The organism is Methylobacterium guangdongense (genome assembly GCF_038442355.1).
In the GTDB taxonomy this organism is placed as follows: Bacteria; Pseudomonadota; Alphaproteobacteria; order Rhizobiales; family Beijerinckiaceae; genus Methylobacterium; species Methylobacterium guangdongense.
In genome coordinates, this window is the sequence record NZ_JBBXMX010000004.1 from 112,749 (window position 1) to 167,050 (window position 54,302).

General features: G+C 68.5%; 55 protein-coding genes and 1 tRNA gene (1 of these 56 only partly in view). 29 read left to right on the top strand and 27 right to left on the bottom strand.

The window, feature by feature from the left end; all coding sequences use genetic code 11:
* Nucleotides 1-168: 168 nt before the first annotated feature.
* Complete coding sequence (locus tag AAHG09_RS10280) at nucleotides 169-1,569, bottom strand: leucyl aminopeptidase family protein (RefSeq protein WP_342106953.1); 1,401 nt, start codon at nucleotides 1,567-1,569, stop codon at nucleotides 169-171.
* Nucleotides 1,570-1,687: 118 nt separating this feature from the next.
* Between AAHG09_RS10280 and AAHG09_RS10285 the strand changes: the two genes are divergently transcribed.
* The 3 genes from AAHG09_RS10285 (at nucleotide 1,688) to AAHG09_RS10295 (ending at nucleotide 6,353) form a co-directional block, all read left to right on the top strand.
* Nucleotides 1,688-2,485, top strand: a complete 798-nt coding sequence (locus AAHG09_RS10285; RefSeq protein WP_342106954.1) for a CDC27 family protein — start codon at nucleotides 1,688-1,690, stop codon at nucleotides 2,483-2,485.
* A 320-nt stretch (nucleotides 2,486-2,805) separates the two neighbouring features.
* A complete protein-coding gene (acnA, locus tag AAHG09_RS10290) occupies nucleotides 2,806-5,505 on the top strand; it encodes an aconitate hydratase AcnA (protein ID WP_342106955.1) in 2,700 nt (899 codons plus the stop codon).
* A gap of 161 nt (nucleotides 5,506-5,666) precedes the next feature.
* Complete coding sequence (locus AAHG09_RS10295; RefSeq protein WP_342106956.1) at nucleotides 5,667-6,353, top strand: metal ABC transporter permease; 687 nt, start codon at nucleotides 5,667-5,669, stop codon at nucleotides 6,351-6,353.
* An 85-nt stretch (nucleotides 6,354-6,438) separates the two neighbouring features.
* Here the strand turns inward: AAHG09_RS10295 and AAHG09_RS10300 are convergent, their stop codons facing one another.
* Entirely contained in the window at nucleotides 6,439-7,101 is a 663-nt protein-coding gene (locus AAHG09_RS10300) for a 3-oxoacid CoA-transferase subunit B (RefSeq protein ID WP_342106957.1), read from the bottom strand.
* Nucleotides 7,102-7,121: 20 nt separating this feature from the next.
* Complete coding sequence (locus AAHG09_RS10305; RefSeq protein WP_342106958.1) at nucleotides 7,122-7,862, bottom strand: CoA transferase subunit A; 741 nt, start codon at nucleotides 7,860-7,862, stop codon at nucleotides 7,122-7,124.
* A 307-nt stretch (nucleotides 7,863-8,169) separates the two neighbouring features.
* Here AAHG09_RS10305 and AAHG09_RS10310 point away from each other — a divergent pair, with 307 nt between their 5' ends.
* Together AAHG09_RS10310 and AAHG09_RS10315 are read left to right on the top strand one after the other, a co-directional pair.
* Nucleotides 8,170-10,002 (top strand): AsmA family protein, encoded by a 1,833-nt coding sequence (locus AAHG09_RS10310; RefSeq protein WP_342106959.1) that lies wholly within the window; start codon nucleotides 8,170-8,172, stop codon nucleotides 10,000-10,002.
* A 79-nt stretch (nucleotides 10,003-10,081) separates the two neighbouring features.
* The gene (locus AAHG09_RS10315; protein WP_342106960.1) at nucleotides 10,082-10,861 is read left to right on the top strand and encodes a DUF1499 domain-containing protein; all 780 of its coding nucleotides are present in this window, start codon (nucleotides 10,082-10,084) and stop codon (nucleotides 10,859-10,861) included.
* Nucleotides 10,862-10,871: 10 nt separating this feature from the next.
* On the opposite strand, the gene AAHG09_RS10320 is transcribed toward AAHG09_RS10315, so the two are convergent.
* Entirely contained in the window at nucleotides 10,872-11,792 is a 921-nt protein-coding gene (locus AAHG09_RS10320; RefSeq protein WP_342106961.1) for an MBL fold metallo-hydrolase, read from the bottom strand.
* A 528-nt stretch (nucleotides 11,793-12,320) separates the two neighbouring features.
* On the opposite strand from AAHG09_RS10320, the gene AAHG09_RS10325 reads away from it, so the two are divergent.
* Nucleotides 12,321-12,497, top strand: a complete 177-nt coding sequence (locus tag AAHG09_RS10325) for a DUF1328 domain-containing protein (RefSeq protein WP_003599466.1) — start codon at nucleotides 12,321-12,323, stop codon at nucleotides 12,495-12,497.
* Between the two features lie 123 nt (nucleotides 12,498-12,620).
* Here AAHG09_RS10325 and AAHG09_RS10330 read toward each other — a convergent pair whose 3' ends face one another.
* Nucleotides 12,621-12,953: a NepR family anti-sigma factor gene (locus tag AAHG09_RS10330; RefSeq protein ID WP_342106962.1), complete on the bottom strand. Its 333-nt coding sequence runs from the start codon at nucleotides 12,951-12,953 to the stop codon at nucleotides 12,621-12,623.
* A gap of 173 nt (nucleotides 12,954-13,126) precedes the next feature.
* On the opposite strand from AAHG09_RS10330, the gene AAHG09_RS10335 reads away from it, so the two are divergent.
* On the top strand, nucleotides 13,127-13,933 hold the full coding sequence (locus tag AAHG09_RS10335; RefSeq protein ID WP_160532649.1) for a response regulator: 807 nt from the start codon (nucleotides 13,127-13,129) through the stop codon (nucleotides 13,931-13,933).
* A gap of 460 nt (nucleotides 13,934-14,393) precedes the next feature.
* Nucleotides 14,394-14,732, top strand: coding sequence for a hypothetical protein (locus AAHG09_RS10340; RefSeq protein WP_342106963.1), 339 nt, complete (start codon nucleotides 14,394-14,396; stop codon nucleotides 14,730-14,732).
* A 156-nt stretch (nucleotides 14,733-14,888) separates the two neighbouring features.
* Here AAHG09_RS10340 and AAHG09_RS10345 read toward each other — a convergent pair whose 3' ends face one another.
* Nucleotides 14,889-15,077 carry a con-10 family general stress protein gene (locus AAHG09_RS10345; RefSeq protein ID WP_010683678.1) on the bottom strand — a complete coding sequence of 63 codons (189 nt, stop codon included), beginning with the start codon at nucleotides 15,075-15,077 and terminating at the stop codon, nucleotides 14,889-14,891.
* A 257-nt stretch (nucleotides 15,078-15,334) separates the two neighbouring features.
* Here AAHG09_RS10345 and AAHG09_RS10350 point away from each other — a divergent pair, with 257 nt between their 5' ends.
* Entirely contained in the window at nucleotides 15,335-15,541 is a 207-nt protein-coding gene (locus AAHG09_RS10350) for a hypothetical protein (RefSeq protein ID WP_342106965.1), read from the top strand.
* An 11-nt stretch (nucleotides 15,542-15,552) separates the two neighbouring features.
* Here AAHG09_RS10350 and AAHG09_RS10355 read toward each other — a convergent pair whose 3' ends face one another.
* Nucleotides 15,553-16,353: a thioredoxin domain-containing protein gene (locus AAHG09_RS10355; protein WP_342106966.1), complete on the bottom strand. Its 801-nt coding sequence runs from the start codon at nucleotides 16,351-16,353 to the stop codon at nucleotides 15,553-15,555.
* Between the two features lie 79 nt (nucleotides 16,354-16,432).
* Between AAHG09_RS10355 and AAHG09_RS10360 the strand changes: the two genes are divergently transcribed.
* The gene (locus AAHG09_RS10360; protein WP_342106967.1) at nucleotides 16,433-16,876 is read left to right on the top strand and encodes a cyclic nucleotide-binding domain-containing protein; all 444 of its coding nucleotides are present in this window, start codon (nucleotides 16,433-16,435) and stop codon (nucleotides 16,874-16,876) included.
* A gap of 5 nt (nucleotides 16,877-16,881) precedes the next feature.
* On the opposite strand, the gene AAHG09_RS10365 is transcribed toward AAHG09_RS10360, so the two are convergent.
* Entirely contained in the window at nucleotides 16,882-17,325 is a 444-nt protein-coding gene (locus tag AAHG09_RS10365) for a VOC family protein (protein ID WP_342106969.1), read from the bottom strand.
* 158 nt (nucleotides 17,326-17,483) lie between these two features.
* On the opposite strand from AAHG09_RS10365, the gene AAHG09_RS10370 reads away from it, so the two are divergent.
* Nucleotides 17,484-18,170 carry a L,D-transpeptidase gene (locus AAHG09_RS10370; RefSeq protein WP_342106971.1) on the top strand — a complete coding sequence of 229 codons (687 nt, stop codon included), beginning with the start codon at nucleotides 17,484-17,486 and terminating at the stop codon, nucleotides 18,168-18,170.
* Nucleotides 18,171-18,180: 10 nt separating this feature from the next.
* Here the strand turns inward: AAHG09_RS10370 and AAHG09_RS10375 are convergent, their stop codons facing one another.
* Both AAHG09_RS10375 and AAHG09_RS10380 read right to left on the bottom strand, forming a co-directional pair.
* Nucleotides 18,181-18,420, bottom strand: a complete 240-nt coding sequence (locus tag AAHG09_RS10375) for a hypothetical protein (protein ID WP_342106972.1) — start codon at nucleotides 18,418-18,420, stop codon at nucleotides 18,181-18,183.
* A 192-nt stretch (nucleotides 18,421-18,612) separates the two neighbouring features.
* A complete protein-coding gene (locus AAHG09_RS10380) occupies nucleotides 18,613-19,947 on the bottom strand; it encodes a hypothetical protein (protein ID WP_342106973.1) in 1,335 nt (444 codons plus the stop codon).
* Nucleotides 19,948-20,602: 655 nt separating this feature from the next.
* Between AAHG09_RS10380 and AAHG09_RS10385 the strand changes: the two genes are divergently transcribed.
* Entirely contained in the window at nucleotides 20,603-21,502 is a 900-nt protein-coding gene (locus AAHG09_RS10385) for a phytanoyl-CoA dioxygenase family protein (protein ID WP_342106975.1), read from the top strand.
* A gap of 10 nt (nucleotides 21,503-21,512) precedes the next feature.
* On the opposite strand, the gene AAHG09_RS10390 is transcribed toward AAHG09_RS10385, so the two are convergent.
* The 3 genes from AAHG09_RS10390 to AAHG09_RS10400 form a co-directional block, all read right to left on the bottom strand.
* The gene (locus AAHG09_RS10390) at nucleotides 21,513-21,815 is read right to left on the bottom strand and encodes a hypothetical protein (RefSeq protein ID WP_342106978.1); all 303 of its coding nucleotides are present in this window, start codon (nucleotides 21,813-21,815) and stop codon (nucleotides 21,513-21,515) included.
* 20 nt (nucleotides 21,816-21,835) lie between these two features.
* Nucleotides 21,836-22,726, bottom strand: coding sequence for a glycosyltransferase family 8 protein (locus AAHG09_RS10395; protein ID WP_342106979.1), 891 nt, complete (start codon nucleotides 22,724-22,726; stop codon nucleotides 21,836-21,838).
* Nucleotides 22,727-23,229: 503 nt separating this feature from the next.
* Nucleotides 23,230-24,909 carry a GumC family protein gene (locus tag AAHG09_RS10400; protein ID WP_342106981.1) on the bottom strand — a complete coding sequence of 560 codons (1,680 nt, stop codon included), beginning with the start codon at nucleotides 24,907-24,909 and terminating at the stop codon, nucleotides 23,230-23,232.
* A gap of 145 nt (nucleotides 24,910-25,054) precedes the next feature.
* Here AAHG09_RS10400 and AAHG09_RS10405 point away from each other — a divergent pair, with 145 nt between their 5' ends.
* The 6 genes from AAHG09_RS10405 (at nucleotide 25,055) to AAHG09_RS10430 (ending at nucleotide 29,502) form a co-directional block, all read left to right on the top strand.
* Nucleotides 25,055-25,225: a hypothetical protein gene (locus AAHG09_RS10405; RefSeq protein WP_342106983.1), complete on the top strand. Its 171-nt coding sequence runs from the start codon at nucleotides 25,055-25,057 to the stop codon at nucleotides 25,223-25,225.
* A gap of 703 nt (nucleotides 25,226-25,928) precedes the next feature.
* Complete coding sequence (locus tag AAHG09_RS10410) at nucleotides 25,929-26,714, top strand: sugar transferase (protein ID WP_342106985.1); 786 nt, start codon at nucleotides 25,929-25,931, stop codon at nucleotides 26,712-26,714.
* A 102-nt stretch (nucleotides 26,715-26,816) separates the two neighbouring features.
* Nucleotides 26,817-27,047 carry a hypothetical protein gene (locus AAHG09_RS10415; protein ID WP_342106987.1) on the top strand — a complete coding sequence of 77 codons (231 nt, stop codon included), beginning with the start codon at nucleotides 26,817-26,819 and terminating at the stop codon, nucleotides 27,045-27,047.
* A gap of 110 nt (nucleotides 27,048-27,157) precedes the next feature.
* On the top strand, nucleotides 27,158-27,343 hold the full coding sequence (locus AAHG09_RS10420) for a hypothetical protein (RefSeq protein WP_342106989.1): 186 nt from the start codon (nucleotides 27,158-27,160) through the stop codon (nucleotides 27,341-27,343).
* A 1,040-nt stretch (nucleotides 27,344-28,383) separates the two neighbouring features.
* On the top strand, nucleotides 28,384-29,169 hold the full coding sequence (locus AAHG09_RS10425) for a sugar transferase (RefSeq protein ID WP_342106991.1): 786 nt from the start codon (nucleotides 28,384-28,386) through the stop codon (nucleotides 29,167-29,169).
* A gap of 102 nt (nucleotides 29,170-29,271) precedes the next feature.
* Nucleotides 29,272-29,502 carry a hypothetical protein gene (locus tag AAHG09_RS10430; protein WP_160532660.1) on the top strand — a complete coding sequence of 77 codons (231 nt, stop codon included), beginning with the start codon at nucleotides 29,272-29,274 and terminating at the stop codon, nucleotides 29,500-29,502.
* Between the two features lie 126 nt (nucleotides 29,503-29,628).
* Here AAHG09_RS10430 and AAHG09_RS10435 read toward each other — a convergent pair whose 3' ends face one another.
* From AAHG09_RS10435 to AAHG09_RS10450, 4 genes are all read right to left on the bottom strand, one after another.
* Nucleotides 29,629-30,459 (bottom strand): alpha/beta hydrolase, encoded by an 831-nt coding sequence (locus AAHG09_RS10435; protein WP_342106994.1) that lies wholly within the window; start codon nucleotides 30,457-30,459, stop codon nucleotides 29,629-29,631.
* A 66-nt stretch (nucleotides 30,460-30,525) separates the two neighbouring features.
* Nucleotides 30,526-31,536 (bottom strand): SDR family oxidoreductase, encoded by a 1,011-nt coding sequence (locus tag AAHG09_RS10440; RefSeq protein WP_342106995.1) that lies wholly within the window; start codon nucleotides 31,534-31,536, stop codon nucleotides 30,526-30,528.
* 222 nt (nucleotides 31,537-31,758) lie between these two features.
* A complete protein-coding gene (locus AAHG09_RS10445) occupies nucleotides 31,759-33,255 on the bottom strand; it encodes a PAS domain-containing protein (RefSeq protein ID WP_342106996.1) in 1,497 nt (498 codons plus the stop codon).
* Nucleotides 33,256-33,401: 146 nt separating this feature from the next.
* On the bottom strand, nucleotides 33,402-34,832 hold the full coding sequence (locus AAHG09_RS10450) for a mannose-1-phosphate guanylyltransferase/mannose-6-phosphate isomerase (RefSeq protein WP_342106998.1): 1,431 nt from the start codon (nucleotides 34,830-34,832) through the stop codon (nucleotides 33,402-33,404).
* 197 nt (nucleotides 34,833-35,029) lie between these two features.
* Here AAHG09_RS10450 and selA point away from each other — a divergent pair, with 197 nt between their 5' ends.
* Nucleotides 35,030-36,508, top strand: coding sequence for an L-seryl-tRNA(Sec) selenium transferase (gene selA, locus AAHG09_RS10455; protein ID WP_342107000.1), 1,479 nt, complete (start codon nucleotides 35,030-35,032; stop codon nucleotides 36,506-36,508).
* 93 nt (nucleotides 36,509-36,601) lie between these two features.
* A complete protein-coding gene (locus tag AAHG09_RS10460; RefSeq protein ID WP_342107001.1) occupies nucleotides 36,602-37,072 on the top strand; it encodes a MarR family winged helix-turn-helix transcriptional regulator in 471 nt (156 codons plus the stop codon).
* A gap of 106 nt (nucleotides 37,073-37,178) precedes the next feature.
* On the opposite strand, the gene AAHG09_RS10465 is transcribed toward AAHG09_RS10460, so the two are convergent.
* Together AAHG09_RS10465 and AAHG09_RS10470 are read right to left on the bottom strand one after the other, a co-directional pair.
* Complete coding sequence (locus AAHG09_RS10465) at nucleotides 37,179-38,552, bottom strand: pentapeptide repeat-containing protein (protein WP_342107003.1); 1,374 nt, start codon at nucleotides 38,550-38,552, stop codon at nucleotides 37,179-37,181.
* 50 nt (nucleotides 38,553-38,602) lie between these two features.
* Nucleotides 38,603-40,921 carry an FdhF/YdeP family oxidoreductase gene (locus AAHG09_RS10470; protein ID WP_342107005.1) on the bottom strand — a complete coding sequence of 773 codons (2,319 nt, stop codon included), beginning with the start codon at nucleotides 40,919-40,921 and terminating at the stop codon, nucleotides 38,603-38,605.
* A 152-nt stretch (nucleotides 40,922-41,073) separates the two neighbouring features.
* Between AAHG09_RS10470 and AAHG09_RS10475 the strand changes: the two genes are divergently transcribed.
* Nucleotides 41,074-41,247 carry a metallothionein gene (locus AAHG09_RS10475; RefSeq protein WP_342107007.1) on the top strand — a complete coding sequence of 58 codons (174 nt, stop codon included), beginning with the start codon at nucleotides 41,074-41,076 and terminating at the stop codon, nucleotides 41,245-41,247.
* A gap of 41 nt (nucleotides 41,248-41,288) precedes the next feature.
* Here AAHG09_RS10475 and AAHG09_RS10480 read toward each other — a convergent pair whose 3' ends face one another.
* From AAHG09_RS10480 to AAHG09_RS10490, 3 genes are all read right to left on the bottom strand, one after another.
* A complete protein-coding gene (locus AAHG09_RS10480) occupies nucleotides 41,289-41,576 on the bottom strand; it encodes an MTH1187 family thiamine-binding protein (protein WP_342107008.1) in 288 nt (95 codons plus the stop codon).
* A gap of 156 nt (nucleotides 41,577-41,732) precedes the next feature.
* A complete protein-coding gene (locus AAHG09_RS10485) occupies nucleotides 41,733-42,062 on the bottom strand; it encodes a CsbD family protein (RefSeq protein WP_342107009.1) in 330 nt (109 codons plus the stop codon).
* Between the two features lie 193 nt (nucleotides 42,063-42,255).
* Complete coding sequence (locus AAHG09_RS10490) at nucleotides 42,256-43,593, bottom strand: adenylate/guanylate cyclase domain-containing protein (RefSeq protein WP_342107010.1); 1,338 nt, start codon at nucleotides 43,591-43,593, stop codon at nucleotides 42,256-42,258.
* Nucleotides 43,594-43,793: 200 nt separating this feature from the next.
* Here AAHG09_RS10490 and AAHG09_RS10495 point away from each other — a divergent pair, with 200 nt between their 5' ends.
* On the top strand, nucleotides 43,794-44,489 hold the full coding sequence (locus AAHG09_RS10495; protein WP_342107013.1) for a VIT1/CCC1 transporter family protein: 696 nt from the start codon (nucleotides 43,794-43,796) through the stop codon (nucleotides 44,487-44,489).
* On the opposite strand, the gene AAHG09_RS10500 is transcribed toward AAHG09_RS10495, so the two are convergent.
* The 3 genes from AAHG09_RS10500 to AAHG09_RS10510 all read right to left on the bottom strand — a co-directional run bounded on the left by AAHG09_RS10500 (nucleotide 44,490) and on the right by AAHG09_RS10510 (nucleotide 45,534).
* Nucleotides 44,490-44,738, bottom strand: a complete 249-nt coding sequence (locus AAHG09_RS10500) for a hypothetical protein (protein WP_342107014.1) — start codon at nucleotides 44,736-44,738, stop codon at nucleotides 44,490-44,492.
* 107 nt (nucleotides 44,739-44,845) lie between these two features.
* A complete protein-coding gene (locus tag AAHG09_RS10505) occupies nucleotides 44,846-45,097 on the bottom strand; it encodes a hypothetical protein (protein WP_342107016.1) in 252 nt (83 codons plus the stop codon).
* 176 nt (nucleotides 45,098-45,273) lie between these two features.
* Nucleotides 45,274-45,534, bottom strand: a complete 261-nt coding sequence (locus AAHG09_RS10510; RefSeq protein ID WP_342107017.1) for a hypothetical protein — start codon at nucleotides 45,532-45,534, stop codon at nucleotides 45,274-45,276.
* Nucleotides 45,535-45,784: 250 nt separating this feature from the next.
* Between AAHG09_RS10510 and AAHG09_RS10515 the strand changes: the two genes are divergently transcribed.
* Nucleotides 45,785-46,129 carry a hypothetical protein gene (locus AAHG09_RS10515; protein WP_342107019.1) on the top strand — a complete coding sequence of 115 codons (345 nt, stop codon included), beginning with the start codon at nucleotides 45,785-45,787 and terminating at the stop codon, nucleotides 46,127-46,129.
* Between the two features lie 277 nt (nucleotides 46,130-46,406).
* Entirely contained in the window at nucleotides 46,407-47,939 is a 1,533-nt protein-coding gene (locus AAHG09_RS10520; RefSeq protein ID WP_342107021.1) for an FAD-dependent monooxygenase, read from the top strand.
* Nucleotides 47,940-48,046: 107 nt separating this feature from the next.
* Here the strand turns inward: AAHG09_RS10520 and AAHG09_RS10525 are convergent.
* Both AAHG09_RS10525 and AAHG09_RS10530 read right to left on the bottom strand, forming a co-directional pair.
* A tRNA-Gly gene (locus tag AAHG09_RS10525) sits at nucleotides 48,047-48,120 on the bottom strand.
* A gap of 44 nt (nucleotides 48,121-48,164) precedes the next feature.
* Nucleotides 48,165-49,007 (bottom strand): beta-keto acid cleavage family enzyme, encoded by an 843-nt coding sequence (locus AAHG09_RS10530; protein ID WP_342107022.1) that lies wholly within the window; start codon nucleotides 49,005-49,007, stop codon nucleotides 48,165-48,167.
* 174 nt (nucleotides 49,008-49,181) lie between these two features.
* On the opposite strand from AAHG09_RS10530, the gene aroQ reads away from it, so the two are divergent.
* From aroQ to AAHG09_RS10555, 5 genes are all read left to right on the top strand, one after another.
* Nucleotides 49,182-49,631, top strand: coding sequence for a type II 3-dehydroquinate dehydratase (gene aroQ, locus AAHG09_RS10535; protein ID WP_342107023.1), 450 nt, complete (start codon nucleotides 49,182-49,184; stop codon nucleotides 49,629-49,631).
* Nucleotides 49,632-49,773: 142 nt separating this feature from the next.
* Nucleotides 49,774-50,475, top strand: coding sequence for an orotate phosphoribosyltransferase (locus tag AAHG09_RS10540; protein WP_342107025.1), 702 nt, complete (start codon nucleotides 49,774-49,776; stop codon nucleotides 50,473-50,475).
* A 14-nt stretch (nucleotides 50,476-50,489) separates the two neighbouring features.
* Nucleotides 50,490-51,569, top strand: a complete 1,080-nt coding sequence (gene pyrC / locus AAHG09_RS10545) for a dihydroorotase (protein WP_342107026.1) — start codon at nucleotides 50,490-50,492, stop codon at nucleotides 51,567-51,569.
* A gap of 169 nt (nucleotides 51,570-51,738) precedes the next feature.
* Nucleotides 51,739-53,184 (top strand): amidase, encoded by a 1,446-nt coding sequence (locus AAHG09_RS10550; protein WP_342107027.1) that lies wholly within the window; start codon nucleotides 51,739-51,741, stop codon nucleotides 53,182-53,184.
* 400 nt (nucleotides 53,185-53,584) lie between these two features.
* A protein-coding gene (locus AAHG09_RS10555) for an acetolactate synthase 3 large subunit (RefSeq protein ID WP_342107029.1) crosses the window boundary here: on the top strand, nucleotides 53,585-54,302 show its 5' portion. 1,058 nt of this gene lie beyond the right edge of the window; 718 of the gene's 1,776 nt are visible here — the first part of the coding sequence; its start codon is at nucleotides 53,585-53,587; its stop codon lies off the right edge, out of view.

The window sequence follows — 54,302 nt, forward strand, 5'->3', positions numbered from 1 at the left end:
CCTCATCCTGAGGTGCCGAAGCGGAGCGAAGGCCTCGAAGGAGCCCTCCAGAAGTCGCCGCGATCCCTGGAGGGCTCCTTCGAGGCCCGCTGCGCGGGCACCTCAGGATGAGGGCGTGAAATGGGATCGGTCTCATCCCGTCGGCTTCGCTCAGCTCGCAAAGACGGATCAGCCGCCGTAGCGCGCCTTCAGCAGCGCGTAGGTAAGCCGCGCGGTCTGGACCTCGCCGCCCTCCGGCCGGCCGGGCTTGGCCGATGGGTTCCAGCCGTAGAGGTCGAAATGGCCGTGCGCCTTCGTCTTCGGGGCGAAGCGGCGCAGGAACAGGGCCGCGGTGATCGCCCCCGCGAACGGGCCGCCCGAGACGTTGTTGAGGTCGGCCACCTTGGAGTCGAGCAGGCTCGCGTAGGGGGCGTGGAGCGGCATCCGCCAGATCGGATCGGCGGCGCTCCGGCCGGCCTCCGCGACCGACGCCGCCAGGGCCTCGTCCTCGGTGAAGAAGGCCGGCAGGTCGGGCCCGAGGGCCACCCGGGCCGCGCCGGTCAGCGTCGCGTAATCGAGGAGCAGGTCGGGCGCCTCGGCCTCGGCCAGCGCCAGCGCGTCGGCGAGGATCAGCCGGCCCTCCGCGTCGGTGTTGCCGATCTCGACGCTCAAGCCCGCCCGGCTCGGCAGCACGTCGCCCGGCCGGAAGGCGTTGCCCGCGACCGCGTTCTCGACCGCGGGGATCAGCACCCGCAGGCGGATCTTGAGCCCGGACCCCATCACCATGTCGGCGGCGGCGAGCGCCGCGGCGGCACCGCCCATATCCTTCTTCATCAGCAGCATCGCGGCGGACGGCTTGAGGTCGAGCCCGCCCGTGTCGAAGGCGACGCCCTTGCCGACCAGCGTCACGCGCGGCGCGTCCTCCGGACCCCAGGTCAGGTCGATGAGGCGCGGCGCCCGCGGCGAGGCGGCGCCGACCGCATGGATCAGCGGGAAGTCCCTGGCGAGGGCATCGCCCTCCGTGACCGTGATGGCGGCCCCGTGGCATCCGGCGAGGGACCGGGCGGCGGCCTCGATCTCGGCCGGGCCCAGGTCGTTGGCGGGGGTGTTGACGAGGTCGCGGCCGAACGCCACGGCGGCGGCGATCCGCACGACCTCGGCGGCATCGATACCGGCCGGCGCCGTGAGCCGCGCCTTCGTCTCGTTCCCGGAGCGGTAGCGGCCGAAGCGGTAGCTGCCCATCAGCCAGGCGAGGGCGGCCTCGGCCGGATCGGGGGCGTTCTCCAGGCGGAAGCTGCCCTCCGGCAGCAGCCCCGGTAGCTTGCCGACGATCAGCCGGTCGTAGGCCGCCGTCTCCGTGTCGCCGAGGCCGAACAGCACCCGGGCGAGTTCGCCGTCCGGCCCGGGCAGAAGGGCGAGGCTCCCGGCCTTCGGCTTGAAGCCGAGCGCCTCCGCGAAGCGCCGCTGGGCGGGATCGAGGGCGGTTTGCACGTCGCCCCAGGATCCGGTGGTGACGAGCGTCACCGGCACGGCGGCCGCGTCGGCGGGCAGGAGGGCGGGATACGTCGGCTGGGTCTCGGCCTGGGTCATGGGCCTCTTGCGCGCTGGAGGGCTTAACCGGTGGTTAGGGTTAACGCTCTATCACCGGCCGGCCGGAGGGGTGAAGCACAAGCCCGGACCCCCGGCCCGCCCGGAGGCGCCGCGTACCATGATGACCGCCCTGATCCGGATCGCCCATCCCGAAATCTTCGCCGGACGCCGGGCCGCGCTGGCGGCCGTGCTCGCGCTGGGGCTTGCCGGCTGCAACACCTCCGGCCCGGAGACGACAGGCTCGATCGGCGACCGGCCGGCCGCATCGCGCCAGAACATCGAGGCCCTGGCCGAGCGCTTCAACGCCAATCCCGACGATGGCCGCGCGGCGGTGGCATATGCCCGGGCCCTGCGCGCCAACGACCAGATCAGCCAAGCCTCGGCGGTTCTGCAGCAGGCGGCCCTGCGCAACCCGAAGGACACGTTCCTGCTCGGCGCCTACGGCAAGTCGCTGGTCGAGCTCGGTCGCTACCGCGAGGCGATCGACGTGCTCGCCAACGCCCATTCGCCGGCCTCGCCCGATTGGCGCATCCTGTCGGCACAAGGGTCCGCCTCGGCCCAGCTCGGTGATCAGGTGCGCGCGCAGGGCTTCTACGAGGCCGCCCTCAAGATCCGGCCGAACGAGCCCTCGCTCCTGTCCAACCTGGGCCTGTCCTACGCGCTGTCGCGCAACCTCGATCAGGCCGAGCAGACCCTGCGGCTCGCCGCCGAGCAGCCCGGCGCCGACGCCCGGGTGCGGGCGAATCTCGCCCTGGTGCTGGGGCTGAAAGGCCGCACCGCCGATGCCGAGGCTATCCTGCGTCGGGACATGAGCCCCGCGGAAGCCGCCGCCAACGTCGCCTCCCTGCGCAAGGTCGCCGCCGAGCCGAATCGGCTGAAGGCGCTGTCGAAGGCGGGGGTGCCGGGCGAGGGGTAACCTCGGGCCGGCTGCTTCACGCTACACCCTCCCCCGCAGAGGGGGGAGGGGACGCACGTGCCTGCGACCTCGCGCTTCCGACAGGAAAACGCGCCTGTCATCGCGACCCGGTAGCGGCCAGATTCGAAAAGTTCTATATCCTCGCTTGGCTGCGCCGCGCGGCATCACGGGCGTCCAAATCGCCACCGCGCATCGTCTCCTGCCCGGGCACTCCCGGGGCGGCGCGCGCCCGTCGGGCGCTACACAGGCCGAACACATATTTCGTAGCGCAGGTCTTGCCTGCGCGTGTTCGACAACCCGCAGCGAGGATAGAACCAGCCGTGCCCTCACTCGACAGCTTCAAGGCCCGCCAGACGCTCCAAGCCGGCGGCAAGACCTACACCTACTATTCCATCCCCGAGGCCGAGAAGAACGGCCTCGCCTCCGCGGCCGCGCTGCCCTTCTCGATGAAGGTGATCCTCGAGAATCTGCTGCGCTACGAGGACGACCGCTCGGTCAAGAAGGGCGACATCGAGGCCGCCGTCGGCTGGCTCGACCAGAAGGGCAAGGCCGAGGTCGAGATCGCGTTCCGCCCGTCGCGCGTGCTGATGCAGGACTTCACCGGCGTGCCGGCGGTGGTCGATCTCGCGGCCATGCGCGACGCCATGGTGGCGCTCGGCGGCGACCCGCAGAAGATCAACCCGCTGGTGCCGGTCGATCTCGTCATCGACCACTCGGTGATCGTCGACGAGTTCGGCACCCCGAAGGCGCTGGCCGACAACGTCGCGCTGGAATACGAGCGCAACGGCGAGCGCTACACCTTCCTGAAATGGGGCCAATCGGCCTTCGACAACTTCTCGGTAGTGCCCCCGGGCACCGGCATCTGCCACCAGGTGAACCTGGAATACCTGTCGCAGACCGTCTGGACGAAGTCCGAGGACGGGTCCGACGTGGCCTATCCGGATTCGCTGGTCGGCACTGATTCGCACACCACCATGGTCAACGGCATGGCGGTGCTGGGCTGGGGCGTCGGCGGCATCGAGGCCGAGGCGGCCATGCTCGGCCAGCCGCTCTCGATGCTGATCCCCGAGGTCGTGGGCTTCAAGCTGTCGGGCAAGTTGCCCGAGGGCACCACCGCCACCGACCTCGTGCTCACCGTCACCCAGATGCTGCGCAAGAAGGGCGTGGTCGGCAAGTTCGTGGAGTTCTACGGCCCCGGCCTCGACGACATGGCGGTCGCCGACCGGGCCACGATCTCCAACATGGCCCCGGAATACGGCGCGACCTGCGGCTTCTTCCCGGTCGACCAGAAGACCATCGACTTCCTGAAGGTCACCGGCCGCTCCGACGACCGGATCGCCCTGGTCGAGGCCTACGCCAAGGCGCAGGGCATGTGGCGCGACGCCCAGACCCCCGACCCGGCCTTCACCGACACGCTGGAGCTCGACATGGGCGAGGTCCGGCCCTCGCTCGCCGGCCCGAAGCGCCCGCAGGACCGTGTTCTGCTCGACGGTGCCAAGCCGGGCTTCGCCGGGTCCATGGAGACCGAGTTCAAGAAGGCCGCCGATCTCGCCCGCCGCTACCCCGTCGAGGGCACGAACTTCGACATCGGGCACGGTGACGTGGTGATCGCCGCGATCACGAGCTGCACCAACACGTCGAACCCCTCGGTGATGATCGGCGCCGGCCTGCTCGCCCGCAATGCCGTCGCCAAGGGCCTGCGCTCCAAGCCGTGGGTGAAGACCTCGCTCGCGCCCGGCTCGCAGGTGGTCGGCGAGTACCTCGAGAAGTCGGGTCTGCAGGAGCCGCTCGACGCCCTCGGCTTCAACCTCGTGGGCTTCGGCTGCACCACCTGCATCGGCAATTCCGGCCCGCTGCCGGAGGCGATCTCGAAGGCGATCAACGACAACGACGTCGTCGCCGCGGCGGTGCTCTCGGGCAACCGCAACTTCGAGGGCCGCGTGAACCCCGACGTGCGGGCGAACTACCTCGCCTCGCCGCCGCTGGTCGTCGCCTACGCGCTGGCCGGCTCGCTGCAGATCGACATCACCACCGAGCCGCTGGGCCAGGGGTCCGACGGCAAGCCCGTCTACCTGAAGGACATCTGGCCGTCCTCGGCCGAGGTCCAGCAGTTCATCGAGGAGAACATCACCTCGGCGCTGTTCAAGTCCCGCTACGCCGACGTGTTCGGCGGCGACCAGAACTGGAAGGACGTCGAGGTCACCGAGGCCGAGACCTTCGCGTGGAACCCGGGCTCGACCTATGTGCAGAACCCGCCCTACTTCGTCGGCATGGAGAAGACCCCGAAGCCGGTGGAGGATATCGCGGACGCCCGCATCCTCGGCCTGTTCCTCGACTCGATCACTACCGACCACATCTCGCCTGCGGGCAACATCCGGGCGGCCTCGCCGGCCGGCGCCTACCTGCAGTCGCATCAGGTCCGCGTGCAGGACTTCAACCAGTACGGCACCCGGCGCGGCAACCACGAGGTGATGATGCGGGGCACCTTCGCCAACATCCGCATCAAGAACCAGATGGTCCGGGACGAGACGGGCACCGTGGTCGAGGGCGGGTGGACGCTGTTCCAGCCCTCGGGCGAGAAGATGTTCATCTACGACGCGGCGCAGAAATACGCCGAGCAGCACACGCCGCTCGTCATCTTCGCCGGCAAGGAATACGGCACCGGCTCGTCCCGCGACTGGGCCGCGAAGGGCACGAAGCTGCTCGGCGTCCGCGCCGTGGTGGCGGAGAGCTTCGAGCGCATCCACCGCTCGAACCTCGTCGGCATGGGCGTGGTGCCGCTGGTGTTCCAGGGCGACACATCCTGGCAGTCGCTGGGCCTGAAGGGTGACGAGACCGTCACCATCAGGGGTCTGGCCGGCGAGCTGAAGCCGCGCCAGACGCTGACCGCGGAGATCAAGTCCGCCGACGGTTCGGTGAAGCAGGTCCCGCTGACCTGCCGCATCGATACCCTCGACGAGCTGGAATACTTCCGCAACGGCGGCATCCTGCCCTACGTGCTGCGCTCGCTCGCGGCCTGATCCTTCTGGGCGGCCCTCGGGCCGTCCATCCAACCGATGAGGCGGCGTCCCCCGGGCGCCGCCTTATTTGTTTCACGGCACAGGCGTTTTACTTGCGCGCAACCTTGTTTGACGCGCGCGGCGCCCCATAACCCGGCTTCTGAAGCCAAGATGGGACACCGATGAAGCACCTCAGCAAGACGCTCGTGGCCGCCGGCCTGACGGCCCTTCTGTCGAGCACGGCTTTCGCCGCGCAGGTCGAGCGCGTCCGCGGCACCGTCGACAAGGCCGACGGCAACACGGTCACCATCAAGACCGACGACGGCAAGTCGGAGACCGTCGACGTGAGCGGCGCCAAGTTCGCCTGGGTGGTCCCGTCGAGCCTCGACCAGATCAAGGACGGCGTCTTCATCGGCACCGCCACCAAGGGCGAGAACCCGATGACCGCCCTGGAGGTCGTGCTCTTCCCCGAGTCGATGCGCGGCACCGGCGAGGGCCATTACGGCTGGGACACGATCACCGACCAGACCGCCGGCGCCGGCGCCAAGGTGAAGAGCGCGATGACCAACGGCACCGTGAAGGCCGAGTCGTCGAACGCCCCGAAGGTCAAGAGCGCCATGACCAACGGCACCGTGAAGGCCGACAAGGCGGCCTCGGGCGGCGAGCGCACCCTGACGGTGAGCTACGGCAAGGACGGGTCCAAGGAGATCGTGGTGCCGTCCTCGGCGCCGATCGTCGCCTTCGAGCCCGCCGACAAGGCGATCGTGACCCCCGGGTCCAAGATCTTCGCGGTCGTGGCGAAGGACGGCAGCAAGGCTGAGGGCAAGCTCGTGGCGGTCGGCAAGGACGGCCTGACCCCGCCCATGTAAGACGAAAACGGCCCACCCCACGGAATCCGTCGGGTGGGCCACGTTTTTTAAAGCGTGCCCGGCGCGCGCACCGGGCATTTGCGTGTCAGCCCTTCAGGGCCACCGAAAACTCCGCTTCGGTCTTCGACCGGATCTCGTCCTCGGTGACGCCGTCGGCGAGCTCGATGAGTTTCATGCCGCCGTCGCCCTTCTTGTCGATCTCGAACACGCCGAGGTCGGTGATCACTAGATCGACCACCTCTGTGCCGGTGAGCGGCAGGTCGCAGGCCTTGAGCAGCTTCGGGCTCTCGGTGCCGTCCTTGTTCTTGGCGACGTGCTCCATCACCACGACGACGCGCTTCACGCCCGCCACGAGGTCCATGGCGCCGCCCATCCCCTTCACCATCTTGCCGGGGATCATCCAGTTGGCCAGGTCGCCGTTGCCCGCCACCTGCATGGCGCCGAGGATCGACAGGTTGATGTGCCCGCCGCGGATCATCCCGAAGGAATCGGCCGAGGAGAAGTAGCTCGTCGTCGGCAGCGCGGTGATTGTCTGCTTGCCGGCGTTGATCAGGTCCGGATCCTCCTCGCCCTCGTAGGGGAAGGGGCCCATGCCGAGCATGCCGTTCTCCGACTGGAGCTGCACCGACATGCCTTCGGGGATGTAGTTCGACACCAGCGTCGGGATGCCGATGCCGAGGTTCACGTAGAAGCCGTCTTCCAGCTCCTTGGCGGCACGCGCCGCCATCTGCTCGCGGGTCCAGGCCATGGGGGTCTCCTCTCCTGCGATCAGTGGGTGCCGCCGCCGGCCGCCGCGGCCGGGGTGCTGTCGCCGCGCTTGCGCGTGGTGCGCTGCTCGATGCGCTTGTCGCGCACGCCCACGTCGATGATCCGCTTCACGAAGATGCCGGGGGTGTGGATCGTGTCCGGATCGATCTCGCCGGGCTTCACGAGGTGCTCGACCTGCGCCACCGTCATCTTGGCCGCGGTCGCCATCATCGGGTTGAAGTTGCGCGCGGTCATCCGGTAGCGCAGGTTGCCCTCGGTGTCGCCCGTGTGGGCGTGGACCAGGGCGAGGTCGGCGAACAGGCCGCGCTCCATCACGTAGTGCTCGCCGTCGAACTCGCGCACCTCCTTGCCCTCGGCGACCTTGGTGCCGACGCCGGTCTTGGTGAAGAAGGCCGGGATGCCGGCGCCGCCGGCGCGGATCCGCTCGGCCAGCGTGCCCTGCGGGTTGAACTCGATCTCCAGCTCGCCGCCGAGATACTGGCGGGCGAATTCCTTGTTCTCGCCGACGTAGGACGAGATCATCTTGGCGACCTGCCGGGTGTCGAGGAGCTTGCCGAGGCCGACCCCGTCGATGCCGGCATTGTTCGACACGATCGTGAGACCCTTGACGCCCGAGAGGCGGACCGCCTCGATCAGCTCGTCCGGGATGCCGCACAGGCCGAAACCGCCGCACATGATCATCATGTCGTCGTGCAGGAGGCCGGCGAGTGCCGCGGTGGCATCCGTATGGACCTTCTTCATCGAACTTCCTTTCACTGCCAGCCGCACCCGGGCCGCGTCCGCGAAGCGCGCGTTTCCTGGCGCCTGCTCTTCCCGATTCCGGACGCGAAATCCAGTGCTGCGCCGCGAGAGCCCCTACGCTCCGGGTCGATCCGTAACGTTCGGTTCCGCGCGGCGCGCAGTGACACCATGCGCAAGTCCAGCAGACAAATCCGACCTGGGACGCTAAAAAGCCACCTCGACATGCAGTCCCTGTCGGGTCGCGGCGGCTCGGGAGGCTGGCGCGGCACCCGGCTTCGGCCGCATCCGCGGTCCCGTTCAGAGTCAGATGTCGCTGCGTCGCCCGATCGTCCTTCTTGGTCCCCTCGTTCTGATCGCCGTCGGGCTCGGCCTGCACGATTGGCCGGTCGATGGCGGCCGGGTGCAAGCCTTCGCGGATCGCGCGCTCAAGGATTACGGACTCACCCTGACCGTCCAGGGCCCGGCCACTCTGACCCCGCTGCCCCGGCCGCGGCTGACCTTCGGGCGCGTGCGTATCACCGCCGATGACGGCGGCTCGCCCCTGGTGGACGCGGGACGCCTCGGCATCGATCTCGATCCCGTCGGCCTCCTGACCGGGCGCGTGGCGGCCGGTGGCCTGCACCTCGCGGGGGGAATCCTGTCCGGGCGCGCCGCCGACTGGCGCGGCGTGCTCGCGCACCTCACCGAGCGGGTCCGCGCCGGGGCGACGGCGCATCCCACCCGCCTCACCGTGACCGGCGCGCGCACCACGCAAGACGGCCCGGCCCGGGACATCGACCTCGACCTGTCCTGGCCGTCCTGGAGCGCATCCGCCGAGGTCGCCGCGCGCCTGACCTGGCGCGGGGTGCCGATGCGGATCACGGTGGCGCATGTTCGCCCGAACGATTTCGTCCTCGGTCGACGCAGCCCGATCACCGGCGAGGCGACGTGGCCGACGGGCAGCCTCGCGGTCGACGGCACGGTCGAGACGGCCGTGTCGGGCAGCGCCTGGCCGAGCCTCGCCGGGCAGATGCGCGCCGAGACCCGCTCCCTGCCGGAGAGCCTGGCCTGGATCGGCCTGAAGGTTCCGCTCTCGCCGCTCGCCGGCGCCTTCTCGCTCACCGGCCTGTTCGAGACGGCGGACCGCTCCGTATCCTGGACGCGCCTGCGCCTCGGGCTCGGCCGGAACGTGCTGGAGGGCGCGGGCGCCGTGATGTTGGGGTCCGGCGATGCGCCGCGCCTCTCGGTTCAAGCGACGCTGGCGGCCGAGACGCTCGACCTCGCGACCCTGGCCGACGATTCCGGGCTGCTGCTCGGGTCCGAGCCGGTGCCGCTGGCGCTGGCGCCGGTGACGCAGGGCGATCTCGACCTGCGCCTGTCGGCCGCGTCCGGCCAGATCGGGTCGGTCCAGGTTCAGGATCTGGCGGCGAGCGTCCTGGTGCGGGACGCGGCCCTGGAGGTCGCGGTGAATCGCGCCCGGGTGCAGGACGGCCTGCTCAAGGGACGCCTGACGCTCGCCAGCGGGGCCGACCCGGCTGAGACGGACATGCGCCTTCAAGGCAGCCTCGATCGGGTCGAGCTCGGCGGACTGCTGGGCGGGACCGACGCCGGTCGATGGCTGGCCGGGCCGGTCCATGGGCAATTCAACGTCGAGTCCAGCGCCCGCGATACCGCCGCGCTCGCCGCACGTCTCAACGGTCGGGCGACGGTCACCCTCACGGGCGGGGCGATCACAGGCCTCGATCTCGCCGATGTCGTCCACCGCAACGGCGCCGTGGCCGCCGGGGCGCTCGCGCGGCGCAACGGGCGGACGGCGATCGAGCGCGCCGCCGTCACCCTACGCTTCACCGACGGTATCGGCGAGATCACCGAGGCGGGTCTGCTGGGGCCGAGCGTCGGTGCTACCGTACAAGGGCACGTATCCCTGCCGGGCCGGCGGCTCGATCTCCGGGGCGATCTCGCCCTGCGCGGCCCGGCCGACCCGACGCGCGGCCTGCTGTTTGAGGTGTCCGGTCCGTGGACTGCCCTGGCCGCCCGGACCGCCGCCCATGTCGAGGTCCCGGGCCCGGCCGCTCAGGCGGGGGAGGGGACGGCGCCGGACGTCTTCGGGCCGCCCGACATGCAGAGCCTGCCCGTCAACGCCCGCGCCTACGCCCCGTGAGTCTGGCCGGCCAGTCTCACGATGGCGTCGCGGACGGCCAAGCTCTAGGAGAGAGGCTCGAAGCCCATCCATGAGTGCCATGCGCCGTCTTCTGATCGAGGAACCCGTCACCCGGGCAGGGCCGCTGGCCCGCCACCTCGCCCTGTTCTCCGTGGTCGCCACCGGGATCGCGCTGCTTCTGGTCCGGGATCCGCGCACCGATACGGATGCCGCGCTGGTCGCCCTGATGGCCGGGCTCGCGGTCGCGCTGGCGGCGATCGCGGCGGCCGTCTTCGCCTTCGTGCGGGTCTGGCGCGAGGGCGCGCGCGGCCTCGGCGCCGCGCTGGCCGGGCTGATCCTGGCTCTGCTGGTGCTGGGCTATCCGGCCTATCGGGGCCTGCGCGGCCTGCGGCTGCCCGCCCTGTCGGACGTCACCACCGACGTCGACAACCCACCGGCCTTCTCGCGCTCGCGCGCGGCCTTCGCGGCCCGCAACGGCCGCTATCCCCCCGATCCGGGCGCGGCCCTGCGCGAGCGCCAGCGTGGCGCCTATCCCCAGATCGCCCCGCTCACCCTCGATATCGGCGCCGACGAGGCATTCGAGCTGGCCCGCAAGGCCGCGCTCAAGCGCCATTGGCAGATCGTCGAGGCGATCCGGCCGGGAGGCCGCACCGGCAACGGCCGGATCGAGGCCGTGGCGCGCGGGCTCGTCCTGAACCTGCCCGACGACGTGACGGTCCGCATCCGCCCCCGCGCCGACGGGGCGCGGATCGACGTGCGCTCGGCCTCCCGGCTCGGCGGGCGCGATTTCGGCGGCAATGCCGACCGGATCCGCACCTATCTCGACGACGTCGCCAACCTCGCCCTGGCGGTGAAGTGATCCGGCCGGATCAGGCCGGCCTGTAGGTGCCGTCCAGCCGCGGCGGCCCGTCGGTCGCCACCAGCCCGCGCCCGACCAGATCCTCCAGGTGGGCGAAAACCGACAGCGCCGCCGCGCCGCGCAGGCGCGGGTCGAGCCCCTGGTAGATCGCCGCGACGACCTGCGCGATGCCCGTGTCGCCGCCGGCCAAGCGCGCGCGGATCGCAGCCTCGCGCTGGCGCCGGTGACACGCGAGCCCCCGGAGGAAGCGCGCCGGTTCGCGGACCGGCCCGCCATGGCCCGGCCAATAGACCGTCTCGTCGCGCCTGCGCAGCTTGTCGAGGGAGGCCATATAGGCCTGCATCGCGCCGTCGGGGGGCGCCACGATGGTGGTCGACCACGCCATGACGTGGTCGCCCGAGAACAGGCTTCGCGTCTCTGGCAGCGCGAAGGCGAGGTGGTTCATGGTGTGGCCGGGGGTCTCGACCGCCACCAGGGTCCAGCCCGGACCGGAGACGGTGTCGCCCTCCGACAGGACGCGGGCCGGGGCGTGGTCACGGTCGGCGCTGGCGTCGAGCAGCGGAACTTCGCCCTCGGCGAGCGGCCGGGCCGCCCGATGCGGTGCGCATCCGACGACCGGGGCCCCGGTTCGCGCTGCGAGGCGTCGCGCGCCCGGCGAATGATCCCGGTGCGTGTGGGTGACGACGATCGCCGCGACCTGCTCGTTGGACAGGTCGGAGAGCAGAGCGTCGATATGGGCCGGATCGTCAGGACCCGGATCGAGGATCGCAACCTGACCGGTGCCGATCACATAGGTGCAGGTGCCGGTCGCCGTGAACGGTCCGCCATTCGGCGCGACGCGCCGCCGGATCAGCGGTGCGATGGGCTCCAGCCGCCCGGGCGCGGGCATCGACGGATCGAGGGTCAGGCTGCTCTCGTCCGCGTCCGCCATTGCTGCCCCACAGGTCGGTTCAGCGGTTCTTGAACCGTGGCCTGCGGCCTTGCAACACCGCCGATCCCGATAGCAGGGGCTGTCCCCGGCCGCGGGGCTGGCGACGTCCCCGGCGGCAACGCGAATCCTGACCCGACTTCGGTGGGCGTGATCAGCCGAGATGGCCGGGCCGGCGGTTGCGGACACGGACCGGCACGAGGACGGGGGCCGGGGCGGCGACGAGCCCGATCACGGCATCGCGGACGGCCTCACTGGTTGCTGCCACGCGAGCCCGCATCGCGGCGACCTTCACTCGAACAGCGTTCTTGGCAGATTGCAGCATCACGGATCCCGAATCGAACCTGACGACCTATCTTCGAACGCTACTGACCCTGTCCCGTTCCGTCACCCTTCGTCGCGCCCGGAGAAACCGCACGGGCGATCCACATCGGACTTCGTCAACGCGGCGGAACCAGAGCAAAACCTTGGCGTTTTCGTGTTCAGAACGACGCGGCCCGCCCGCGTTGATACTTTCGAAGGATACGATCGATGCTCGGTTGGGCCGTAACTTTTCTCGTGGTTGCCCTCGTTGCCGCGCTGCTCGGCTTCGGTGGCATTGCCGGCACGGCAATGGAAGCTGCGAAGCTGGTGTTCTTCGTGGCGATTGTCCTGTTCGCGATCTCGGCCGTCATCGGCCTGATGCGGGGCCGCTCGCCGACCCTCTGACAGGGTCTTGATAGCCACCAGCCCTGACTTGGGGCTGGAGGCTCGGGATCGAGGAAGCCGTCGCAACACGCGGCGGCTTTTTTCATGACGCGCGGGTGTTTGCCAAAACATCATCGAAAGCACTCACGACTTGCCGTGATCGCCGCTATCGAGCTTCGCGATCAGTTCAGCGAACCGGTCGGGGACCGGTTGCTGAGCCATGGTGTCGTACATCGTGCGCAACTGTGTCGCGAGGCGATTGCGGGTGTGCTCGCTGAGGCCGCCGCGGGGCGCCGGGGACGCCCGCGCGGGCTGGTCGAAGCCCGGATCCTGGTCCGGCGCGCGGCGATTTGAGGCAGTACTTCCGTGCGTCTCGCGCACGTGAAGACCGGCCTCCTTGCCTTCATCGACCATCCACACGCCCCTTGTTGCCGAACTTGGCCCGGCCACATTGTGCTGCGGCTCGACATACGCCATGGCTGCGGCTGCAACGCCTGCCCGCTGGGATCGGTTCCCCCGGGAGGTGGAACGGAGTGCCGGCCTCCGCGTTGGGCGGTAAGCTGCGCAGGACAGAAAGCCGGCTCCGGCATGTCTTCGGTTATGAACCGGAGAGACGTGGCCGGGCAACAAGGCGAGGCACAGGGGATCGAATGTCGACATCGCAACTCGTGGTACAGCACCTGCCGTACCTGCGCCGCTACGCGCGTGCGCTCACGGGGAGCCAAGTGGCCGGTGACGCCTATGTCGCCGCCACCCTGGAGACCCTCGTCAACGAACCCGATACGCTCGGCCGGAGCACCAACATCAAGGCCGACCTGTTCCGGGTCTTCACCCGGATCTGGAACTCCCTCTCGGTGAACGGCCGCAGCGAGCAGGTTCAGCACGATCTTCCCGCCGAGGTGCGCCTGGGCCAGATCACGCCGTTGCCGCGGCAGGCGTTCCTGCTGTCCTGCCTGGAAGGCTTCTCCGAGGAGGATGCGGCCATCATCCTGGGCGTCGACGTCTCGGAGGTCCGCGACCTCGTCGACGAGGCCGGCCGCGAACTCGCCGCCGACATGGCGACCGAGATCCTCATCATCGAGGACGAGCCGCTGATCGCCATGGACCTCGAGGCGCTCGTCGAGGGCCTCGGCCACAACGTCATTGGCGTCGCCCGGACCCGCACCGAGGCGATCAAGATCGCCGGCGAGGGCGGAAAGCGGCCCGGCCTGATCCTGGCTGACATTCAGCTCGCCGACGGCTCGTCCGGCCTCGACGCGGTCAACGACCTGCTGAAGACCTTCGAGGTGCCAGTGATCTTCATCACCGCCTATCCGGAGCGCTTCCTGACCGGCGAGCGGCCGGAGCCGGCCTTCCTGATCGCCAAGCCGTTCCAGCCCGCGAACGTGTCCGCGGTGATCAGCCAGGCGCTGTTCTTCCAGCAGACGGCGCGCCGGCGCGAGGCCAAGACCGCCTGAACTCCGGACGGGAGAAACGGCGCGGTCGACGCGCCGGCCAAACGACCCAACGGTGTCATCAACCCCGGCGCGAGCCGGGGTTTTTTATTGCGCGGTGGCCCTGTGAACCGCGCACAAAAAAACGGGCCGGAGAAGGCTCCAGCCCGTCGAAGAGGTTCCGGCCGATGCACAAGGGGAATGCGGGGAGGACCAGGTGGCCGGGTGCAGATAGAACGGCCGTTTGAGCGCAGGGTTCCAAAAAACGCACTTTGTCGGCGAGCGTGGCGTCGAAGCCACAGGGGATGGTTGTGGATAGCGTGGGTGCGCCGGCGCACCCCTATCTGCGGCGCGGTCGAATACTCAGCATTCCAAGATGCGCGATAGTTTAGGAACCTGCAGTTGCGGGACGCGTTGTTGGAACATCCTGTCAAGCTCTCACGATGAGGTCGGGGCAATGCTGCGGTCTGGTTTCATTCTGGGCGTGAGTGCTCCTGCCGCCCTCCTGACCGTGCTGGTCCAGCCGGTGGTGCGTGAGACCGCCGATCGCTGGGTGCCGCCGGTTCCGGTCGCTCAGTTCGATCCGGCGCCGCTTCCCGGCATGCGCCCGGTCTCGCTGGCGATCAGCCCGACCCGGGTTGCAGGTGTCCAGAAGATCGATGGCCGCGCCACGCCGGTGGAAGGCGAAGCCCAGGATTTCCAGATCAAGCCGGTCCTTAAGCAGCCCGCCCGCCGGCTCGTCCGCGAAGGCTGTGAGACGGCTTTGAGTTCCCTGGTGGGCCCCGAGGCCCGGCGCATGACCCCAGGGCGCTGCATCTCCTGAATCATCCTGATTTCACTGATCGAACAAGGGCCTCGCCGGCAGGGCGGGGCCCTTTTCGCATGGCCGGGAAGCGGATGAGCGACGGGAGCCACAACGAAAAACGGCGCCGGTCCCCCAGGACGCGGCGCCGCTACGCGGAACGCTTAGACGGTGACCTCACTCAGCGCGGCCGGTACCCGTCGACTGGCCACCCTTGCGCCCTGCGGACGAGGCGAGCTCGCGATCCTGCGAGAAGGACCGCTTCTCGGCCGGCACGCTGCGTCCGCCCTTGCTGGCGATCTCACGCTGCCGCTCCAGGTCCATCGAGGCAAAGCCCCGCTTCGAGGTCGAATTTCCGGATGCCATCAGTTCCTCCTCAGGCTTCGCTTCACCTCGCAACAACCTTCAGCAATAACCAAGGTTCCTGTCCGCAGACCTCGCCAAGCTTCATACAGTCAAGCTTGACGGCAACCAGGGTGTTGTCCGCAGCGTTGGTCGATGATGGATCTGCAACGATGCGGGTTTGGCGGTAGCGGGAAGCCTCGAAGGCCTGACGAAACGCTGTGCGGAACCTATGCCGCCACCCGGTCGAGCGACGCGGTCACGAGAGGAATCGAGCACGCATGACGAATCGCAACATGGTGAAGGATGCGGCTGGGGACGCCCCGAAGCCGCAACCCAACACGCCGCCCCTGCCGCCGATGCCCGCCCCTGAGGATTCCCCGACGCCGACGACGCGGGAGGAGCCGATCGACTCGCCGCATCTCAATGCCAGCCCGAAGCGCGGGGCGCCCGAGCCTGGTGAGCACGGCTTGTCCACGAAGCGCTGACCGGAAGTCCGTCAGGCGGCCCGCCGTCTCGCAAGGCGGGTCAGCCCGAAGATCAGCAATCCGATCGCCGCGATGGTCACGATCCCCGCCACGGTGAGGATCCGCTGGACCAGCGGCGTGTAGATTCCGCGTGCGGCATCGTAGCCGTAGCAGAGCAGGGCGAGGCGATCCGCCAAGCCCCCGACGCGACCGTCTCCGGCTTCGGTCAGGGCCAAGCGCAGATCGCGCCCCGTCAGCGCCAGGGGGGAAAGGACCTGCGCCACCTGCCCGTCGCCGGCAAGCAGCAGCGCGGCCGCCGGGTGGGCGAAGCTGTCGGTCCCGGCATCGTAGACCGCCGTGTAGCCGAGGGCGGTCGTCAGACGACGCAGAGCGGCCTCCGAGACGATCAGCGCCCGGGGTTTCACGGATGCGGCGGGCGCGCCGAGGGTATCGGTCAGCATGCGGCGCGCGGCCGCGGTATCATCCCGGGGATCGATGCCGACCAGGATCAGCGCGTAGGCGTCCGGCGCAAGTCCGGTCGCCGCCAGGGCTTCGGCCGCCATCGACACCATGGGGTCGCAGACGTTGCCGCAGGTATAATCGACCGGCAGAAGCAGGACCGGCCGGCCCGCGATGACGCTCCCCAGCGTCACCGCCTGCCCGGTCATCGCATCCGTGGCGGCAAGATCGAGGGGCGCGCGGGCGCCCGGGGGCGGCGCCACCGCAACGCGGGCGAGGTCCGCCTGAACCAGGCGGGCCTGGGCCGGCAAGGCCGCCAGGACGAGGGTGACCATCACGGCCGCGTGGCCGAAAAGCCGGGCAGGGCTGGACAAGTGCTTGACGAATCGCATGGATGGGCGGGCCCGTCCGGTCCCGCCGTCCTGGGCTTCAGACCCGCTGCGGAGCCCCCGTATGACCCTCGACACCGAGGTTTCCTCCCTGAAGCAGGTGCCGCTCTTCCGCGAGGTCGAGCCGGCGCGCCTGAAGCTCCTGGCCTTCACCAGCGAGCGGGTGCATTTCGAGCCCGGGCAGCGCTTCTTCGCCCGCGGTGACGTGGCGGATGCGGCCTACGTGATCCTCAAGGGCAGTGCGGAAGTCAGCATCGACGGTCCGGCCGGCCCGATCCGGCTGGCGCTTCTCGGCCAGGATGCCCTCGTGGGCGAAATGGGCATCCTCGCCGAGCAACCCCGGTCGGCCACCGTGACGGCGGAGACGGCCGTGACCGCCCTGCGGATCGATCGCGGCGTGTTCCTGGAATTGCTCGCACAGTTCCCGCAGATCAGCATCGCCCTGATGCGCGTCCTCGCCCTGCGCCTGGAACAGACCAACCAAGCCCTGGCCGAGAGCCGGGGTTAGACCCATCACGGGGCCGGATAGGTGATGAACTCCAGAAGGGACCCGTCCGGATCCCGGAAATAGACGCTGACCCCGGATCCGGCCGCCCCGAACGTATCCACCGGTCCGAGTTCGACCGGTACATTCAGCCCCTGCAGATGCGCGACCGCGTCCTCGATCGCTCCGGACCAGCGGAAGCAGAGATCGCTGTTGCCCGGCATCACGGGTTCGGCCGCCACCATCTTCGGGTTGACGCCCGGCCCGTGGCAATTGAGCTGCACGCCGCCGAACCGATAGGCGTAGCCGCCCGCCCGCTCGACGATCTCGGCGCCCAGCACATCCCGATAGAAGGCGTTCGACCGCGCCCAGTCGCTCACATGGATCACGCAGTGGTCGAGGTGGATCGCCGGGCTCAGCGCGCCTGCGGCAACGTCCGCCGTCTGGACGGGAAGCGTCTCGGTCTCGGGCATCGGTCACTCCGCGCGGGTGTCGGCAGGGCTGGGCTGCGACTCTGAATTAGGGCGCAATCGTGACCGCGCGAGTCGCCCGGCCGGGGTCGGCTGCGGCGGAAAAGCTACATCGTCACCGGCGCGATGACGGTACGCATGTCCGGAGGATCGGACACCGCATGACGCACCTGATGAACGCGGATCGTAGCCCGGCACCCAGCCGTAGGATTGCGCTATCACGCGCGCTGCTCGCCCTCGCGGTGATCGTGCCCATGGCCGCCTGCCAGACCCGGACCATGCAGGTCGCGCAGGACGACGATTCCGCTTGGTACATCGGCTCGAAGCCCGACAAGCCGTTCGACATCCCCCTGGTCGACACGCAGCGGCTGGATCCGAAGTTCCGCCGGCAGCAGGTGAGCTACAATGGTCCCGAGCAGCCCGGCACTATCGTCGTCGATATCGACAAGCGTCAGCTCATGCTGGTGCAGGCCGACGGGACCGCGATGCAATACGGCGTCGGCGTCGGCAAGGCCGGCTTCTCGTGGAAAGGCGAGGCCCGTATCGGGCGCAAGGGCGTCTGGCCGAACTGGAGCCCGACCACCACCATGGTCTCACTCAACCCAGACCTGCCGCGAGTCCGCAAGGGCGGCCTCGACAATCCCCTCGGAGCCCGGGCGCTCTACCTCTACCAGGATAACCGCGACATCCTGTTCCGCATCCACGGGACGAACGAGCCCTGGAGCATCGGGGAGCAGCTTTCGTCGGGATGCGTCCGCATGCTGAACGAGGACATCGCCGACCTCTACGAGCGCGTCCCGGTCGGCACCCGCGTGCTCGTGAAGCGCAACGGGAAGTATCGCGTCTGAACGGTCCGCCTCAGCCTGCGGGCTGAGCGTCCTGCGCACCACTCAGGAGCATCCGGCCCGGCGACAGCGTTTCGTGGTCGGACGTAGCCCTCCGCCCGTCCGGCGCCATGCCGTCGCTGGCGAGCACGGCCGCGGCCGTGAGCCCCGCCGTCTGCCCGGGGGCGCGATCCGGGCCCGACATGATGGCCGCGCCGGCCAGGAGCACGGCACAGAGGGCGAGGGCACCGAGGACGGTCTTCACGAAAGTCATGGTGATCAACGGCGATTGGACTTCGCCGTTCCAGAGGCGGGGCTGAAGCGACGCCCTATCCCCGGCGTGGATGACGCCCGCACCCGCGACGATGGCAGGCGGGCGGCATCGCCTTGCCGCCGTGCACGGCGGCAAGGCCTGTTCGATGCCCTGTCGTTCACCCAGCCGGCCTCCGCCTCGGCGGGGAGCGCCTCAGCGAGCCCGGAACCGGATCAGTTTCGGATAGCCCTGCAGCTGCACCGTCACCGACCGGGTTTTGTCGAGGGTTTGAACCGGCTCTGCGGCCTCGGTCGGATCGAAGATCTCGACTGCGCTCAGGTCGTTGTCGCTGTCCACCGTCACGGCGACGGGCTTGACCGGCAGGGGGGCGTTGTTCTCGCTGTCCCAGATCTTCCGCTCGTCCCACAGGATGAGCGTCGAGCGATCGCCGTCGCCATTGACGAGCAGATGCTTCGTGTCGAGATCGCCCGACGACACCGTCAAGTTCGGTGCCCGCGCCTCGCCGGCCGGCGCCTCCCCACCCTTCGCCGTCACGGTCTGGATGAGATTGCGGATCGCCGTCGCGGCGGGCTTGGGGCGATAGGCGATGTCGAACAGGCCGAAATGCTTCTCCATCTCGGTCCCCGCCGGGTCCGGATAGGCATCGAGCAGCTGGTACAGATAGACCTTCGTGATGCCCGCCTGGACGGAGTCGAGGATGAGATTGAGCGTCAGCTTCGCCTGTGTCGGTTCGTCGACGCCGCCCCACGTTCCCTTGCCGGGGAGCGTATAATAGCCGACCTCCGTGATGGCGGCCTTGTCCTTCGGCTCCAGACGGCTGGCCTGATCCATGACAGCCTTGATCGCACCCTGTGGCTGTTCCCCCTTCGGCGGGTAGGTGTGGGCGTTGTAGACGTCGAACTTGCCGAACAATTCCGGCCAGGATGTGAGATTGTAAACCGAAAGGTCATCGAGCGCGGGGCTCGCCTTCACCCCCTTGTATAGGTCGTTCTGATAGTGGACGGCCGCTTCGGGACCGGTCTGCCCGTTATAGGTGACGGGCCAATTGTTGACCTCGTTGGGACCCTCGACAGACGCGATGGCGCGCGGATGGACCCGGGCGAAATCCTCGAGCAGCGACAAGGTTTTGGTGAGCGGCAGATTGGACGCCACGACGAAGTCGAATCGGAACCCGGATTTGGCGAAGGCGCCGAAGTTCGATCCCCCGCCGCCCGGCAGCGACGGGTCGGGGACCGCATCCCGCAGATGGCTGACGCCCAGATACTGCAGCGACTCCAGCACCTTGGGAACGTCGGCATAGCCACCATCGGTGTAGGGGATATGCGTGTTGACGCCGATCTTGTCGACGAACGCCTGTCCGCCGATCGTCTGCGCCACAGACGCCTTGCCGCCATCCGCGGGTGCGGACGCAGATGTATCCTGTGCCAGCCGAATGATGGATCTGCGCACATCCCGCCCGGCCTGGGTCGCGCTGATGGCTGCTACGATCGACACACCTGCCAAGAGCGAATAGAAGCGTAACCGCATAACTATACCCGACGCGACTGTCATTTTCGGCGCGTGGATATAGAGCTTCGGTCGAGATAGTCAAACTGCCTTCTGACTCAGTATAAATCCGCGCTGACACGTTGAAATCAGCGCTTTCATTTCCATGGCTTTCTGGGCCCCGCATCGATCCCGGCCAAAACAGCGTCGCGTCGCGGGCGGCACCCGCACGCAACCAATGGGCGCGATCTGCGATTTGCTTCGTCGGCGATGTTGAGCGGCCGCGGGGCGCCTGGTTCCCCCGGCCCGTTGGAGGGTTCGTCGCGTCGGCCCGATCAATCATCGCATGGGATGCCGCTGCCGCATATTTCGCCACGGATTGCTTCTCCGCCATGCGATAGGCAAAGAAATTGCTCTATGGATCATCAAGAAATACTTCTTGATGGCGCATGCCGACGCCACGTATCGGTGATCGAAGGTATGTCTTATGCGTCTTGACAGACTTCCGCTATTCGGTGTTTGATTCTACTCATCAAGCGATTCGTATATTTGTTGATCTTTGCAGTAAAAATATCTGGCATGTTTCTGCCGGTTACGGGCATACGCTTTGCATGGATGCTGAGCAAAGAGGGGGCCTGCGGGAATGTACATCGCGAAACGTGTCCGCCGAAAGCTCGGAAGCATTGCAAGAAGTGCCGTGCACGAGCTGATGTCGACGGACGTGGCGAGGCGGAACGTCGACACTTATTATAACACTCTTCGCGGCGACCGGGCCCGTGCTTTGACGCCACTCAACGGAACGGATCGTACCGTCGTCGAATCGCTTCGGGATGCCGGCGTGTACCAGACACGCTTGGAGGATCTCGATCTCCCCGGCGCAGACCAGATGCTGTCTCAGGCACGCGATGTCCGACGCGATATCGAAACGCGCTTGGCGGCAGACCCGGAGCACTTGGACGACCCGTATCTGATTCAGGCTAACAAGCTCGAACTCAAGGATCGTCCGGATATCTATCTCTTCGGACTGAACGAACGACTGCTGGCGATCGTCGAAGAATATCTGGGCTTGCCGGTCGCGTTCGGCGGCTTCAATTTCTTCTACACGCTTGCGGATGGGTGCGAACGCGGCGCGCGGGTCTGGCATCTCGATGGCGAGGATGAAAGTATCATTAAGGTCGCGATCTATCTGAACGACGTCGACGAAGATGGCGGCCCGTTCGAGATGATCCGCAGCCGGTTGTTCAAGGGCGCTCGGCCCTACACGCGGCCGGCGCGTCACGACAAATTGGAGCGCATCATCGGGCGCAACATCTCGGCCGACGAGATCGTGACCTGTACAGGGCCGATGGGAAGCGTGATCTTCTGCGATACGGCGCGCTACTATCACCGGGGGCGGCCGGCGACGGGGCAGAACCGGACCGCAATCTTCTTCAATTACTATCCCCGCCCGCCGCGACGGCCCTACTTCTGCGGCAAGCCGGTCGTCGGGCTCGAGGATCTCGCGATCGATAGGCGGGGTTTGACGGATTACCAGCGCCGGAGCGCGCTCTGGCGGGAGGACCTTCCGCCAATCGCCCGTTACCTCCTGCCGCGGTAGGTCCTGGAGATCAGCGCCTGCAGCGCACGGCACCGGTCGTCGTGGGGGCGCTTCCACCGCCGAGGTTGAGCGTGATCGTGACGGCGTGCCCGCCCTTCGTCCAGCGGCCGATGTTCTGCGTCGTCGTGAAGGTTTGGTGCCAGCCCTTGGATCTCAGTTTCGCCGCGACAGAATCATAGTCAGAGCCGGGCTTTATTCTGAGTGTACCAATCATATCCGTGCACTCGGTGCGGTCATCCTCGGCCGAAGCGCCCGTGACCGACAGGAGCACGAGGCCGAGTAGCAACGCCGCCGTCGAACAACTCGCCGTCACGTGAGCCTCCCGTGTCGCGCTCACTGTCGGACCAGGGAGCGGAATTTCTTCGTCACGCGACGGGATTGGAAATCAGGCAGTTTGGACGCCCAGGGTGAGTGCCGCTTGATCGATGCGTAGGGCTGGCCTTTCCTGGGGTGAAGAAGGCGATACCCGAAGTGCCAGGGCTTGAAGCCGCCGACATAGTGGAGGATCCCGGCCGTCTCGCGCAAATGGCGCTCGTCGTCATGACGGGGATGGTTGATCATCATATTCCACTTTTCAGGCAATTCCCTGAGATCGGACGCGAGCACCGCGTTGAGGGTGTCCTGGTCGGCGTGCTTGATGTCGCGCCGGGTCAGAACGAAATCGCGGAGCCGATCCTCGGTGTTTTGCGCCCGCCAAGCCTCGACGTTGATGAGCAGCACGCCGGAATTGAAGTATACATTCTGAGGTGCCAACCCCAGGGATGCCTTGAGCGCAGGGTCGGGATCCAGCCACGGATCCCGCACGGCTCCGATGATCTTCAATCCGTCGCCGAACGCCCATAATTCGGCGAGATCCTGTTTGCAGACGATGTCGCAATCGAGATAGATGATCCGCCGAACATCGTTGGGTAAGAGATCCGAGAACAGCAGCCGGGAATAAGCTGCCCGGCTCAGATGGTTTGCCATCCGCAACTCTTTGGGGAGATTGTCGAGCTTTGCGGAGACCTCGTAGCTTGTAAAATCATGCCCGTCGCGACGCGTGGCCGCCCGGCATTTTGCAATATCGTCTGCGGCCACATTGTCGGACAGGAGATGGAAATGGATCCGGCTCCGGCGTGTCACGGCCATGGCGGATTGCATCACCAAGCCCGCATAGGCACCGTAATTTCGATCGGCCGCACACATGACGTGAAGCGCGGGCAACGAAGGATCGGCGGCAGACATCCGGTTAGGCCTCGCTTCTGGGATGTGTGATGCGGTGTCTGGGGGGAACGTCGGCTGAGCTGCGCCGGCTTCCGGGTCGTGGCGCGCTCAAGACGAGAAACGATCGCGCCTGGGTGTCGAAGGCGGTACCCGCTGCTTGCGTTGCGATGTGCGGACGTGGTGCCATGCTGGGTCTAAGTGCGGACGAGGGGTCGCTCCGCTGCGTTCTCGAGCCTCGCGGAGCAGGCGCTCGAGGCTATGTGCCCCCGGTGTGAGCGATCAGCCTATAGACCTTCTGCCTCGTCGTCGCGTCCGTAATTACCACCGGCGCGGAAGTCGAAGCGGATATCCGGCTCAGACAGATGTGTATAAGGCCCGATGTCGACGGCCTCATCGGCGCTGCACGCGATCGGGACGGCCATCGCGCGGATGCCTGCGACCAGCACTGGTGGAGCCGTCGCTGCTCCGGAGAAGCGGCATGACACGCCGCGGCCCCCGAAGCCCTGGTCTGTCCTTCCGCGATTTCAGGCCTTCGACTCGTCGAGGACGACGCCGAGCAGCAACGTGCCGCTGGCCCTGATGAAATCCGCGGCTTCGGACAGGCTCTCCTTCGAGGATTTGCCGAGATGCGCGATCAGGATGATGGCGTCCATGTTCGACAGGATGGAGAGTGAGGTCGGTATCGTTTCAAGGTCGGGCAGATTCGTGATGATGCTGTCGTAGGCCGAGGCCGCCGACGCGAACACGACGTTATCCGAGAGGACGCCGAATGACGATGTCATATCGATCGGCGCTTCCAGCTGAATGATCGACAGATTCGACGAGACCGGAACGATCCGGCTCAGATCATCACGCCCGTCTTCGCCGCCGGTCGATACCGTGGGGTTGAACCCGGACGCGTAGGCTAGCGACGTGAGGGGACTCGTCGGCGCCATGCTGGCATCGACGATCAGGGTCTTCTTGCCCGACAAAGCCAGGGTGTTGGCGAGCTGCTTGGTCAGGACGGCGGAGGCCGTGCCGTCGGAGATCGCAAGAATGCCGATCGTGTGACGCGCATTCTGCAAATTGGCGGCTTCGACCGCGACCATGACCCGATTGAGGAAGAACTTCGTTCGGGTGTCGAGCTTCTGTCGAGTCTTGCTGCGCAGGGTCCGACGCATCCCCTTGGAGAGATTCAGCTTCCCGAAGCACGGGCAGTTCAAGTCGTCCTCGACCTGCGCACTCGACCGGACGGAGGTGTCCAGCGAATCGAGGAGGGCGGCGATGCTGACGCCGAACAGCGCGCCGCCGAGCAGCGCCACGGCAATCACGAGCTTCGGATTCGGGAAGACGCGCGCCAGTTCGGGACTCGCCGAAGAAACGATGTTCGCATCGGCGACGAGGAACGATGTCGATTGAACGTTCTCGGTCAGTTTCTCCAGGGCGGACTCGTACATCTTCCGGTAGGTCGTGGTGGCGCTGTCGAGCTGGGACAGCGTGACCTCCGCGTCCAGCTGCCCGGTGGTCTGGGCTTGGCCGCTGACGCCGGTCCGGAAGTCCTGGGCCGCATGGGCAGCTTTGTGCAGCTGCGTCTGCAATTGCTGGACGCGATGCTCCAACCATTCCCGCGAGCGCGTCGCGTCCTCAACCTTCCGCGCCAGCTGATTCTTGATGTAGGCCTCGCACAACGCGTTGACGATCTTCGACGCCTTGCTTGCGCTCTGCGACTTGAACGAGACCTGGATGATGTAGGATTGGGAGACGCGCTTGACGTCGAGCCGGCTCGCGAACCTGCCGACCACACCGTACAATTGCTTATTGTTCTGCGCTGCGGCGTCGGACTTGTTCGGGAGGGCCAGTTCCTCGTCGGTGTCGAGTTTCAACTCCTGAACGACCGGCAGGATCGTGCTGTAGGAGCGGATGATCTCGATCTGACTCTCGACCTGCGAGTTGTTGAGGGTCAGATCGATCAGGCCGGAATCCTGCTTGAGGAGTTGCTGCGGCTGGGGCGGATTGATCAGAATCTGCGCGGACGCCACAAAGTCCGGCGGCGATATGTGCACGTAAACGAACGCGAGCGTGGCGAAGACGATCGCGCTACCCGCAATAATGCGGGCCCACTTGCGGAGGAAGTCGAACAGATCCTCCAGGCCGGTATGCCGCCGATCCCGGCGGGTACTTTCCTGCTGCTGGTTGGCTGTAAAGATCTGTGTCTTATCCAGCATGCGTATCGGTCCAGTTGGCGTTCGGGGCGACGGCTCTGCGCTGCTATCTTGGATACGAGATGCTGGAAGGTTGCGGTCCAGAACCCGTGATCTGCGAGAACTCCAGATGGTCGCTCAAGGAAAGCGTCCGACGGAACACGAAAACATGTTCCATCTGACGCTAGATTTTCTTCCGCGGATATTTGTAATTACGATAGCCAATTTTATGGTGCAAAGCAACAGCAGCGATGGCGCCGAAGCGGTCTGCGCCCTCGGTTTGACGATTGCGATATCCATCACTGGCATCGCACGACCGACGTGGTTTTTGCAGTGGTGATGTTTGCGCAGATTGTGGTGCGGCGGCGGGCTCGGTGCAGGGTGCTGCAAACGATTGGGCCGGTCACCGCCACCGCGCTGCACGCGTCGTCGGGACAGAGGCGCCATTCGGCCCGCCTCGGTAATCCTCCGTTTGGCCGCCCTATGGTTGATCCAATAGGCACGAAATCACTTCAGGTTTCGATTTTCATGGCGCGGTGCAATTCGAAGCGGTGCCGGTCGAATGATGCGCATGAAATTCCGCGCAGCCGAAAGGCGTCTCGCACCTGCACAGGCCACGAACACTCAACCGGCGGTTTGGATGATACGGCACGATCAACCGTTTCAAGGTGAAGCATGACCCCTCGGCAATGGGACGGGCATTTAGCCTTCGCGATAGGATCTGATTTGGACGATGAATTCCTGACGATATCTGAAACCGATCTCATCTTCGACCATTTCTCCTGATCGGCGCAAAGTGAGTCGGGGCAGAATTAGTGCACATCTCGAACCTACGTAGTCCGCGCCGCATGCAATACTTCGATCGATTGCCGTGTGATTATTTTTGATGATGGGGTGATAACTCGGTTTTCGGCGATCTTGATAGGCATACTCTGGCCAAAAGGATTAAGCCCCTCCTTGTCAAAGCAATCTACGGCCGCTACAACCGGCTTAATAACCAATCATTAACGTTCGCCATTGGGCTCGCCAAAGGAGCTGAGACCATGCTGACTCGTGCTGAGCCCGCCTCCGCCGATTTCGCTGCAGCGCAGCACGCGGCCGAGCAAGCGACCGTCGTCGAGCTGGGCGCCGCCCATCTGGCCCCCGCCCATCTGGCCCCCGAGGGCGTCACCGGCCTCGTCCTGCCCGAGACCCCCTTCGTCGCCCGCGGCCTGCGCCTCGACTGGGCGGCCAAGCGCGGGCTGGACATCACCGTCGCGGTCACCGCCCTGTTCCTCCTGCTGCCGCTCCTGCTGCTCATCGCCCTCCTGGTCTGGGCCGGCGACGGACGCGCCCCGATCTTCCGCCACATGCGGCTCGGTCGCGACGGCCGCGCGTTCGGCTGCCTCAAGTTCCGCTCCATGGTCGCCGACGGCGAGGCGGTGCTGACCGCCCACTTGGCCGCCGACGCCCAGGCCCGGGCCGAGTGGGCCGCCACCCACAAGCTGACCAACGATCCGCGCATCACCCCGATCGGCCAGGTGCTGCGCAAGACCTCGCTGGACGAGCTGCCCCAGCTCTGGAACGTCCTGCGCGGCGAGATGAGCCTGGTCGGGCCGCGCCCGATCGTGCAGGCCGAGGTCGCCCGCTACGGCCGCGCGTTCCAGACCTGCTTTGCCGTGCCGCCGGGGGTGACCGGGCTGTGGCAGGTCTCGGGGCGCTCGGACACGAGCTACGCCGAGCGCGTGGCGCTGGATCTGGACTATGCCAGCCGCTGGAGCCTGCGCCGGGACATCGCGATCATGCTGCGCACCATCCCGGCGGTGCTGGCCCAGCGCGGCAGCCGCTGAGACAGCAACGCGACACAGGCACTGCGGCGGGCCCGGACGCGATGGCGCGGGCCCCGGGATCGGTCTACCACCCGACCCGGGCCGGGACGGGGACGGGCGGCGATGAAGGGTCTGTTGCTGAACGCGCTGCTCGGCCTGGGGCTCGGCCGGTTCGGCTCGGTGTGGTGGCTTCTGGCGTTCCTGCCGGTCGTGGCGGGGGAGCTGGCCTACGGGATGTACATCCACCACCTCAGCACCGGCGGCAGCATGCGCCGGGGCCTGGCCCTGCTGGTCTGCGGGCAGCTCGGCTTCCTGCTCGGCGCCCTCATGCGACCCATGCGCGGTGAAACATGACGCACAGGCGTCGTCGATCGTCGCTTTAACCACATGCACAAAGTGTAGGCGTTTCCTCCAAGCGCAGGACAGGTCATTGCGTCTCATCCCGTGAGTGGGGATGTGAGGGCATGGATCCGTCTCAAAATGATAAGGTCGGCGGGGTGCGAGCCGCGCCGCAGCCTCGATGGCGCCAGCGCGCGTTCGCGCGCTTCGGCACGCCCGCAATCCTGTTCGCCGTGCTGTTCGTGGTGGTGGCCTGGATGGGCTTTCTAGGATGGGTCCTGTTCGGACTGGTCGGCCGGCTTATCGGCTAGCGGGTGATGCGCGAAGGCGTCGTCCGGCGACACCGGCGCGGTACGGCACAGGCGCCAGAACGCCAGAAACCCCGTGACGTAGGCGGCGGACACCACGGTGGCCCATGACATGTCCGGAGCTCCTGCCGAGCGTCGCGCGGTCCGAACCGTGATCGTCGCGGGCCCGCGCGAAGGGGAGCCGATCCCGGAGCGTCACCTTACCGGTGCCGATGTTAACCGGACGTCATCCCAATCGCGCTGCACCGGGACGGTCCCGACGGGCGTCGTATGACTTCCACGACGACGCCTCTCCGGATGGCGCATCGCAGGCCGGCTTCGTTGAGGGGTGCGACCGCGAATGCATTCGACGGTCGGAGTCGTCGTGCTGGCGGAATCGTGTTCTGATCCGAATCGGGACTGGGCACCCATCGTCGCCCGCTCGGATCAGGGCATCGGACCGAGAGCCTGAGTGCGGATGCGGCGTGGCGCTCCGGCGTCGCCGGCCCATCGACGCGGCGTGCTTCGAGAGTTCGGCTGCGCGCTCGGGTGACACCATGATCGGAAGCTGGGCCGATCAGCCCTGTCCGGCATTCTGGTCTTCAACTGTGGGCCATTCCGAGCGGCGCTGGGCGCTGTCGGCTCCCATCACGCTGATCCCATCAAACGGGTTGCAACGGTTTGGGCTGCTCAACCGTTTGTGCCGGGAATGCTGCTGCGCGAAAGCGACGGCGCCGCACGCGTGTGGCCTAACGAGGCTGTTCTCGGGGCCTGATCCGAATCGGATCCGTTGCGGTGCACAGCAGAGGAACGTTGGGCCTCAGGCGCCTTGCGCGCAGGTTGGGTCAAGAGACGGATCAGTAGAAAATACCGGGCGGTCTTCGCCTCGGGTGCTCAGATGCGCCGGCCTATAGCCTAGCTGTGGTCGATCGCACTGCCGAAATCTTCCTTGATCTGTGAAAATTGCCGAGAATCGGGTTGCGGCGCTGCAATTATCAGACTATGAGCGTCGCTATAACCAATCATTAACTTTCGCCATTGGGCTCGCCAAAGGAGCTGAGACCATGCTGACTCGTGCTGAGCCCGCCTCCGTCGACTTCGCTGCAGCGCAGCACGCGGCCGAGCAGGCGACCGTCGTCGAGCTGGGCGCCGCCCATCTGGCCCCCGCCCATCTGGCCCCCGAGGGCGTCACCGGCCTCGTCCTGCCCGAGACCCCCTTTGTCGCCCGCGGCCTGCGCCTCGACTGGGCGGCCAAGCGCGGGCTGGACATCACCGTCGCGGTCACCGCCCTGTTCCTCCTGCTGCCGCTCCTGCTGCTCATCGCCCTCCTGGTTTGGGCCGGCGACGGACGCGCCCCGATCTTCCGCCACATGCGGCTCGGCCGCGACGGCCGCGCGTTCGGCTGCCTCAAGTTCCGCTCCATGGTCGCCGACGGCGAGGCGGTGCTGAACGCCCACCTGGCCGCCGACGCCCAGGCCCGGGCCGAGTGGGCCGCCACCCACAAGCTGACCAACGATCCGCGTATCACCCCGATCGGCCAGGTGCTGCGCAAGACCTCGCTGGACGAGCTGCCCCAGCTCTGGAACGTCCTGCGCGGCGAGATGAGCTTGGTCGGGCCGCGCCCGATCGTGCAGGCCGAGGTCGCCCGCTACGGCCGCGCGTTCCAGACCTGCTTTGCCGTGCCGCCGGGGGTGACCGGGCTGTGGCAGGTCTCGGGGCGCTCGGACACGAGCTACGCCGAGCGCGTGGCGCTGGATCTGGACTATGCCAGCCGCTGGAGCCTGCGCCGGGACATCGCGATCATGCTGCGCACCATCCCGGCGGTGCTGGCCCAGCGCGGCAGCCGCTGAGACAGCAACGCGACACAGGCACTGCGGCGGGCCCGGACGCGATGGCGCGGGCCCCGGGATCGGTCTACCACCCGACCCGGGCCGGGACGGGGACGGGCGGCGATGAAGGGTCTGTTGCTGAACGCGCTGCTCGGCCTGGGGCTCGGCCGGTTCGGCTCGGTGTGGTGGCTTCTGGCGTTCCTGCCGGTCGTGGCGGGGGAACTGGCCTACGGGGTGTACATCCATCACCTCAGCACCGGCGGCAGCATGCGCCGGGGCCTAGCCCTTCTGGTCTGCGGGCAGCTCGGCTTCCTGCTCGGCGCCCTCATGCGACCCATGCGCGGTGAAACATGACGCCCAGGCGCGAAATTCGAGCGCGCCCGCCTGCCTCGCACAGACGTGATCGCCGATCAGCAGCCCAGGCCGTGTGACGACCGTCGCGAGGCCGACGGAGCGTGCCGGTCTCGCAGCGGGCCGCGTTTACCGAAGCGAGAGCGCCGCCCGTACGACCGCTGCCCCATGGGTATGGTGCAGCATGTGGCCGGCATCGGGCAGGCGTTCGAGCCGCGCGCCGGGGATCAGGTGGGCGACGGGCCGGGCGTGCAGGGCCGTACTGACCACCAGATCGGCGTTGCCGGCGACGAGCCGGACCGGGGCCCGCATCGTGGGATAGGCCATCATGCTGCGGGTGAGCCCCGGCCAGAGCCAGCCGGCATCCTCGCCCTCGGCGGTGATCTGCGCTGGCCGCCCCGCCAGATCGAACGGAAAGGCCCGGGCAAAATGTTCCGGCATCGGTCCGGGGAAGAACATGGCGTTCCACAGCAGCGGCAGCAGGGCCTTGTCGCTGGTTGCGCCGAGCAGATGCGACAGAGGATCGCCGCCGACCGGCAGGGCGCGGGGGCCGAACAGCACCTGTTCCAGGCGCATCTCCGGGAAGCAGATCGGCGCCACCGCGACGACGCCCGCGATCTCCTCCGGATGGAGCTGGCCGTAGGCCAGCGCGACCGCCCCGCCGAAGGAGTGCCCCAGGATCACGGGCTTGTGCAGACCGAGGCACCGCACCGCGTCCCGGATGCGCGCGGCCTGATCCCAGAGGTCGGCGCCACGGCCACGCGGCCGCAGGCTGAAGCCGTGACAGGGTCGATCGACCGCGACGACGCGAAAATGCCCGGCCAGGGCCGGCACCGGCCCGAGCCAGAGATCCTCCAGGCACATGAGGGTGCCGTGGATGGCCACCAGATCGGGGCCGGACCCGGTTTCCGCGTAGAAGATCGTCCGCTCATCCGACAGCCGGACGATCCGGCGCGGCACGACGCGGGGGTCTCTTTGCGCATCCGGGGCCGCAGGCCCGGGCAACGGTTCGGCTGCGGCCATCGATTACGGGCGCCGCCTGCGGCTCGCAGGCGCCATGACGGCCAGGGCGGTCGCGGCTCCGACGCCGAGGAGACCGGCGGCGGCTGCCAGCGGGTGCAGGGTCGCCCGCGTATACACGCTGGTGCGCATCACGGGGATGGGCGGGTCGCCCCGCATCTCGCCCGCCGGCACGGGCGCGTGCAGGGCGCCGGCCGGGTTGCGCGGTGCGCTCGCGCGCTTCTGCAGGGCGACGATCGCGGGGGCCAGGTAATCGTAGGCGCCCGGTGCGAATTCCTTTCCGGCCGTGAAGATCTTGCCGGCGCCCCCCACGACGATGTCGCGCTGCGGATGCACGGCCGCGTGCAGGATGGCGTTCGCCACTTCCTCGGGCGGGTAGATCGGCGGCGGCAGGCTCGGCTCGCGGTCCATGTAGTTGCGCGCCCGCTGGGGCAGGGGGGTGTCGATCGAGGCCGGCTTGATCAGCGTGACCGAGACCGGCGCCTTCTCGTAGAGCAGTTCCATGCGCAGGGCGTCGGTGAACCCCTTCACCGCATGCTTCGAGGCCGCGTACATGCCCTGGTAGGGGAACGCGAGGTCCGAGGCGATGCTGCCCACGTTGACGAGGGCGCCGCCGCCCTGCCGCAGGTGCTCGATCGCCACCAGGGAGCCGAACACCGTGCCCCAGAAGTTGGTCTGGATCAGGCGCTCATGATCGGCGTCGCTGATCTCGCGCAGCTTACCGTAGATCGAGCCCCCCGCCACGTTCACCCAGGTGTCGAAGCCGCCGAAGGTCGCCACCGCGCGGTCGGCGATCGCCTGGACATTCGCCCGGTCGCCGACATCCGCCACGACGTGGATCGCCTTGCCGCCGATGCCCTCGATCTCGGCCTGGATGCGCGCCAGGGCGTCGCCGCTGCGCGCTGCCAGCACCACCCGGGCGCCGCGCTCCGCTGCCATGCGGGCCGTGGCGAGGCCGATGCCCGAGGATGCCCCGGTGATCACGATGACCTGCTCGCGGAGCGGCTTGTGCTTCATGCGGTGAACCCCGGAAACCGAACGTGCGCCGCCGGGCCGGTCGAGGCCGCGGCTGTCGCATGTCGGGCTATCCACCGGGTGGCGTGGTTTGTTCCTCGGACGAACGGCGGTCTCTGCGTCGCAGGAGGGAGCGCTTCAAGGGGCCGCCCCGTGGGGCCGTCTGCAGGGTCGAAACGGCGCATCGGCCACATGGCGGAGACGGCCTTCGTGCCTGTCGTCCCGCTAATCCGTCTGAACAGGCTCGTCGCTCGACGCCAGCGGGTCGGGTAACGGAGCTTCGGCCGTGAAGACGAGCCCCGTCGACCGGTAATCCATCTCGGCCGTGCCGCCGAGCTCCGTGGCGAGCGTGCGCTCGATCAGGCGGCTCCCGAAGCCCTGGCGTTCAGGGGACGCGACCGGTGGCCCGTCGAACTCCTCCCATCGGAGCCGAAGCCGATCGGGCTTCACACCATCGATGACGTCCCAATCGAAGCGGATATGCCCTGCCTCGTTGGAAAGCGCGCCGTACTTCACCGCGTTGGTCGCCAGTTCATGCAGCGCCATCGACAGGGCGAGGGCAGACCGAGACGGTAGCCGGGCATCCGGTCCACCCGAGCGGATGCGGCGCGTGCCGGATTGAATGAAGGGGGCCAGCGCGGAGGTCACGACCTCGGCGACCGTCGCGCCGTCCCAACGCTCGCGCGTCAGCACGTCGTGGGCCGCCGCCAGTGATCCGATCCGAGCACCGATCCGGGCCTGCGCCTCATCCATCGACGGGGCCGTGCGCATCGTCTGGTTGATGATCGACTGGATGGTGGCGAGCGTGTTCTTGACCCGATGGTCGAGTTCGCGCGCGAGGAAGGCCCGATGCTCCTCCAGGCGCTTGCGATCGGTGATGTCGAGGGAGACGCACACCATGCTGAGCGGGGTGCCGTCCAGCGCGTAAAAGGGCTGGCCACGCACTTCGACCCAGCGCACCTCGCCGGACGGCATGGTCACCCGGTACTCGATCTCGTAGTCCGCCCTGTCCGCCACGGACGCGGCCAGGGTCGCCTGCATGCGCTCGAGGTCGTCCGGGTGGATCATCGCGAGCAGGTCGGCGTACGAGAACGGCTCGTCGGCCCGTCGCCCGAAGATCGCCTTGCAGCCCTCCGAGGCGACGGTGTAGCCACTCTGCAGGTCGACGGTGCAGGTCCCCATACGCCCGGCCTTGAGGACGAATCTGAGGCGTTGCTCGCTGTGGCTCAGTGCAGCGGTACGGCGCTCGAAGGCGGCTTCCAGCGCGTCGCGGTCCTGCTGCAGGCGCATCAAGCGTTCGCGCTCGAGGGTCACGTCGAACTGGGAGGCGAAGAAGAAGTTCAACGCGCCGTCATCGTCATCGAAGACGGGGGCGATGAGGAGGCGGTTCCAGAACGTGTCGCCGTTCTTCTTGTAGTTCAGGAGATCGACTTCGATCTGCCGGCGGCGATGGATGGCGTCTCGGATACGACCGATATCGTCGCGATTCGTATCGGGGCCCTGTAGAAATCGACAGTTGCGGCCTATGATTTCCTCGCGCGCATAGCCCGTCAGCCTGCTGAACGCGTCGTTGACGAAGATGATGGGGTTATCGGGCTGATGCGGATCGGTGATGAGCATCGGCATGCGTGTCGCGCGGACGGCCGCAGCGAACGGGTCGCCGCCGCTCACCTTCCGCACGATCTCAAAAGCCAGCCGATCCCTTTCGGCTTGGGTCGGCACCGCGTTGGCCCTCACTCAGGATGACCTTGACGGTACGGATACCAACCTATGATGGCAACCGCGACGCTCGGTCGCTCTCGCGTCGCATGCGGATCGTTGCGTGCGATCGACCGGGACCGATACCGGTCAGCCCCGTCAGCCCGCGCTCACCGCCCGTAGATATCCTCGACGCGGATGATGTCGTCCTCGCCGGTATACGAGCCGACCTGCACCTCGATCAGCTCCAGCGGGATCTTGCCGGGGTTGGACAGGCGGTGCATCGAGCCGATCGGCAGGTAGATCGCCTCGTTCTCGTGGACCAGCGTCACCCGCTCATCCACCGTCACCTCGGCGGTGCCGCGCACCACCACCCAGTGCTCGGCCCGGTGGTAGTGCTTCTGCAGCGACAGCCGCCCGCCCGGCACCACCTGGATCCGCTTCACCTGGAACCGCTCGCCGATGTCGATCCGCTGGTACCAGCCCCAGGGCCGGTACATCCGCAGATGCGCGTCCGCCTCCGGCTCGCCCGAGGCCCGCAGGGCGTTGACGAGGTCCTTCACCTGGCCGGAATGCGCCTTCGAGGCCACCAGCACCGCGTCGGGGGTCGAGACCACCACGACGTCCTCCAGCCCCACCACCGCGGTCAGGCCCCCGCCCTGGCTGTGCACGAGGCTGTTCCGCGTCCCGATCAGCGAGACCCGGCCCCGCACCGCGTTGCCGGCCGCGTCATGATCCAGAACCTGCCAGACCGCGTCCCAGGTGCCGACATCCGACCACGCGAACGACACCGGCAGCACGCCGGCCTGGGCGGTCCGCTCCATCACCGCGTAGTCGATCGAGATCTTGGGCGCCTTGGCGAACGCCTCGGCATCGAGGCGCACGAAGTCGAGGTCGGTCACCGCCGCCGCGTAGGCCGCGCGGGCGGCCGCCAGCACCTCGGGCACGAAGGCTTCGAGCTCGGCCAGCATCAGGTCGGCGCGGAACAGGAAGTAGCCGGAGTTCCACAGGGCGCCCTCCGCGATCAGCGCCTCGGCGCCGGCCCGGTCGGGCTTCTCGACGAAGCGGGCGACCCGGGCGGCGCCCGGCGCCTCGTGGATCGGCTCGCCGCGGCGGATATAGCCGTAATCGGTGGCCGGGCGGTCCGGCTCGATCCCGAGCGTCATGGTGTAGCCGGCCCGCGCCCCTGCGGCGGCGCGCTCCACGGCGTCCACGAAGGCGGCGACGTCGGGCACGACGTGGTCGGCGGCCATGATCAGCACCACGGCCTCCGGATCGGTCGCGGCGGCGTGCAGCGCGGCGACCGCCACGGCGGCGGCGGAGTCGCGGCCCTGCGGCTCGAGCAGGATGTCGGCGGTGAGACCCAGCTGGTCGCGCTGCTCGGCGACGATGAAGCGGGCTTCGGCCGAGGCGATGACGGTGGGCTTGGCGAACACGGCCTTGTCGGCGACCCGTTCCAGGCTGGCCTGGAAGGTCGAGGCCTTCGCGTCCACCAGCTTGGCGAACTGCTTGGGCATGCTCTCGCGCGAGGCCGGCCACAGGCGCGTCCCCGTCCCCCCGCAGAGGATCATCGGATGGATCGGGGCAGCAGATCGGGACATGCGGCGTCTCCCGCGGCGGGTTGCGGTCGTGGCGTGATCGCGCGGTATGGGCTGGGCCGCAAGGATGCGGAATGCCGGCGCCCACGGTTTTCAGGACTTGCCCTTAACGGCGCGGCGAGGATGGAACAACCTGCGCGGATTATCCGCGCTGGTCTGGACTGGCCCAGCACAATCCGATCGTTATCTCTGGTCCTGCCATGACTTCACCCGCCAAGACTCATCCGACACCCGATCGCGCCGCGCCGGATCCGCGGCGGATCCCGTCGGTCGAGCGGCTGGTCGGCGGCGCGTCGCCGGAGGATCTCGCCGCCTTCGGGCGCACGGCCTTCACCGGAACCGTTCGGGCCATCCTCTCCGGTATCCGGGCCGCGGGCGGACCCGTGCCCGACGAGGCGGCGATCCGGGCGGAGGCCACGCGAAGGCTCGCCGCCGAGCGACGCCCCTCCCTGCGGCCGGTGTTCAACCTGACCGGCACGGTGCTGCACACCAATCTCGGGCGCGCCCTGTTGCCCCGCTCGGCCGCCGAGGCCGTGGCGGCCGTCATGGTGCAGGCGAGCAACCTCGAATTCGATCTCGAGACCGGTGCCCGCGGCGAGCGGGACGACCATATCGAGGCCCTGATCTGCCGCCTGACCGGCGCCGAGGCCGCCGTGGTGGTCAACAACAATGCGGCCGCCGTCCTGCTGGTTCTGAACGCGCTTGCCATGCGCAAGGAGGTCGTGGTCTCCCGCGGCGAACTCGTGGAGATCGGCGGCTCGTTCCGGGTGCCGGACGTGATGGTGCGGGCCGGCTGCCGGCTGCGGGAGGTCGGTACCACTAACCGCACCCACCTGCGCGACTACGCGGAGGCGATCGGCCCGCGCACCGGCCTCGTCATGAAGGTCCATCCGAGCAACTACGCCATCGCGGGCTTCACGGCCGCAGCCGACCCAGACGCCCTGCACGCCCTTTGCCGGGAGCGCGGCGTGCCCCTGGCGGACGATCTCGGCAGCGGCAACCTCGTCGATCTCGCCGCCTACGGCCTGCCCCCCGAGCCCACCGTCCGGGCGGCCCTGGAGCGGGCCGATATCGTCACCTTCAGCGGCGACAAGCTGCTCGGCGCGGTCCAGTGCGGTATCGTGGCGGGCCGCAAGGATCTGATCGCCCGCGTACGCAAGAATCCGCTGAAGCGCGCGCTGCGGGTCGATAAGATGACCTACGCGGCCCTTGAAGCGGTGCTGCGGCTCTACCTGCACCCCGAGCGGCTGGCCGAGGAGCTGCCGACCCTGCGGCTGCTGACGCGGGATCGGGCCGCGATCGCCGCCCAGGCGGAACGCCTCGCCCCCGCGGTGGCGCAGCGCCTCGCCGGCTGGGCCCAGGTCTCAGTCACGGATTGCATCAGCCAGATCGGATCCGGTGCCCTGCCGGTGGAGACCCTGCCCAGCGCCGCCCTGGTGCTGACCCCGGACGCGGAAGGCGGAGCGACCCGGCGCGGCGCGGGGGGGCGATGCAAGCGCCTCGCCGAGCGCCTGCGCGGATTGCCGGTGCCGGTGATCGGCCGGATCAGCGGCGACGTCATCCTCCTAGATGTGCGCACGCTCGAAGACGAAGCGGGATTCCTCGGAAGCCTGGACGCCGTCACGCGGCCTGGGCTCGGCGCCGAGCGCGAAGGTCGGGAGACAGATAGCCCGCGCTGAAGCTCGTGTGCCGGCTTCCTGTATTGTGGTATAATGACAAGCCCGCGGTCGCGGTCGAGAGGTGCGGTAGCTGGACCGCGATAGGCGAACGATATGGTGCAGAGTGCCGACACGGTGGAGGACGAGCGCGAGTTTGATCCGCTTCTCCTCGACAATCAGCTTTGTTACGCCCTCTATGCAGCCGCGCACCGGATGACGAAGTCCTACCGGCCGCTGCTGGAGCGGCTCGGGCTGACCTATCCACAGTATCTCGTGCTGCTGGTGCTGTGGGAGCAGGACGGCGTTACGGTCTCGGAGATCGGCCGGAGGCTGCGGCTTGATTCCGGCACGCTCACGCCGGTGCTGAAGCGCCTGGAGAGCGCGGGCTTCCTGTTGCGCACCCGCCGCCAGTCGGACGAGCGCGAGGTCGAGATCGCCCTGACGCCGGAGGGCGCCGCATTGCGCGCCGACGCCGTGTCGGTCCGCGAGGCCGTCATGTGCCAGCTCGAACTGAGCGAGCCGGAGATCCGGGCCCTGCGCAAGGATCTGAGCCTGGTGATCGAACGGCTGAGCGTGGGGGAGTGAGGGCTCGGTCTTGATTGAGCCGCTGCGCGGCTTGTTCTCGTGCCGGATCCCGGGCGCATTCCGCTGACGCGGCATGCGCCCGTAAAAGGACGTCGCGCTTCGTTCTCTACCGCCGCAGGCGGTTGCCCAGAACGAAGCCGTAGAGCCCCATCAGGATGATGCCGACCGCCCCCTCGATGCCGACCAGCAGGTTGGTGACGCGGCCGGTGGGCTTGAGGCCGATCTCCGGCGGATTCGCGGTCATCATGTTGAGGGCGCTGTAGCTCAGGAGATCGAGGGGGTTGTAGGTCGGCCCCGCCTCGGGCCCCTCCAGGATGATCAGGCCGCCGGTCAGGCCATAGAGGCCGCCGAACACCACGATCAGCAGCGCGAAGGCCCGGGCGATGCGCGACAGGCTCTCGCCGTAATCGCACAGCCACTCGACGAACCGGTCGGCACTCCAGCGGTAGCCGTGCCGCAGCGCCCCGGCCCCGTCGCGCGCGCGCCATGCCGCGCGGGCCTGTTGGCCGGCGTGAAAGCGGCCCATCCGGCGGCCGCGCTTGTAGGCCCAGCTCGCCGCGTCGTGGCTGCCGATGCTCTTCCAGTTCTGCTCCAGGGCGAGGTAGCTCGCCTGTGCGGCCTCGAAGGCCCCCGCCACCTCCTCGCCGACCGCCCCGCCGAGCTGCTCGACGCTCATCCGTGTCCCGTTGAGCCATGCGCCGGAAAAGCGGGCATGGTGCAGCCGGCAGGTGGCGAGGTTCAGCCGCACGAGGTCAGTGTCCGAGAGGTCGGCGCCGGAGAGGTCCGCCCCATCGAGCTTCGCCCCCGAAAAGTTCGCCCCCCGCAGGCGCGAACCCGCCAGCGTCGCCTTGGCGAGGCTCGCATCGGCGAAATCCGCGTGGGTGAGGTTGGCGTCGGCGAGCTTGGCCTCATCGAGCCGTGCGCCGCGGAACACGGTGTCGTCCGCGTCCGCCCCGGTGAAGTTCGCGCCCCAGAGATCCGCCGCGGCGAAGTCCGTGCCGTCGAGCAGCGCGCCGGACAGGTCGGCGAAGCGCATCGCGGCCTGCCCGAAGCGCGCATCCTCCAGCATGGCGCCGGCGAACCGCACCTGACCCGCCATGATGCCGGAAAAGTCCGCCCCCGACAGGTCGGCATCGGAGAGGTCGGCCTCTTCCAGGATCGCGCCGGTGAAGCGGGTGGACCGTCCGACCGCACCCACGAGATTGGCCCGGCGCAGGTTCGCCCCCGAGAGGTCGGCCTCCTCCATGCGGGCCCGGGACAGGTCGGCCCCCGCGAGAGCCAGGCCGCCGGTTTCGGGATCCGCACCCTGGCCCGCGCCGAACCCGGCGGCCACGAGGGCGTCCCGGGATGCGCTCAGCCGCGAGATGTCGCACCCGGCGTCCCGCACCGGCACCTCCGCGGCGATCCGGGCGAGGAGCGCGCGCAGCCGCGCGTCCCCTTGAGTGTCCGGCCGCGCGTCCGGTGGTGTCGCCTGGTCCATGGCCGTTCCTTGCCGGAGAGCGCGACCGTGCGCCAGACGCCCCGGCAGGTTCAGGCCGGGCGTGTCGCCGCGGTCACCCGCACCGTGATCGCCTTGGCGGCCGGCGTCTTGGCCTGCTCGTCGTGGTGCCAGAGCGGCAGCAGGACGTTCAGTTCCGGATAGTAGCCGCCGCAATTCCCCTCGGGAATGTCGTAGGCGACGACCCGGAGGCCGGTCACCCGTCGGTCCACCTGATCGCCCGCCTCGGTCGCGACGTCGACGCCGCCGCCATCCTGCAGCCCGAGTCGGGCGATGTCCTGCCGGTTCATGAACAGCACGGCACGGGTGCCCTTCACGCCGCGGAAGCGGTCGTCGTAGCCGTAGACCGTGGTGTTGAACTGGTCGTTCGACCGCAGCGTGATGAGGTCGAGGATGTCGTGCCCGCGGGCCGGCAGGTCCGGGTCCGCCTCGAGGCCCGCCGGCACCGCGAAGTTCGCCCGGCCGGTCTCGGTCTCCCACTTCCGGTCGCGGGCCCCGAGGGGCTTGATCAGGCCGCCGGGCTGGAACATGCGCCCGTTGAGGTCGTGGAACACCTTCGGGTAGGTCGCCTCGATGGCCTCGCGGACGCGGCTATAGTCGGCAACCCAGGAATCCCAGGTGACGCGGGGGTTCGCCGGCAGGGTCGCCTTGGCGATCTCGGCCACGATCCACGGCTCGGACCGCAGGTGCGGGCCGACCGGATCGGATGTCCCCCGGGAGCCGTGGAACTGCGCGGTGGAGCTTTCCATCGAGACGGCCTGCGGGCCGCTCGCCTGCTGGTCGATCTCGATCCGCCCGAGGCAGGGCAGGATGTAGGCCACCGCCCCGGTGACGAGGTGCGAGCGGTTGAGCTTCGTCGAGATCTGCACGGTCAGGCGTTGCCTGCGCCAGGCCGGCTCCATCCGGCCGGTATCGGGGATCGCCCGGATGAAGTTGCCGCCGAGGCCGATGAAGGCTTTCACGCTGCCGTCGAGGATGCCCTCGCAGGCCTCGACGGTGTTGAGCCCCTTCTCGCGCGGCGGCTCGAAATCGTAGAGCTCCTTGAGCTTGTCGAGGGGCGCCAGTTCCGGCTTCTCGGTGATGCCGACCGTGCGCTGGCCCTGCACGTTCGAGTGGCCGCGCACCGGGCAGATCCCGGCGCCGGGCTTGCCGATATTACCGCGCAGGAGCAGCAGGTTGACCAGCATCCGCACGGTCTCGGTGCCCTTGCGGTGCTGGGTCAGGCCCATCCCGTAGATGCCGATCACCGCCTTGGAACGCGCGTAGACCGAAGCCGCGGCCTCGAGCCCCTGCCGCGTCAACCCGGAGCGCCGCTCCAGGGCGGCCCAGTCCTGACCTTCGCAGAAACGCACGAAGTCGTCGAAGCCGTGGGTGTGCTCGGCGATAAAGGCGTGGTCGAGCACCCGGGGCTTGCCCGCGGCCTCGGCCCCGCGGTCCATCGCCAGCAGTGCCTTGCACAGGCCGGTGAGCGCCGCGAGGTCGCCGCCGGCCTTCACTTGGTGGTACTGGGTCGAGATCCGGGTGGAGGAACGCGTCAGCATCTCGACCGGCGATTGCGGATCGGTGAAGCGCTCCAGGCCGCGCTCGCGCAGCGGGTTGAAGGTGATGATCTGCGCCCCCCGGCGCCGCGCCTCCTGGAGCGGATGCAGCATCCGGGGCGCATTCGAGCCGACGTTCTGGCCGAAGAAGAAGATCAGGTCGGTGGTCTCGAAATCCTCCAGCAGGACCGTGCCCACCGGGGCGCCGATCGATTGCGGCAGCGCCACCGAGGTCGGCTCGTGGCACATGTTGGAGGAGTCCGGCAGGTTGTTGTTGCCGTAGAGCCGCGCCAGCAGCGCGTACATGTAGCTGGTCTCCAGCGAGGCCCGGCCGGAGGTGTAGAACACCACCGATCGGGGATCCTCCTGGCGCAGGGCCTTCAGCTCCCGGCCGATCTCCGCCAAGGCGTCGCCCCAGGGGACAGGCCGGTAGCGGTCGGTCTCGGGGTCGTAGCGCATCGGATGGGTGAGGCGGCCCTGCTCCTCCAGGGCGTAGTCGCTCCAGCCGAGCAGCTCCGTGACGGTATGCTCCGCGAAGAAATCCGGCGCGGCGCGCCGGCGGGTCTGTTCCCACGCGGTCGCCTTGGCGCCGTTCTCGCAATACTCGAAGGCCAGGGGCTTGGCGGGCTTCGCCCAGGCGCAGGATACGCACATGAAGCCGTCCGGCTTGTTCTGCTTCAGCAGCATAGCCGAACCGGTGATCGGCACGCCCTCCCGGGTCAGGATCTCGACCAGCGATTTGGCCGAACCCCAGCCGCCCGCCGGGCCGTCATAGGGCTCGATCCGAACCTCACCGGTTTCCTGCTCGGCCATGCTGTCCTCCAGACCGGTACGCCAGCGACCGGACCAGGGGAACGCGCGAGAGCCGGGTCGGATCACAGGCGCGTCACTGCAACTCCCCCGCGCTTCCGTTCGGAGCGCAGGAGACTTATCCTCCCGGCGAACCGTTTTCAGGGGAGAGATTGATGGCCAGCGTCGACGTCGAGATGGTGAAGTGCGCCTGCCAGGATTGCGTGTGCGTGATCCCGGTGGCCAAGGCCGTGTCCAAGGACGGCAAGGCCTATTGCTGCGATTCCTGCGCCGAGGGTCACGCCGACCATGACGGGTGCGACCACGCCGGCTGCACCTGCCACGGCTGACGACCCCCGTCCGCGCGGTCCGCAAGTCCGCGCGGCATCGGTCAGGAGACGGCGGCGAGCTTGTCGGCCATGGACTGGTCCTTGTCCCGGCGCGTCGAGAAGATCAGCGTGAAGAAGGTCCGCTGCACGCCCATCTCGGCGAGCTTCGCCTCGCAGCGCTCCGCCAACGCGCAGATCTCCGACAGCTCGCCGTCGATGTTGGTGCCGTTGGGATGCATCGTGGCGGTCAGCCCGCTCGCCTCGATGATCGCCTTCACCGCGCGGACGTAGGGCGACACGGAGGGGCCGACGCCCATCGGCACGATGCACAGGTCGGCGGAGACTTTCATGGCGTTGCTTCCCCGGAGAGTGGTGGGCGCGCTGGACCGTGTCACCCGCACTGGAATGCGCGAAGCGTCAAGCGGAGTGCCGACGCCTACGCGGTCGGGGCGGCCCCTTGCCGGCCCTTCATAGGGGCCGGCGATGACAGCCCCGGCACGCGTGGATCAGAGCTTGCTGATCAGGAGCCCGAGGCCCAGGCCGACGAGCCCGGCCACGACGAGCGAGGCATGGGGCCACTCGACCGACTTCTGGTGGCCTTCCCAGGCGTATTGACGGCCCTGATCGTAGGCCTCCTCGGCCTGGTGGGAGACCGTGTCGGCCGCGTGACGGACGGCATCCTTGGCCTGGCCGTAGAGGTTCTCGGCCGCGCCCTGCGCCTCGTGCAGCCGGCCCTCGAGCGAATCGCCGTGCGAGCCCGTGAGGTCACCGACCGCGCCCTGCACCTTGCCGCCGAGTTCCCGTGCGGCACCCGTGATCCTGTTCGTGTCGACCATGACGTCCTCCGATGCTGTCGTCCTGAACCCGGTGGTCGACCGGTCGTTCCGCAAGTCCTGCCGGCCCGCCGCCGACGCGGAAACGGTTCGTAACCGCCCTTGCAGACCGGAGGGGCGCCGCCGGCGACGCGCGGCGCAGCATCATGGGTCGGCTCGCACGGGGTATGGCACCCCAGGACGGCGACCGGTTTGCCTAGGCCGGCCGGGCCATTCGCTGGCGACCCAGATCCGCCTCGTCGGGGGGCGGGAGGGCTTCGATGGTATAGTAGGCCATCGGCTCCCGCCGGCCACGGAGCGGTTCCCGGCTGATCTCCCGCCACGGCGCCGTGGTCGTGCCGGCCGCGCGTCGGACGGCCTCCGAGGCCAGAACCGACACCCCGTGGCTCTTGGTCGCCTGCTCCAGGCGGGCGGCCACGTTGACCGTGTCGCCCAGCACCGTGAACTCGTAGCGGGCATCCTCGCCGATGATCCCGCTGAACACCTCGCCGCAATGCAGGCCGATGCCGATACGCACGGTCGCGTCGTGGTCACCCTTCTCGTTCCAGCGGGCGATGGCCTCGACCAGATCGCGGGCGAAGGCCACGGCGCGCGCCGCGTCGTCGGCCGTGGGCTCGGGGAGGCCGAACACCACGAGCGCGCCGTCGCCGATAAACTTGTCGACCACGCCCCCGTACAGGCGGGAGATCGCCATGACCCGCCGCCGGAACGCCGACAGGAAGGCCGAGAGTTCGTGCGGATCGAGGCGTTCGGCGATGGTGGTGGAGCCGCGCATGTCGATGAAGGCGATGACCGCCTGCTGCCGCCGGCCGGCCTTCAGGCTGCCGTCGTCGTCGGCGATCCGCGAGGCAAGCTCCTGCGGCAGGAAGCGCGCCAGGCTCCGGCGGCGCGCGGCCTCGCGCGTCGCCGACATGGCGAACAGAACCAGCGCGATCACGACGGCGGCGAACAGACCCCAGATCAGGAGGGCGATGCGGGAGTTCTCGGCCTGCCGCCGGTCCATGAGCGCGGCTTCGTGCTCCTCCATCCGGCCGATGATCGACCGGATCTCGTCCATCACGTCGCGTCCGTGCCCCTGCCGCACGAGGTCCTGGCTGGCCGCGAGGTCTCCGGTGCGCCGCAATTCGACGCTGGTGCCGAGCTCGCTGAGCTTGTCGCGGATCAGCAGGATGAGGGTGTTGAGTTCGGCGCGCTGGCTGTCGTCCCCGTGTATGCGCTCATTGAGCTGGGCGATCTCGCGATTGACCTTCGCGCGTCCGTCGCGGAACGGGCGGAGGAACGTCTCGTCCTCCGTCAGGAGGTAGCCGCGCTGCCCGGTCTCCGCGTCCTGGATCGCCGAGAGCACGCGGCCGAGGAGGCCGTCCACCACCATGGCATGGCGCACCGCCTCGCTGCCGCGTTGCTGATAGGTGAAGGCGCCCACCGCGATGCCGAGCATCGCCAGGATGACGGCGCAGCCCATGACCATGCGATCGACCGTCCGGCTCCGGGCAGGCAGTCGATCGATGACATCGAGGGCGGTGAGTCTGCTCATACGGACGTCGGTCGCGCCTACGTTGCGGCGCGAAGCCTGGGGGCTGCCCCTCAAGAACCGGCTGGTCGCTTGGTTCCCACGCGGTTGTGAATTGCCGTCGCAGCGCTGTGCTGCGGGCTCTGGACCCTATGGCATTGCGCGCTCACCGAGACCCGCGAAACGCCGCGTGACGCAACGCTGCCCCGGAGGATCCTACGACCATGCGCCCCGTCCACACCGAACGACACCTGATCGATCGCATCGGCTGGCTGCGTGCCGCCGTGCTCGGCGCCAATGACGGGCTGGTCTCGACGGCGAGCCTGATCGTGGGCGTGGCGGCCTCGGCCGCCAACACGGGCGAGATCCTGGTCGCCGGCAGCGCCGGCCTCGTGGCCGGCGCGATGTCGATGGCGGCGGGCGAATACGTCTCGGTCAGCTCCCAGGCCGATACCGAGCAGGCCGACCTCACCCGCGAGCGCCGCGAGCTGGCCGACGACCCCGCCGCGGAGCGAGAGGAGCTGGCGCGGATCTACGTCGACCGGGGCCTCGACCACGCGCTGGCGCTTCAGGTCGCCGCGCAGCTCATGGCCAAGGATGCGCTCGGCGCGCACGCCCGGGACGAGCTGGGCATCTCGGAGGTCACGACGGCGCGCCCGGTTCAGGCGGCCCTGACCTCGGCGGCGACGTTCTCCGCCGGGGCGGCCCTGCCGCTCGCGGCCGCGGCGCTCTCGCCGGGCAACCTTGCGGTCTATACGGTTTCGGCGGCTTCGCTGGTGTTCCTGGCGGTGCTCGGCGCGCTCGGCGCGAAGGCCGGCGGTGCGCCCATCGCCCGGGCCACGGCGCGCGTGACCTTCTGGGGCGCCCTGGCCATGGCGGTCACCGCCGGTATCGGGAGCATCGTCGGCAAGGCGGTCTGATCACGGCCCCGGATTGTGGCAGTGAATCTTCGGCGGGGCTGTCGCGCAATCGAGCGAGCAGGCTTGGTCGGGCCGGCAGAACCACTGGAGGGCGCCGGTCTTTTGGCACGAGCCCGAGCAGTGCCGGTGTTCGGCATCGGTCGGCTCGATGAAGGTCGCAGCCGCATCGGGCGAGCGTGCAGGCACCTGCGCGCATGCGACCGATACGGCCGGCCCAAAGGCCAGCGCGGCGAGCATGCTGCGGATCATCGGTTCCAGCTCCCCGGCATGTCGGAGTGGAGGTGGTGGGTCGGCTCGGCAACGGCCATCCCGGGCAGATCGGCAGCCAACGCCCGGGGCGGCTCGTCGGTCGCCGGTCAGCCCTTCTTGCCGGCCTTGTAGGTCTGGATCGCGTTCTGGCAGCCGGGCGAGAGCTTCGACATGTTCTTCTCGAAGCACGCCTGCGTCGCGGGCCCGTCCTCGGGCGGCATGTCTCCGCAGTAGGTCGTGAAGTCGCCCATGCATTGCTGCTGGAGCACGGCCTTGTCGTCGGCCGACATCGGCGCCGCGAGGCTGGGCGTGGCTGCCGCGGCCAGGAGCAAGGCTGTCGCGATCCGATAGATCCGCATGGCGATACCACTCCCTCATTCGTGAGAACGGTCATTAAGCCCGAGATACGGGAAACCGTTGCATGCGGCGGTCCACGATGGGCGACGCATGCGGGGTACGCGCGTCGGGTCTTCGTGGGAGAGGATTCGCTCCGCGGTGCCGCGCCCTGTCCTGTGGGCAGGGCGCAGAGTCTGCGTTAGCGGTGGGTTCCGGTCGAACCGCTGCCGGAGGAACCGGTCCCGGTGCCACCGGTGCGGGTGGTCGAACCGGTCGACTCCATCCCGCCCGACTTCATCTCGTGGCCTGGGGCATAGCCGGACGCGCCGGGGCTGCCCGCCCGGCTTCCGCGCTCCTGCATCTCGTGGCCTGGCGTTTTGGATGAGGCGCCCTGCTCGGCGGCAAGCGCACTCCCTCCAAAAGCCAGGGTGGCGAGAACGATGATCGGCAAGCTTCGCATCGTGCGTCTCCAGTTGTGGAGCCCTTCAACGGCAGGCCCGGGAAGACCGTTCCGGAAGAAGTCCTGCGCCCTCGGGCTTGCGGGCGCTTACGGGGCGCTTCAAACACGCAAGAGACACTGGACTTGACGCACTCTGCGCGTGGAAGAGAGTGATCGAGCGATCAAATACTAAAATATGATTTAATTTTCGCTCGGGCTCGACGATTCGGCAACTACTCAATCAGGCTTCGCTCGTCGGATGACCATCGGAATGGATTTGGCTTCGTTCATCTCGGAACGGATTCATGCTCCGCGCCGTATCTGGCGTGCATCACGTCGATGCCGCTTCGAGGGCAAACTGATGAACCGCCGTCCGACCCTGCTGCTGCTTGGCGCCCTGACTTTGGCCGGGGGCATTCTTGGAACCTCGTCGGCCGCCCTGGCCGATCCGCCCTGGGCGCGTGGCGAGCGCGGCTTCCGTCACGGCGGCCCTCCGCCCTGGGCCCCTGCCCATGGATATCGCCGTCATCGCGAATTCGGCGGGTATGGGCGACGGGACGCGCGCTTCAACGAGGGACGTCGTTACGGCGGTTACGGCGGCTACGGTCGCTACTGAAATCTCGATCGCGCGCGGCACCGAGCCGGGATGCCGCGCATCGCCGCAGCTTGGCTATTGCCGGTCTTCAGCCGTTGCATTAGTCTGATCGTGTCGGAAAAGGCAGACTTGGTCTGGTGAGCCCAAGTCCTTTCGGTAACGAGAGCTCTGGTCTTTGGCCCTGTGCCGGAGATCCCCGCGACGAACTCAAGGACGCCTTCGCGCGTCCGGCCGTTCGTCCGCAGGGGTCTCGGGTTCGGGAAACGCTCCGGTCGAATAGCGACCCAGGAGCCCGACCATGTCCGCATCCACCCCGCTCTACGACACGATCATTGCCGGCGCAGGTCCCGTCGGCCTGTTCCTCGCCTGCGAGCTGTCGCTCGCCGGCTGCTCCGTGCTGGTCCTCGAACAGGCGGGCGAACCGTCCTCGCCGTTGAAGCGCGCGCCGTTCGGGCTGCGCGGCCTGTCTGTCCCGACGATGGAGAGCCTCGACCGCCGCAACCTGCTGGAGACGATCACGGCGCACGCGGCCGACCGCGCCACGCCGGGCATGGCGCATGTGCTGCAGCAGACCCGTCGTCCGGGCGGCCACTTCGCCGGCATCCAGTTCTTCCACGACCGGATCGACACCGCGCGCTGGCCGTACCGCCTGCCCGGGCCGGTCGGCATGGTCGCCGTCGAGATGGCGCATATCGAAGCTGTCCTGGCCGCGCGCGCGGAGGCGTCGGGCGTCACGATCCTGCGGGGCGCCGGTGTCGAGGGACTCACGCAGACACGCCAGTCCGTCGCCGTCGAGGCGGGCGGTCGTGCGTTCCGGGGCCGCTGGCTCGTCGGCTGCGACGGCGCCCGCAGCGTGGTGCGCAAGGCGGCCGGTATCGGCTTCGCCGGTACCGAGCCGAAATTCACCGGCTACTCCGTCCAGGCCGAACTGTCCGGCGCGGACGCGCTCAAGCCCGGACGGCAATACACCGCGCAGGGCATGGTCCAGTTCGCGCCGCCCGGCACGATCGCGATGGCGGATTTCGACAAGGGCGCCTTCCACCGATCCGCACCGATCACGCGCGCGCATGTCGAGGCCGTCCTGCGCCGGGTCTCGGGCGTCGCGGTCACGGTGACCCGCCTCGACCTCGCCACCACCTGGACCGACCGTGCCTACCAAGCGCGCGCGTATCGCGACGGGCGCGTCCTGCTGGCCGGCGATGCGGCGCATATCCATGCGCCGCTGGGCGGACAGGGCCTCAATCTCGGGCTCGGCGACGCGATGAACCTCGGCTGGAAGCTCGCCGCCACGATCCGGGGGGACGCGCCGGCGGACCTGCTCGACAGCTACGCGCGCGAGCGGCATCCGGTCGGCGCGCGCGTGCTCGACTGGTCCCGGGCCCAGGTCGCGCTGATGCGGCCGAGCCCGAGTTCGCGCGCCCTCGAAGCCATCGTGCGGGACCTGATCGAGACGCCGGACGGCGCGACCTATTTCGCCGAGCGCGTGTGGGGCGTCACGCTCGCCCACGATCTCGGTGGCGATCATCCGCTGGTCGGACGCAGCGTTCCCGATGTCACCTTGGGCGACGGCAGGCGGGTCGGAGACCTCCTGCGCGACGGCAGGGGCTTGCTCCTGGACTTCGATGCCGGCGCGCCGCTTCGGGCGCTCGCGGATCGATGGTCGGCTCGGATCGGCTACGGCGCGGGCCGCGCGTACGACCCGCTGGGCCTGCACGCCGTGCTCGTACGCCCCGACGGGATCGTCGCCTGGGCCAGCGATACGCCCCCCGACGCAGCGATCGTCGGCGAAGGTCTGACGCGCTGGTTCGGCGGAGGATCGTGCACCGCCTGACTGCGCGCGGGCGACGGGCGAGCGGTCGCCGCGTCGGCCTCAGGCGCGTCGACGGCTGCATCGTCAGACGATGGCCGCGTCAGGCGCAGGACCGCAACAGGAAGGGCTGGAGCGGGTACCGGGAATCGAACCCGGGTATTCAGCTTGGAAGGCTGCTGCTCTACCATTGAGCTACACCCGCGCGGGCGGAGCGTTAGCATGCCGGCCCGCGCGTGAGAAGACGGTTCAGCGCAAGCCCAAAGCGGCCCGGGCCTCGGTCGGGCTTGCCACCCGCCGGCCGTGGCGGGCCACCGCCTCGGCGGCGAGCCCGACCAACTCGGCGTTGCTGGCGGCCAGCCGATCCTTCGTCACCCGGATGTTGTCCTCCAGGCCGGTGCGCACCGCGTCGGCGCCGCGGGCGAGCGCCCAGTCCATCACGATCGCCTGGTTGCGGCCGATCCCGGCCGCCGTCCACGTCGCCTCCGGCAGGATCCGCCGCGTCTCGGCGAGCAGGATGTCGAGCAGGTGCTCCTCGGCCGGCATCGCGTTCTGGACGCCCATCACGAACTGCACATGCGGGCGCGCATCGATCAGGCCCGCCTCGACCAGCCGCTTGGCCCCGTGCAGGTGCGAGAGGTCGAAGATCTCGATCTCGGGCCGGACGCCGTACTGCTTCATCTGGCTGGCGAGGTCGGTCACGAGGTATGCGGAATTCTCGTAGACGATGGTCGGGAAGTTCACCGATCCCGTCGACAGGGACGCCATGTCGGGCCGATGCTGGAGCGAGAGGCCGCGGGAGGCCGGATCGCGCCCGCGTCCGCCGGTGGAGAACTGCACGATCATCCCGGGGCAGTGCTTGCGCAGCCCCTCCTGCACGGCCGCGAACCTGTCCGGATCGGAGGAGGGCGACTCGTCGTCGTTGCGCACGTGGATGTGGCAGAGCGTGGCGCCCGCCTCGAAGGCCTGCTGGGTCGACTCGATCTGCTCGGGCACGGTGACCGGAACGGCCGGGTTGTCCGTCTTGCGCGGCACCGAGCCTGTGATCGCCACCGCGATCACCACGGGTGCGTCGCTCCGCGATCCTGCCATCCGTCATCCTCCCTGTCTCAGCCCCCGCGCCGTCCGGGATAGCGCCGCGGGGCGCGGATCTGAACCGGCTGCAATCGGCATCGGGTCCGTATGCGGGACATCTCTAGCTGGATGACAGCCTGCCCTTGTGTCTTGCCGGCGCTTGCCGCACCTCTTCCGGCCGCGAGGCACACGATGAACGACACCGTCCTGGTCCTGAACGGGCCGAACCTGAACCTGTTGGGCAAGCGCCAGCCGGAGATCTACGGGCGCGAGACGCTGGTCGATGTCGAGGCCCTGTGCCGCGAGACCGCCGCGGGCTTCGGCCTCGCGGTCGATTTCCGCCAGAGCAACGCCGAGCATGAACTGATCGACGCGATCCATGCGTTCCGGGTCGGCTCGGCCGGCATCGTGATCAACGCGGGCGCCTACACGCATACCTCGGTGGCGATCCTCGACGCGCTCAACACCTGCGAGGTGCCGGTGATCGAGTGCCACATCTCGAACGTCCACCGGCGCGAGGCTTTTCGCCATCACTCCTATGTCTCGCTCGCCGCCACGGCGGTGCTGGCGGGCTTCGGGACACACGGATACGCGCTGGCGATCCGGCACCTCGCGCATCTGCGGGCCGGCCGGACTGCGTGAAGCGCGGATAGCGCCGCGATCAGGGTTGACGCTGGCGGAGACAGGGCGGAGGAGGGCGGTCAGGCCCCATTTTCACGCGCTCGCCCCGGCCGGACTGGTCTTCAGGCCTCCGGCGAGCGCCCCAGCGGAGCGCGCACGCCGCATGACCAGCCCCTTCCTGCCCCTCGACCGGCACGTCATCGCCCGCGAGGCGGCCAAGATGTTCCTGGAGATCGGCGCGGTCCTCTTCTACAAGGACGAGCCGTTCAAGTTCACCTCCGGCTGGGCGAGCCCGGTCTACACCGACAGCCGGAAGATCATCTCGTTCCCGCGCCTGCGTTCGACGCTGATGGATTTCGCCACCGCCACGATCGTGCGCGAGATCGGCTACGAGCAGCTCACCCACATTGCGGGCGGCGAGACCGCCGGCATCCCCTTCGCGGCCTGGATCGCCGACCGGATGATGCTGCCGATGCAGTATATCCGGAAGAAGCCCAAGGGGTTCGGCCGCAACGCGCAGATCGAGGGCGAGATCGTCGAGGGCGCCCGCACCCTGCTGGTCGAGGATCTCGCCACCGACGGGCGCAGCAAGGTCAATTTCTGCAAGGCCCTGCGCGATTCCGGCGCCCAGGTCGATCACTGCTTCGTGCTGTTCTACTACGACATCTTCCCCGACAGCGCCGGGCTGATGCAGGAGATCGGCATCAAGCTCCACTATCTCACCACGTGGTGGGACGTGCTGGCGGTGGCCAAGGAGATGGGCACCTTCGACCCGAAGACGCTGGACGAGGTCGAGCGCTTCCTCAACGCGCCGGCGGAATGGTCGGCGGCCCATGGCGGCATCTCCGCCTTCGGTCAGGCCTGAGGGGGGGGATCGCGATGGGCGTCGCCGACCTTTTCCCTGTTGAGCGCCAGGACACGAAGCGGGCCGATCGGATCACGATCCGCCGGCCGGACGATTGGCACATCCACCTGCGCGACGGCGCGATGCTGAAGGCGGTGCTGCCCTACACGGCGGCGCAGTTCGCCCGGGGCATCATCATGCCGAACCTCGTGCCGCCGGTGACCACGGTGGCGGCCGCCAGCGCCTACCGCGAGCGGATCCTCGCCGCGCTGCCCGCCGGCCTGGACTTCACGCCGCTGATGACCTGCTATCTGCGGGACGACACCGATCCCGACGAGATCGAGCGCGGCTTCCGGGACAAGGTCTGGGTCGCCGCCAAGCTCTACCCGGCGGGGGCGACCACGAACTCGCATGCCGGCGTCACGGACCTGATCGGCCTCAGCCCCGTGCTGGAGCGCATGGAGCGGATCGGCATGCCGCTGCTGATCCACGGCGAGGCCACCGACCCGGAGATCGACATCTTCGACCGCGAGGCCGCCTTCATGGAGGGCAGCCTGATCCCGCTGCTCGCCCGCCACCAGGGGCTCAAGGTCACGGTGGAGCACGCCACCACGGCCGAGATCCTCGACGTGGTCCGGGAGCACCGCAGCCGATGCGCGGCGACGATCACGCCGCATCATCTCGTGATCAACCGGACCCACATCTTCCAGGGGGGCCTGCGCCCGCATCTCTACTGCCTGCCGGTGGCCAAGCGCGAGCGGCATCGCGTGGCGCTGCGCAAGGCCGCGACCTCGGGCGAGGCCTGCTTCTATCTCGGCACCGACACGGCCCCGCATGTCCGCGGCGCGAAGGAAGCGTCCTGCGGCTGCGCCGGCGTGTTCTGCGGGCCCTCCGCGCTCCAGACCTACGTGCAGGTGTTCGACGAGGAGGGCGCGCTCGATCGGTTCGAGGCCTTCGCGTCCCTGAACGGTGCCCGCTTCCACGGGCTGGAGCCCAATGCCGGGACGGTGACGCTGGAGCGCCGGGAGAGCCGCATCGCCGAAGCGGTCGCGGTGGAGGATACCGCGGTGGTGGTGTTCCGGGGCGAGGAGGCGCTGCCCTGGTCGGTGGCGTGAGGGTCGCAACGGAAATTTCACGCCGCTGTCGGGTCGTCATGCTTACATTGACGGCCGACATCACTCCATAAGTCTGCACCGAAACCGGCTTGGCCACCAGCAAACCTCCGGTTACCGATTCTCTATCGAGGAGTCGCAACCGCGGCCCGTCGAGCCGGAGGAGGGTAGGATGCAGGATACGCGACCGGACGGCATCACGGCGATGGGCGCGGTCGATCTCGCCGCCGCTATCCGCGGCCGGGTGGTCTCCTGCGCCGAGGTGATGCGCGCCTATCTGGAGCGCATCCACCGGCTCAACCCGCAGGTGAACGCCATCGTGGCCATGGCCGACGACGCGGCGCTCCTCCAGGAGGCCGAGGCCGCCGATGCCGCCCTGGCGCGCGGCGATACCGTCGGCCCGCTGCACGGCTTCCCGCTGGCCGTGAAGGATCTCGATCCGGTCCGCGGCCTGCGCTTCACGCAAGGCTCGCCGATCTTCGCCGACCGGGTCGCCGAAACCGATTCGATCATGGTGGCCCGCCTGCGCGCCGCCGGGGCGATCTTCATCGGCAAGACCAACATCCCCGAGTTCGGTCTCGGGTCGCACAGCTTCAATCCGGTCTACGGCACCACCGCCAACCCCTACGATCTGACCAAGAGCGCGGGCGGGTCGAGCGGCGGCGCGGCGGTGGCGGTGGCTCTGCGGATGCAGCCGGTCGCCGATGGCAGCGACCATGCCGGCTCCCTGCGCAATCCGCCCGCCTTCAACAACTGTTACGGCCTGCGCCCAAGCTGGGGCCGGATCCCCGCCGAGGCCAAGGACGTGTTCAGCCCGAACCTCGGCGTGCTGGGGGCGATCGGGCGCACGCCAGCCGATATCGGCCTGATGCTGTCGGTCCAGGCGGGCTACGATCCGCGTTGCCCGAACGCCATCCGACAGGACCCCTCGGCCTTCGCGAGCCCGCTCACCCGCGACTTCCGCGGGACGCGGATCGCATGGCTCGGCGATTTCGGGGGGCAGATCCCGTTCGATCCCGGCGTGCTCGAAACCGGTCGCGCCGCTCTTTCGACCTTCGTCGAGATCGGCTGCACCGTCGAGGAGGCGGTGCCGCGCTACGACATGGAGCAGCTCTGGCAGGATTGGCTGGTGCTGCGGGCGCTCACCGTCGCGGCGAACCTCCGCCCGTTCTACGACGAGCCCCGCCACCGGGCGCTGCTCAAGCCGGAGGCCGCCTGGGAGGTCGAGCGGGGCTTGGCGCTGGGCGCCGACCGGATCATCGCGGCGCTCGAGGGGCGCACGCGCTGGTACGAGACCCTGCGCCGCTTCATGGAGGCCTATGACTACCTCGTAATGCCGACGACGCAGGTCTTTCCCTTCGACAAGGACCTGCGCTGGCCCGAGACCGTCGGCGGCCGGGCGATGGATACCTATCATCGCTGGATGCAGATCGTGATCCCCGTGACCATGTCGAGTCTGCCGGCGCTCGACGTCCCGGCCGGGTTCGGCGAGGCCGGGCTGCCCACCGGCATCCAGATCGTCGGCCGCAACCACGGCGAGCTGGCCTGCCTGCAACTCGGTGCGGCCTACGACGCGGCGAGCAACTGGGTTCGGCGATATCCGCCGCCGCTGAGCTGAGCTAGCCGCTTTAAACAATCGCCGGATGCGTTGACCAGCCCCGCGCACTCCGCTAAGAGGCCCGACACTCTGCGCGTCAACCCTGATCCAGTTCCGGATCATGCGGCCGGCGCGGGGCAGGTTCGGATATCCGATGACCACGGTCCTTATTGTAACGGTAGCGTCACCGACGGGGCGGCCCTAAGCGAGGGCCGCGATCCGGGCGGTGGCGCATGCAGGGTCCCTCGGGGCCCTTTTTTGTTGCCCGCGTCCGGACGGGACTGGGACGGAGATCCGAGGCGAGAGACACCTTCGGGCGAGGCGGAGACCGCCGCGCATGACGAGGGTGCCGGGAGAGAGGACGGGGCCGGGCGGCGATCTCAAGGATCGCGGTGGCTCCGGAGAGCGCGAGGAGACGAGCATGGGCGGCGAGGTCATGACCGGGGCCGAGATGGTCATCCGGGCCTTCCAGGATCAGGGTGTCGACACGCTGTTCGGGTATCCGGGCGGCGCAGTACTTCCGATCTACGACGCGCTGTTCCACCAGAACGCCGTCAAGCACATCCTCGTCCGCCACGAGCAGGGCGCCGTCCACGCCGCGGAGGGCTATGCCCGCTCCTCCGGCAAGGTCGGCTGCGTCCTCGTCACCTCGGGTCCCGGCGCGACCAACATCGTCACCGGGCTGACCGACGCGATGCTGGATTCGATCCCGCTGGTCTGCATCACCGGCCAGGTCCCGACGCACCTGATCGGCACCGACGCGTTCCAGGAATGCGACACGGTCGGCATCACGCGCCACTGCACGAAGCACAACTATCTGGTCAAATCGATCGACGACCTGCCGCGTATCCTGCACGAGGCGTTCTACGTGGCGGCCAACGGCCGTCCCGGCCCGGTCGTGGTCGACCTGCCCAAGGACATCCAGTTCGCCTCCGGCCTGTACGAGCGCCCGGAGATCGCGAGCCACAAGACCTACCGCCCGGCTGTGAAGGGCGACGCCGACCGGATCCGCGCGGCCGTCGAGCTGATGGCCACCGCCCGCCGGCCGGTCTTCTACACCGGCGGCGGCGTGATCAATTCCGGCCCCGAGGCCTCGCGCCTGCTGCGCGAACTCGTCCGCGAGACCGGCTTCCCGATCA

Coding starts and splice junctions, on each gene's coding strand:
- AAHG09_RS10450 (WP_342106998.1), bottom strand. CDS start 34,832: ATGTCCCGATCTGCTGCCCCGATCCATCCGATGATCCTCTGCGGGGGG.
- AAHG09_RS10375 (WP_342106972.1), bottom strand. CDS start 18,420: ATGACTTTCGTGAAGACCGTCCTCGGTGCCCTCGCCCTCTGTGCCGTG.
- selA (WP_342107000.1), top strand. CDS start 35,030: ATGACTTCACCCGCCAAGACTCATCCGACACCCGATCGCGCCGCGCCG.
- AAHG09_RS10530 (WP_342107022.1), bottom strand. CDS start 49,007: ATGGCAGGATCGCGGAGCGACGCACCCGTGGTGATCGCGGTGGCGATC.
- AAHG09_RS10350 (WP_342106965.1), top strand. CDS start 15,335: ATGACGAATCGCAACATGGTGAAGGATGCGGCTGGGGACGCCCCGAAG.
- AAHG09_RS10410 (WP_342106985.1), top strand. CDS start 25,929: ATGCTGACTCGTGCTGAGCCCGCCTCCGCCGATTTCGCTGCAGCGCAG.
- AAHG09_RS10540 (WP_342107025.1), top strand. CDS start 49,774: ATGACCAGCCCCTTCCTGCCCCTCGACCGGCACGTCATCGCCCGCGAG.
- AAHG09_RS10425 (WP_342106991.1), top strand. CDS start 28,384: ATGCTGACTCGTGCTGAGCCCGCCTCCGTCGACTTCGCTGCAGCGCAG.
- AAHG09_RS10505 (WP_342107016.1), bottom strand. CDS start 45,097: ATGCGGATCTATCGGATCGCGACAGCCTTGCTCCTGGCCGCGGCAGCC.
- AAHG09_RS10320 (WP_342106961.1), bottom strand. CDS start 11,792: ATGGCGGACGCGGACGAGAGCAGCCTGACCCTCGATCCGTCGATGCCC.
- AAHG09_RS10500 (WP_342107014.1), bottom strand. CDS start 44,738: ATGATCCGCAGCATGCTCGCCGCGCTGGCCTTTGGGCCGGCCGTATCG.
- AAHG09_RS10460 (WP_342107001.1), top strand. CDS start 36,602: ATGGTGCAGAGTGCCGACACGGTGGAGGACGAGCGCGAGTTTGATCCG.
- AAHG09_RS10405 (WP_342106983.1), top strand. CDS start 25,055: ATGTTCCATCTGACGCTAGATTTTCTTCCGCGGATATTTGTAATTACG.
- AAHG09_RS10440 (WP_342106995.1), bottom strand. CDS start 31,536: ATGAAGCACAAGCCGCTCCGCGAGCAGGTCATCGTGATCACCGGGGCA.
- AAHG09_RS10470 (WP_342107005.1), bottom strand. CDS start 40,921: ATGGCCGAGCAGGAAACCGGTGAGGTTCGGATCGAGCCCTATGACGGC.
- AAHG09_RS10480 (WP_342107008.1), bottom strand. CDS start 41,576: ATGAAAGTCTCCGCCGACCTGTGCATCGTGCCGATGGGCGTCGGCCCC.
- AAHG09_RS10335 (WP_160532649.1), top strand. CDS start 13,127: ATGTCGACATCGCAACTCGTGGTACAGCACCTGCCGTACCTGCGCCGC.
- AAHG09_RS10365 (WP_342106969.1), bottom strand. CDS start 17,325: ATGCCCGAGACCGAGACGCTTCCCGTCCAGACGGCGGACGTTGCCGCA.
- AAHG09_RS10280 (WP_342106953.1), bottom strand. CDS start 1,569: ATGACCCAGGCCGAGACCCAGCCGACGTATCCCGCCCTCCTGCCCGCC.
- AAHG09_RS10300 (WP_342106957.1), bottom strand. CDS start 7,101: ATGGCCTGGACCCGCGAGCAGATGGCGGCGCGTGCCGCCAAGGAGCTG.
- AAHG09_RS10330 (WP_342106962.1), bottom strand. CDS start 12,953: ATGGCGTATGTCGAGCCGCAGCACAATGTGGCCGGGCCAAGTTCGGCA.
- AAHG09_RS10465 (WP_342107003.1), bottom strand. CDS start 38,552: ATGGACCAGGCGACACCACCGGACGCGCGGCCGGACACTCAAGGGGAC.
- AAHG09_RS10305 (WP_342106958.1), bottom strand. CDS start 7,862: ATGAAGAAGGTCCATACGGATGCCACCGCGGCACTCGCCGGCCTCCTG.
- AAHG09_RS10395 (WP_342106979.1), bottom strand. CDS start 22,726: ATGTCTGCCGCCGATCCTTCGTTGCCCGCGCTTCACGTCATGTGTGCG.
- pyrC (WP_342107026.1), top strand. CDS start 50,490: ATGGGCGTCGCCGACCTTTTCCCTGTTGAGCGCCAGGACACGAAGCGG.
- AAHG09_RS10310 (WP_342106959.1), top strand. CDS start 8,170: ATGTCGCTGCGTCGCCCGATCGTCCTTCTTGGTCCCCTCGTTCTGATC.
- AAHG09_RS10420 (WP_342106989.1), top strand. CDS start 27,158: ATGGATCCGTCTCAAAATGATAAGGTCGGCGGGGTGCGAGCCGCGCCG.
- AAHG09_RS10400 (WP_342106981.1), bottom strand. CDS start 24,909: ATGCTGGATAAGACACAGATCTTTACAGCCAACCAGCAGCAGGAAAGT.
- AAHG09_RS10345 (WP_010683678.1), bottom strand. CDS start 15,077: ATGGCATCCGGAAATTCGACCTCGAAGCGGGGCTTTGCCTCGATGGAC.
- AAHG09_RS10485 (WP_342107009.1), bottom strand. CDS start 42,062: ATGGTCGACACGAACAGGATCACGGGTGCCGCACGGGAACTCGGCGGC.
- AAHG09_RS10295 (WP_342106956.1), top strand. CDS start 5,667: ATGAAGCACCTCAGCAAGACGCTCGTGGCCGCCGGCCTGACGGCCCTT.
- AAHG09_RS10415 (WP_342106987.1), top strand. CDS start 26,817: ATGAAGGGTCTGTTGCTGAACGCGCTGCTCGGCCTGGGGCTCGGCCGG.
- AAHG09_RS10370 (WP_342106971.1), top strand. CDS start 17,484: ATGACGCACCTGATGAACGCGGATCGTAGCCCGGCACCCAGCCGTAGG.
- AAHG09_RS10380 (WP_342106973.1), bottom strand. CDS start 19,947: ATGCGGTTACGCTTCTATTCGCTCTTGGCAGGTGTGTCGATCGTAGCA.
- AAHG09_RS10315 (WP_342106960.1), top strand. CDS start 10,082: ATGCGCCGTCTTCTGATCGAGGAACCCGTCACCCGGGCAGGGCCGCTG.
- AAHG09_RS10285 (WP_342106954.1), top strand. CDS start 1,688: ATGATGACCGCCCTGATCCGGATCGCCCATCCCGAAATCTTCGCCGGA.
- aroQ (WP_342107023.1), top strand. CDS start 49,182: ATGAACGACACCGTCCTGGTCCTGAACGGGCCGAACCTGAACCTGTTG.
- AAHG09_RS10430 (WP_160532660.1), top strand. CDS start 29,272: ATGAAGGGTCTGTTGCTGAACGCGCTGCTCGGCCTGGGGCTCGGCCGG.
- AAHG09_RS10325 (WP_003599466.1), top strand. CDS start 12,321: ATGCTCGGTTGGGCCGTAACTTTTCTCGTGGTTGCCCTCGTTGCCGCG.
- AAHG09_RS10520 (WP_342107021.1), top strand. CDS start 46,407: ATGTCCGCATCCACCCCGCTCTACGACACGATCATTGCCGGCGCAGGT.
- AAHG09_RS10475 (WP_342107007.1), top strand. CDS start 41,074: ATGGCCAGCGTCGACGTCGAGATGGTGAAGTGCGCCTGCCAGGATTGC.
- AAHG09_RS10550 (WP_342107027.1), top strand. CDS start 51,739: ATGCAGGATACGCGACCGGACGGCATCACGGCGATGGGCGCGGTCGAT.
- AAHG09_RS10515 (WP_342107019.1), top strand. CDS start 45,785: ATGGATTTGGCTTCGTTCATCTCGGAACGGATTCATGCTCCGCGCCGT.
- AAHG09_RS10495 (WP_342107013.1), top strand. CDS start 43,794: ATGCGCCCCGTCCACACCGAACGACACCTGATCGATCGCATCGGCTGG.
- AAHG09_RS10490 (WP_342107010.1), bottom strand. CDS start 43,593: ATGAGCAGACTCACCGCCCTCGATGTCATCGATCGACTGCCTGCCCGG.
- AAHG09_RS10510 (WP_342107017.1), bottom strand. CDS start 45,534: ATGCGAAGCTTGCCGATCATCGTTCTCGCCACCCTGGCTTTTGGAGGG.
- AAHG09_RS10360 (WP_342106967.1), top strand. CDS start 16,433: ATGACCCTCGACACCGAGGTTTCCTCCCTGAAGCAGGTGCCGCTCTTC.